Consider the following 57,671-nt stretch of genomic DNA (forward strand, 5'->3'; position numbering starts at 1 on the left):
GCACACCAGAAGTCCAAATCGCCACGGTGACCAACTTCCCTCACGGCAATGATGATATTGCGATTGCCGTTGCCGAAACCAAAGCTGCGGTAGCCTACGGCGCCGATGAAGTTGACGTGGTATTCCCCTACCGCGCCCTGATTGACGGTAATGAAGAAGTCGGTTTTGAGCTGGTCAAAGCCTGTAAAGCCGCCTGTGGCGATATCATGCTCAAAGTGATCATCGAATCCGGTGAATTGAAAAGCGAAACGCTGATCCAAAAAGCCAGTGAAATTTCCATTGCCGCCGGGGCCGACTTTATCAAGACTTCTACCGGGAAAGTGCCGGTAAATGCCACACCGGAAGCGGCCAAGGTTATGCTTGAAGTGATTAAAGCAAAAAACCCACAAGTAGGCTTTAAAGCCGCCGGTGGTGTTCGAAGCGCAGAAGATGCCGCCGTTTATCTGGATATGGCCAGTGAAACATTAGGCGAAAACTGGAGCAATGCCCAAACGTTCAGGTTTGGTGCCAGCAGCCTGCTGGGCAGTTTACTGACCACCTTAGGCCACCAGGGCGATAAAGACCAAAGCAGCGGTTACTAATAGCCGGTGCTGAAGCGACAAGATAAGCGGCTAAAGCTGCTTATCTTGTCGAATATTTCTTAGACAATTTCTCCCCTTCCCCTGATAAAACAAGATGTTTTATCACTTATTCCCGGTTTAATACCAGCTTAAGTCAAATCCTTTGATTATTTTTCTTAGCCATTGGCGTATTTTGTAATAGAATACCCAGCCAATAGCCCCCACCCAGTCATTTTCGGGGTAAGCTACTGGTACTTCTTTGCTCTGACAAGCCACGCACAAGTCACGCCAGTAAAACCAATTAAAAACAGGAAATTTACTTTTTATGGCGCAGTTGTACTTTTATTACTCCGCAATGAATGCCGGCAAATCCACCCATTTATTACAATCTTCTTATAATTACCGCGAACGCGGCATGCATACGGTAATTTTTACCGCGAAAATCGACGACAGATTCGCCGAAGGCAAGGTCGCCTCCCGCCTAGGCATCAATGCCGATGCCCAGGTTTTCAGCGAGCAAACCAATATCTTTAGTGAAGTAGAAAAACTGCACCAAGAACAAAAACTCAGTTGTATCCTGATCGACGAAGCCCAGTTCTTATCATCGAACCAGGTAAAACAATTAACCGATATCGTCGATGCCCTGCATATTCCCGTACTTGCCTACGGCCTGCGTACCGATTTCCTCGGCGAAACTTTTGAAGGCAGCGCCGCCCTGCTGGCCTGGGCCGATAAACTGGTTGAGCTGAAAACCATTTGTCACTGCGGACGCAAGGCTAACTTTGTCACCCGGTTGGATGAAAATAACCGCCCCATCACCACTGGCGCCCAGGTAGAGGTGGGCGGCAATGAAAGATACGAGTCCCTGTGCCGCGAGCATTTTAAACAACTCGTTTGGCAATAAAGCTTTTATACCGAGTCTTTGCTAGCAATAAAGCTAAGACTCTCCTTCACCTTTTAATTATCGTTTCAAGGAAACACTATGGCCGTTTATCCCAGTAACCATCCCATGGTTAAACATAAAGTCAGCCTGCTCAGAGAAGATACCATTTCGCTGAAAAAATTCCGTGAGCTGGTTGATGAAGTCGCCACTATGCTCACCATGGAGGCCACGGCAGATCTTGAGCTTAAGCAGCAACCTATGACCTGCTGGTCCGGTAATATCTCTGCGCCGGTATTAGCCAACAAGCAACCGACCTTAGTGCCGATTTTGCGCGCCGGTTTAGGCATGTTAAACGGCGCCCAGTCTATTTTGCCTTGTGCCACCGTCAGCATTGTCGGTATTGCCCGCAACGAAGAAACCCTGGAGCCGGAAAGCTATTATCAGAATATCGTTGCCGATATCAGTGAAAGAACGGCGCTGATCATAGATCCTATGCTGGCAACCGGCGGCAGCGCCCTGGCCACCATAGACCTGCTAAAAGAAAGTGGTTGTAAACAAATTAAAGCCCTGTTTTTGGTAGCTGCACCTGAAGGCATTGAATTGATAGAAAAAGCCCACCCGGATGTCGACATGTATATCGGCAGTGTTGATGAAAAGCTCAACGACAAGGGTTATATATTGCCCGGCCTTGGCGATGCCGGTGATAAGATTTTTGGCACCCTTTAGCCCTCGCCAGTTTTAAACAGCAATAGTGGACAGAGTAAGCTCTGTCCACTTTCACTAAACTATCCTGTTCAGCTATTTCTCGGCAGTCACGCTGTGATATATCACCGGCGTTAATTCGGCTAAACCATCGCCAAGCGTTATTGCCCCAAGATAGCTATTTGCCGCCCGCTTGGCACTATCGCTGTCTTTGGCATGCACCCTAGCAATAACATCTCCGGCTTTGACCTGAGTGCCCAGCGGCACGATGGCATCAAAACCGACACTGTGATCAACTTGCTGATCACCGGCTAAACGGCCGCCGCCTAACGCCACCACCGCCATGCCGATATCCCGGGTTTGCATGGCGTTAATATAACCGTCTTGTTTTGCAATAATATCCTGCACCACCTTGGCTTTTGGCATCGAAGCCCAGGGGTTCTCCAATAAGTCACCCGGTCCGCCCATGGCAGCGATCATATCGGCAAACTTTTGCGCCGCCTTGCCTGAACTTAATACCTGTTCGATTTTAGCCCGGGCCTCACTTTCATCCCCGGCGAGCCCGGCATGTTGCAACATGGCAGTGGCTAAAGAAACCGTGACCTGGTGTAATCTCGGCTCACGATAAACCCCGGTAAGGTAATCCACGGTTTCCTTGATTTCCAGGGCATTACCCGCACTATTGCCCAATACCTGGTTCATGTCGGTAATAATGGCCTCGGTTTTTACCCCGGCGCCGGTGGCAACATTGACGATACTTTGCGCCAGCGCATTGGCCTGCTTGATATCGGTCATCATAGCGCCATTACCGACCTTAATATCCATCACCAGGGCATCCAGCCCGGCGGAGAGTTTTTTCGATAAAATAGAGGCGGTAATAAGCGCAATGGAATCCACCGTAGCGGTAATATCACGCACGCCGTATAAACGCTTATCCGCCGGCGCCAAATTACTGGTTTGCGAAATGATCGCAAGACCATGTTTCGCCACCAGGGCTTTAAATTCTTGTAAACTCGGCTGGACATTAAAACCGGCAATACTTTCCAGCTTATCTACCGTGCCGCCGGTATGGCCCAGTCCCCTGCCCGAAATCATAGGCACATAACCGCCACAGGCGGCAACTATGGCCGAGAGCATAAAGCTGACCTTATCGCCAACACCGCCGGTAGAATGTTTATCAACAATCGGACCGTCAAGCTCGGGCCAACTAAGGACATCACCGGAGTTTTTCATGGCGTTGGTAAAAGCGACGGTTTCATCCACCGTCATGCCCTGCTGATAAATAGACATGGCCATGGCCCCTACCTGGGCATCGGTAAAACTGCCGGTCACCAGACCGTCAATAAAAGTCTGAATTTCATCCTGGCTTAATACCAGCCCGTCACGTTTATGGCGTATGATTTCTTGGGGGAGTAACATATTACTGCTCTAATAAATTCTTGGGAGTAAAGGCATCCGGCAATAGCTGGGCTACTGTCCAGGTTTTACGGTTATCAAGATGATTCACCGCCATCACTTCTGCTTCCGGGGCAAAAAATTCGGCAATCACCTGGCGGCAGGCACCGCAAGGCGGGGTTAATTTTTCCTGCTCGGTGTAGACCACCATGGCAGAAAAAGTCTGTTGCCCCTGGATCACCGCCTGGGCGATGCAATTTCGCTCAGCGCATACCGTCAAACCATAAGAGGCATTTTCAACGTTACAGCCCTTAACGATAGTGCCCTGCTCGGTCATGGCCGCAGCGCCGACATGAAACTTACTATAAGGCGCATACGCATTGTTATAACCTTGCTGCGCGCTCTCGATCAGCTTTTGCCAATCATTGTTTTTTTCAACAGACATAAAAGAACCTTTAAAATTTGACCATATGGTCAAGTTTAGTATATCGAACTCGTCAAAAAATTAAAATATAATTTATTTGATCTCAAAGACGATTTCGGCCGTTAGTATCAAGTCACTGATAAAGACAAAGATACCAAAGACTAAAAAGCCGTACTTAAATAAGTACGGCTTTAATTCTTAAACGAGCTAATAAATATAGCGAAAGACTATATTAGAAGTCGTATTTAACCCCTAAACGGATTTCCCACAATGATGCATCACGGTCACGCGACTGTGAAGGAGGTGCAAGGAACTCGTTGTAGGTATAGGTATTGTCGTCATTGATACTGGCATTGACCGCACCTTGCAAGTAAGAACCTTGCTTCAGCACACCCCAGTCATCATTGAGTAAGTTACCGACATTTTCAATCACGAAGAAAGCACTGCCTTTATGACCTTCCATAAAGCCGGCAAATTCCTGCTCGACGCGAACATCGAACTTCACCCACCAGTCGCTGCTTAATTCGTTACGGTCCATGATTTCACCACGGGTCAGGCCTTCAGACTCGATGAAGTCATTAAAGGCAGCCACATCGAAGTTTTCACCGTAATTTACCAGAGGATCATTTTCCAGCGGTACATACAATAACTGGCGGTCAACGTCATTGTAGTCAAAGTCAAAACCACCGCTACTCAATTCCGTCCGGTTATTAGAGCCGCCGAACGCCCAGGTATATGGACGACCTTCGTTTGCCTGACCAAACAGGCTGAAAGTGGTTTCATAACCGGCAAAGAATTCATGAACATAGCTGATGTTCAACGTGAATCTGTGCGGGATCTCATAGTTGGACGTTGCTTCTTCCAAGCTATTAGGACTGGCGGTAGCAACATCGTGATAGTTGGTAAAGGCAACGGCGCTGGTCATAGGATGCACGTCGTTTGACTCGGTATAGGCATAAGAAGCGGTAAAGCTAAAGCCGCTATCATAATTCTTGCTAACAGAAAGTGATAATACGGTAGTATCGCCACCGTCACTGACGTTGGTTAACAGGTAATCGTCACCGCCGGTCGTGATCGGACGACCATCAGGGGCCAACTCATCTTTGTAAGTTTTGCCTATATTTTTAATGATAGCCGAGTCTTGCTTATCGGTATAAAGCAAGTCTGCCATGATCACATATTCGTCTTCCGTGGTATAAGTGGCGCCTAAGGCATATTTCCACTCAGAAGGAATTTCAAAGTCAGGATCTGTGACATTAACATCATTATCCTGAGAGCCATTGGTAACATCATTAATCAAATCAACCGGAATATCATAACCCGGACGACCGCTGCCATCATATTCGATACCGTCAGGGCCGATGATCAGGAACGGAGATCTGTCGCTGTTACGCATTCTGTACTGAAGGTTACGGACACCGTCGTTAGAATAACTGTTTGAAATCCATACGTTCGGGTTACCGCCGGAATAAAGGCCAAAGCCACCGCGTACTTCCAGCTGGTCGCTTGCTGCCCAGTTAAACCCGAATCTTGGCTGGATTAAATCCGCACCATCAAGGTTTTGCGCATTGGAGTAGCCATAACGATCAAAAAAGTTAGGGTTTTCGGTAGGTTTGTCACTGCTGGTATACCAGTCGTAACGTACGCCGACCATAAGGGTCAAGTCATATTCGTACAGTTCAAACTTGTCCTGGAAATACATGGTATTTAACGCGTATTTAAATTCGCCGGCGGCATCATCCGGGTTATGGCTGCTGGCATTACCATACTCGATTTGCGCGGCTAAACCGTTCTCAAAATCATCAATAGAGTTAAAACGGGTTTCTGTCTGGCTGTGCTGCACGAACAAGTTGAAAACATCCAACTCTTCACGCTCAATACCAAAATACAACTCATGATCATCCAGGTAATAGGTACCGGCAAGCTTGAAGGTCGTGGTATCGTATTTCAACTTATTCGACTGGCGGGAATCATCAGGGCCGATATAAACCCGGATATCATCTGCCTGAACACGGAATTCACCAAAACCGCTGTCAGCATCCCTTGAAATCTGACGGTTATCCATCTCTAGGTAACCAACACGGAACTCAGTAGAAAAGTTATCTGTCCAGTCAGAATAAATAGAAGTCACATATGAAGTTAACTCGGCGCCACGCTCATAAACATGGTTAGATAAGGAAATTTCCACCGGGTCAGCGTCGGACTGGCCCCATTCAAAACCATCATTATAGTTGTAAACAAAAGCGGCCCTGTGCTGGTCATTAATGTTCCAGTCAAGTTTGACCAGGATCTTTTCATCGTCAACCGGTAAGCTCGGCTCCATGGTGCCGGGATCGTACTCATAAACATCTTTGGAAATTTGCGTGATGCGATCGATTTCTTCCTGGGTGATCCGGTTAGAACCATCGGTAAACGGCGTATAATCAAGGATTTGAGAGCCGTCTAATTTCTCATAAGCAGCAAATAGGAATAGCTTATCTTCAAGTAGCGGCAAACCGACATTAAAGCCATAACGCTTTTCGGTATAATCACCGACGTCTTGCTTATCACCTTCCAGGCTATCGCCTTTTAACGAATCACTGGTGTAATCATAAAAGAAACCGCCATGCACTTCATTGGTACCGGACTTGGTCACGGCATTGATATTACAGGAAGTAAAACCACCGTACTGGACATCGAACGGCGCCAGCTCAACCGTTACCTGGTCAATGGCATCATAGGAAAAAGGAATACGAACCGTCGGATAACCATTGCTGTTTAAACCGAAGTTATCGTTCATCCGGGTACCGTCAACAGTCAAGCTGTTGAATTTCGGGTTACCACCGGCACAATTGATAGCGTCACTGTTGGTTTGGTCAATATAAATACGCGGGTCGACACGAACCACATCTTTAATATCACGGTTAACCGTAGGTGCATTTACCAGATCATCCAGGTTAAAGTTACTGGCCGGGCTGGTGCTGCCGGCATTTTTATCCAGGATACGGCCGGTGACCGCAATCACTTCCATGTTTTGCTCAGCTTCCAGGCTGCGCTCTAATTCATAGGTTTTACCCAGTTGCAGGAAAACATCCTTAACTTCTTGATCTTCATAGGCATCAGAATCAATAACGATTTTGTAAGGACCACCGACACGTAAACCTTTGGCAGAGAAAATACCTGCTTCATTGACGGTTACTTGTTTAGTGGTACCCGACGGCACGTGGGTGATTGAAACGACAGTACCGGCGGCGGCATTGCCGCTAGGGCCGGTAATATGACCTTTGATCGCTGAAGAAGTGGTATTTGCCTGGGCAGTGGCGGTTAAGCCCAGTCCCAGTACCATAGCAGCGGCAACACGAGAGAGACGATGTGTTTTCATCTGGTTTTCCTTAGTGTTATTTTGTTATATTGAGCAATTTTATTCTATTATGTTTTGTTTTCTTGATAGCTGCTTTCCCTGACAGCCATCATTTTCTGCTTTTCCAGCGTATTATTAATTTCTTTGTATTCGTACCCGGCAGTGATACTTACCCGGTATATAATCCTATCAGCCTGATAAGGGTCTAATCCTCAAATAATAGACCATAGATAGTTTACTGTTTAATGACACACCTTAATAACAACGGCCTGTCCTTTTATTCAATAAAGGATAAAAGTATAGGCGTCATGATCAGTTATCACATTTGTTGACACAAGTGTCAAGAATCGTCTAAAAACTGACCACGTGTTCAACTTATTTTATCGCAATCAAATAATCGCAAACAAGTGATATTGCAGTTAATTTATTGTTCTAGGGGCAAATAATGTAAACAACAGGCAAAAAAAAACCTGTCGGTACATTACCGACAGGTTTTTTTAACTTAATGATTACATTCTTTAAAAATAAAGAAATTTATCATTAGAATTTGTAAGTGATACCAACCTTAGCTTGCCAGATAGAAGTTTCTTCATCAACTTCACTGTAGTTACGGGTATCGGCGCCATTATAACGCGCATCAATCACATACTTACCGTCTTCTAAACCACCAAAGTCATAAATGGCCTGGTTAGGGTAACGCATGTTTTTATCAATACCCCAGTCATCGTTAAGCAGGTTAGCAAAGTTATCGATCATGAAGTAAATTTGTCCTTTATGACCTTCAGCAAATCCTGGAATTTCCTGCTTGATGCTGATATCTAAAGTGGTAACCCAAGGCTGAGTACCGGTATTACGATCTAAGATTTCACCACGTGCAGAGATGCCCGCTTGATCAAGTAGTACTTCCAGCTCATCCCAGCTTAAACCAGACTCATCCCAATCTACATTTGGATCATCGGCACCAGTTGGGATATATGGTAAGTAAGCTGATTGCGTATAGAAATCAGAGCCATCACCTAGATCACCGTCCCTGAACATACCCATTACCCAGCTAAACGGACGACCTGAGCGACGTTCGAAGAACATGTCAAAGCGTGTAGCATAACCTTCGAAGAACTCAGTGGTGTAGCCTAGGTTAATTTTGAAGCTGTGCTCAATTTCATAACTACCGCGAGCAGCCATATCCTGGTTACGGTTTTTAATGATGTTGTGTTTGTAGTTACTTCTTGCAACCGACGCAGAACCAACATGATTCTCTTCAATATCCTGATGAGCATAACTCATGGTCAGGTTAACACCATTATCCCAGGCTTTTGCAAGCGAGGTACTGAAGATAACTGAGCGGCCATCTTCTTTGGCATTGGTCATCATGATATCGTAGTTATCGTTATCATATCTGCTTTCGTAGATGATACGCTCGCCATCAGCAGCCACGTCGGACTGTACCAACGAAGTGTTCAACCAGGTAGCTTCATCTACTTTCTTGTGGTACATCAACTCGTTGGTCCACTTGAAGCCTTCGCCTAAGTAAGGCATATCGAAGGTGTAGTCAAAACCAATAGATGCACGCCAGCTAGATGGCAACTTAAACTTAGGATCGGTATAAGTTACGCTACCTTCACCAGCAACTAACGAATCTTTGATCTCGTCAGGTATTTGAGTGAAATCAACCGTATTGTTAGCATAATAAGTGTTAATATCGTCATTTTGCGCGGCAACTAAAGTAATACCGTCATTCTGGAACGGGTTGTTATACCAAACATTTGGTACTCCACCCTGGAAACGACCAACACCGGCACGTACCGTTAAGTCATCGGTTGCATACCAGGTCAGGTTTAAACGAGGTAAGATAATATCTAAACCATCAAGGTTTTCAGTGTTATCGTAACCGTATGTTTCCAGGAAGTTTTCATTCAGGGTAGGCTTATCTGAAGACGCTAAACGCTCATAACGTACACCGGCACTCACTTCGATATCATCAGTTAAATAAAAAGTATCTTCTACATAAAGTGAAAATTGCTTTCTTGACGCATCATAAGCGGTATCAGCTGAATTATTGGTATAGGCATTGGCGTAAGAGAAATCATAACTGCCGATTCTACGCTCTTCGAACATTTCGATAGTATCAAAATTCCAGCTACCTAAAGAGTTTTCTGCAAACAAGTTATATAAACGTAAACGTTCATATTGAGCACCAAAATCAATTTCATGCTCGCCCAGCAAGTAAGTAGCATCTACAGATAAGACAAAAGTTTGTGTCTCTGAAGCATTGGCATGTCTTTTTACGTCTGTACCAAAAACAAACCCTGGGCCACGTGATTCACTGTCTGCATCTACAGAAATCTCACCGAAATCAGAACGAGTGTTACTGTTTGAAGTTACGTCTTTATAGCTGATACCAACTTCAGTAGTAAAGTTGTCGGTCCAGTCGGAATAAAACTTAGCGGCGAAGTTATTGAGCTTAGTAATATAGTCATAACGGTTGGAGTTTAAAGAAACTGTGCTACCGCCTGTGCCCGCACCGCGCTCAGACTCATCATTTTGCCATTGGTGAGTAAAGTCTACACGGTGAGAATCATTGATATTCCAGCTCAGTTTGGTCAATAAACTTTCACTGGTATTTTCCGGATCACCGCCTAATGAGTCTTGAAGACCATAGGTATCGTTTAGAATGCGGGTGAAGTTATCATATTGAGCTTGGGTGACTTCATATTCGTGGGTAGCGCCACTGTCCTTAAAGCCATAGTCCATATCTGTGGTTTTGGACCACTTGTTGTAGTTCACAAAGAAGAATAACTTATCTTCTAGCACCGGACCACCGACGTTAAAACCGAACCTTTTTTCAGTTTCAGTAGGCTCAATTTTTCTTTTTTCAAAGGTTCTGTGACCGTTTTCGTCAAGCACAGGGAAGGTTCTTGTGGAACCGTCATCATACTCTACAACTTCGAAAACCTGGTCGATTTGCTCGGCGTCACCTGCCATGCTCGGAGTCGAAGTTTCATAAAAACCAGAGAATTTAAATTCATTAGTACCAGACTTGGTTACTGCATTGATGGTACCACCACCAAAGTTGCCTTTTTTCGCAGTAAACGGAGAAGAGTCAACAGAGATTTGCTCAATGGCATCTAATGAAACCGGCGGTTGCTCGGTTGGATAACCGCTAAATTCAACACCAAAGTCATCGCTTTGGCCGATACCGTCTACGGTAAAGCTGTTGGTACGCGGGTTACCACCGGCAATGCTCATTTCGCCGTCACCTTTAATGGTAACTAACGGGTTCATGCGGGCAATATCTTTAACGTCACGGTTAAAGCTTGGCGTATTCGAAATAGCGTCAGCGCCAAAAACACTGTTAGAACCACCTACGTCTTGCGTAAAACGATGACCGGTTACAGCAATACGCTCAACTTCCACTTCTGGCTCAAGTTGAGTGTTTAAACGGTAGGTATCACCCAAGGTTAAGAAAATCTGTTCTAATGCAGTATCCTGGTGTTCGTCAGAATCAATATATACCGTGTACGGACCACCAACCTTTAGACCTTTGGCAATGAATACACCACTGTCATTGGTCATGAATTCTTTTACAGTGCCTGATGGTTGGTGTAATACAGTGATTTTAACATTTGCTGCATCATTACCTTGTGGACCAACAATTTTACCACGCATCGACGACGAGGTCTCTGCTGCCATAGCAGATGTTGAAAGCCCTAGGGCGATAACTAACGCGCCTGTAATACGCGAAAGACGATATGGTTTCATCTAGTTTTCCTTAGTGTGTAGTTATATATTTTTTGTCTGGTACGTTCTATAAAAGCTCTATTTTTATATGAATCGTCCCTCATCAACAAAAATATTACTTCTAACTTATAATTTTTTACCGGTGAAATTAGACCAGAGTTTCTTTACGATTTCATTACATTTTTTAAGAAACATACAAAAAATTAACTTTGATTAATTCTTAAAAAACCGTTTCAAGCAAGTTAAAAACATATAAAACCCCTTGATTTCAGTTATTTAAAATCGCATTTTACCAATAACTAAAAGTTCCCTGCTCATCTGATTTTTTTTATAATTTTCATAAGAACAAAAAACAACCACAAGCAAAAAAACCATTAATTTCCTGACCGCATGGTCAGCTTAATTATGATTTTGACCACAAACACCCATTTTAAGCACCTGCAATCACACACTCATTTACCAACCAAGTGAATAGTCTAAATTTTAAAATCTTGATATTTTTCTCTAACACTAAACAAACTGACATTTTAGTATGCTTTAATTTTATTTCGATAAAAACTGTGGCTTTTACCCTGTTATACTTCTGCTATATCAAGTAAATTATGCAAGTTTATCGAGTATATATGCAGAATAAACAATAAAAGCAGAACGCCGCCTTGACCTGATGGTCAATAAAAATAGAATAACCAATAGTGACAGTGAAACATTTCACTGGTAAAACACAGCAGCCATAATAAAAACAAAAATTTACAACATGAGTCGCCAAACAGATGAATGAAACGAAAAAACCTAATAAACAGGGAAGGATCCGGGCTGAAAGTGAGCTGAAAATCATTACCGCCGCCCAAGAAGAGTTTATCTTACAAGGCTACGGCGGCGCCACGGTGCAGTCGATTGCCGACCGCTCCGGGCTGCCCAAAGCCAATATCTTGTACTACTTTAAAAACAAAGAAAACATTTACCACGCGGTATTGGAAAGAACCCTGAATATGTGGGATCAGGCCATTGGCGATATTGATCCCGAACATGGCCCTAAAGTCGCGATTGAAAAATTTATCGCCGCCAAGGTCAAAATCTCGTTTGAGCATCCAGGCGCTTCCAAGATCTACGCCATGGAGATCATCCAGGGGGCACAACACTTAAAAGAGTTTACCCGCACCTACCAGCGCCAGTGGGTCAGAGAAAAAGCCAAATTGTTCCAGCAATGGATAGATAACGGTGAAATGAAAAATGTTGACCCGGTCAACCTGATTTTCCTGATCTGGTCTTCCACCCAGCATTATGCCGACTTTGAAACCCAGATCCTGCAGATCATGAACCGCGCCGATTACGAAGAAGACGATATTAGCCATGTCACACAGTTTCTTACCGACATCATCCTGCGCGGCTGCGGATTAATCGATTAATTTTAGGAAGTAAAATGAAACGCTATTTAATGTTACCCTTAATGCTGTTAACCGCCTGCGAGGGAACTGGCATCCATCAGTCAACAGCCATGAGCGAGAAAACAGCCTTGAGCGGACAAAAAGCCGTGAGCCAACAAAAAACCAAGGTGCGTATCGCCACCTTTAATGTCAGCATGGAAGCATTAAATTACCTGCCTCACGTCGAGGGACAGGCGCCACAGGTAACAGGTGATGAACTGGCACACTCCCTGGGCACGAACCACCAGCAAATCCGTAATATTGCCGAAATTATCCAGCGTATCAGTCCGGATATTATCCTGCTTAATGAATTCGACCGCCGGGATGACTCACATCAGGCGCTGAAAACCTTTTTACAAGATTACCTGGGCAAAAGCCAGCAGGGACAAACGCCGCAGCACTTCCCTTACTTTTTCCAGGGACCGGTCAATACCGGCGTACCCGCCCCTTTTGACTTTAATAACAACGGCGAAAGCGGCGAATCCCCTGCCGATACCTACGGCTTTGGCTTTTTCCCCGGCCATTTTGCCATGGCATTATTATCCAAACATCCGATCTCAGTCGATCAGATCAGAACCTTTCAGCACTTTAAATGGCAGGATATGCCGGGAGCACTGCAACCGGTAGACCCACAAACCAATAAGCCCTGGTACAACAGCGACGCCTGGCAGCAAATGCGCTTATCTTCCAAGTCTCACTGGGACGTACCGGTTAGCGTCAACGGCCAAACCATACATATACTGGCCAGCCACCCGACCCCGCCGGTCTTTGACGGCCCGGAAGATCGCAACGGCAAACGCAACCACGACGAAATCCGTTTCTGGCTTGACTATATCACCCCGGGCAAAGGCGGCTACATCTATGACGACAACGCCGTCAAAGGCGGATATCGAAGCCAGGAGCCTTTTGTGATCATGGGAGATCAAAATGCCTCCAGCGTCGAAGGCGATGCCATCAACACCGGTATCCAGGCCCTGCTTAACAGCAAGCAAGTACAAGATCCCAATCCCGAAAGCGACGGCGCAGCAGAATATACCCAAGGTAACCCTCACGGCAAACACCATACCGCTTACTGGGGTATGCGCGCCGATTATGTGCTACCTTCTTCTTTCGGCTGGACAATTAAAGACTCCGGCGTATTTTGGCCCAAAGCCGATGATGAGACCTACCGGTTAATTAAAGACCGCCAGGCATCGTCGGATCACCGCCTGGTGTGGGTCGATCTGGAATTGCCGCCACTTAGCAGCAATAAATAATAGATAACAACGGGCCCGCCAAGGGCCCGCTAATGTAAAAGTAATAACAACACAAACACAGCACAATAACAAAGGCGGCGAATATCCGCTTAATAACCTCAGGAAAGTATATGAAACGCGTATTATCTACACTTTTTCTCTGTATGAGTTCGATCTCTTATGCCAAAACAACCGCCCCGGAAAATATCATCATGATAGTTGCTGACGGTATGGGGCCGGCATATACCAGCGCCTATCGTTATTTTCAGGATGATCCCAATACCCAGACCATAGAAGAAACCGTATTCGACCGCCATTTAGTCGGTATGAGCAGCACCTATCCGGCGCGGGTTTCCGGTTATGTCACCGACTCTGCCGCCGGCGCCACCGCCCTGGCCACAGGCGTTAAAACCTATAACGGCGCCATCGGGGTCGACGTTGACAAAAAACCACTGGAAAGTGTGCTGGTATGGGCGAAAAAACAAGGCAAACAAACCGGTGTTGTCGTTACCTCACGCATCAACCACGCCACCCCGGCCTCTTATTTGAGCCATAATGAAAGCCGTCGCAACTATGATGCAATAGCCGACAGTTATGTTGATAATAAGCTTAACGGCCAGATTAAGGCAGATCTTATGCTCGGCGGCGGCTGGAAGCACTTTATCCGTGACGACCGCAACCTGGTCAACGAATTCAAAAAAGCCGGTTTTCATTACCTCGACAACTATGATCAGTTAAGCAATTTACCAAAAAACCAGCCGGTCCTCGGCCTGTTCGCCAACGGCGGCCTGCCCTGGGCACTTGATGACAGCAATAAATACAGGTTATCGGCGATGGCCAAGGCCGCAACCAAACAGCTGGAAAATAAAAACGGTTATTTCATGCTGATTGAGGCCAGCCAGGTAGACTGGGGCGGGCACAGAAATGATATTGCCGTCGCCATGGCAGAAATGGACGATCTGGCAAAAACCGTTGAGTTTTTAGAAGGTTATGTTGCGAAAAATCCCGATACCCTGGTGGTATTGACGGCAGATCACAGCACCGGCGGTTTCACTATCGGCGCCCATGGCGAATACGCCTGGCGTCCGGACGTACTGCGCACTATGGTGATGTCACCTGAAACCATTGCAGAAAAACTCAGCAAAAAAGACATCAACAAGTCTTTAGCTAAAAAGCTGTTTAATTTTGCCTTAACCGATGTTGAACTGGCACAGCTGCAACTGGACAAAGCCAGCGCCGAAGCCGAAATAAAAGCTTATGAAACAGCTAAGGCGGCAGGCAAAGAGAAAAAACTGAGCGAACCTAAAGCAGTGGCCTCGGTCCTGGAAACCAGTATTAAACACTTGATCGACCAGCGCACCAATACCGGCTGGACCTCGGGCGGCCATACCGGCATCGATGTCCCCGTATTTGCCTTTGGCCAGCAAAGCGAGCTGTTTAACGGCTTGCAGGACAATACCGATATCGCCAAGAAAATCTTTGGCTTGCTGGGTAAAAAATAACCCCAAAACCGGTTCAACCACAATTAACCAAGGGCGCTTTATGCGCTCTTTTTATTTGCCTTAAACAACTCCTGAATAACTTTGCACCGGGATAAAAGTCCAACTCCTGAGCCAGATCATTGCCCTATAAAATTTATCCGGTAATAATAGCCGTGCAAAAGAACAAAAATATTCAGTAGTTTTAAGGATAAAAATATTATGCTGACGAAGTATGAAGCTCAGTTAAAAACCATGAAGCAAAGTGGTCAGGCGGCAATCGATCAAGGCCTGTTCTTTATTACCCCCGACGATGAACAATTTAGCGAAGGCAGGTTTAACCTTAAAGGCAAGCCTGTTATCAACCTGTCGTCGTGTTCATACCTTGGACTGGAGCTTGACCCCCGCCTGGCAGAAGCCTCCGCAGACGCCGCCAGGAAATTCGGCACCCAGTACTCTTCTTGCAGGGCCTTTGCCCAATGCCCTTTATATGATGAACTAGAAGACTTGCTGTCGCAGATTTTCCAGGCACCTACGCTGGCCAACCTCAGCACCACCATAGGGCATATTGCCACCTTACCGATACTGGTCAAAGACAACAGCCACCTGGTACTGGATATCCAGTCTCACCATTGCCTGCGCATGAGTGCCGATTACCTGGCGAACCGGGGGATCAGCAGCAAAACCATTCGCCATAACGCCCTGGATCAACTGGAGCAGGAGATCCTTGCCCATCCGGACCAAGACATCTGGTACCTGATTGACGGCCTCTATTCCATGTACGGCGACTATGCCCCGATCGCTGAGCTGTTGGCCATGTTAGATCGCTACCCCCGGCTGCATCTTTATGTTGATGACGCCCACGGCACCAGCTGGACCGGTAAAAACGGTCAGGGTTACGCCCTGGAGCAGGGTCGCCATCCTCGTATGGTAGTATCCCATTCTTTCACTAAAGCCTTTGGCGGCAGCGGCGGTTGCGTGGTATTTCCGGATCAGGAAACCCGGGATCAGGTGCGCCTGCTTGGCGGCCCCTTCTACTGGGGTAGCCCGATAGCACCGCCGGTATTAGGCACTGCGGTCGCCTCTGCTAAATTACATCTCGACGGCAGTATTACCAAACTGCAGCAAACCCTGATGGCGAAAATAAAACTGTTTAACCGTTTATGCCAGCAATACCAGATCCCGCTGATTGCCAATAATGATACCCCGATCCGTTATATCGGCCTGGGCAAACAGGAAACCACCAATAATGTAACTAAGGCTCTGCTGGAAAAAGGCTTTTATGCCTCTGCCGTTTGCTATCCCTCGGTCTCAAAAAACAAAACCGGTTTACGCCTGGGTATCACCAACCATTTGACAGAAGCGCAAATCCACCAGCTGGTGGAAACCCTGGCGGAGATACTCAAACGTGAAGTCACAGATGAAACCCGCGCCTTTATCGACAAAGCCTTTAAACGTGCTTTTTAGCTATTACTAAAGATAAAAAGGGAGCCTGACTTGGCTCCCTTCTTACTTTAAAACCTTTTTGCTTTAAGGCGTGCTAGCTTTCAAGCACCTGATTAAAACGCTCGAAGCCTTTTTCCAGATCTTCAATTAAATCATCAACATCTTCCAGGCCGACATGCAAACGCACCAAGGGATACTGATATGGCCATTTCGTCGCGCTACGCATAGAGCCGATGCTGCTCACGCCAAGAATAAGGCTTTCGAAACCGCCCCAGGAATAGCCCATTTTAAAATGCTCCATACCGTCAAGCAGCGCCGTTAATGCCGCCTGATTGCCCTTATTGAGCACAAAGGAAAACAAACCGTTGGCGCCGGTAAAGTCTCGCTGCCAAAATTCATGTCCGGGATTGCTGGCAAAAGCCGGGTGTAAAATAGTTTCCACTTCCTCCCGCCTTGAAAGCCAGTCGGCCACCTTGAGCGCACTTTGCTGGTGCTGTTTCATACGCACCCCTAAGGTACGTATGCCGCGAAGGGCCAGGTACAAATCATCCGGGGAAGTACACTGCCCCATCAGATAAGAATTTTCCCTCAGCTGCGGCCAGCATTTTTCGGTGGCGGTGGCGGTGCCTAACATCACATCTGAATGGCCGACAATATATTTGGTCGCCGCCTGAATGGAGACATCGACGCCATAATCAAACGGCTGGAAATTAATGCCCGCGCCCCAGGTATTATCGAGCATAACAATACAGTTATGTTTATGCGCGACTTCGGCAATGGCCGGTACATCCTGCACTTCCATGGTGAGTGAACCGGGGGATTCGAGAAAAATTACCCGGGTATTGGCTCGGATCAGATCTTCGATGCCCGCGCCAATCAGGGGGTCATAATAGGTGGTTTCCACGCCGAGATTTACCAACATTTGATCGCAAAAAGCCCGGGTCGGCTCATAGGCGGTATCCACCATCAGCAAGTGATCGCCTGTCTTGATAAAAGATAAAATCGCATTGGTAATAGCAGCGGTACCGGACGGATAAATGGCACAGCCTGCCCCGCCTTCAAGTTCGGTCATGGCATCACTAAAAGCAAAAGACGTGGTCGTACCGCGGCGACCATAAAACATCACCTGGTTAGCCTTATTGGCGGTGGCATGTTTCATCTCTTTAACACTGTCAAACACCACGGTAGAAGCCCGGGTAACCGAAGGATTAACCACCCCTTGCGTCCATTTTGAATGACGCCCGGCGTTTATTATTTTTGTGTCTTTTTTCATACCTGTTCCAATACAGTAACGTAAAATACAATCGATAACTTGCGCCTTCACACTAGCTATCTAGCCATCTAAACATCTTTATAACCCGAAAACCAAAAGAGTGCATTAATTAATTTGTATTATTGACCAGCGATCCCTGTTTGCTGACATTTTTCGTCTATGTAGCTTTTTAATTAACCCTCATAAAATTTCGCCCGCCAACACCATTAACAAAAACGAAACAACACAGACCTCTAAATGCAATATAACCATGTGATGATATTTTGCGCAATACAGATACAGGTTGCGACAAATATTCACAAATGATTAAAATAAAAGGAAAATAAAAATGAAAAAGCTTTTACTCGGTGCTGTGTTAATTGCTGGTCTTACTTCTGCTGCCCAGGCACGTGAAGTGATATTTGATAATGTTAGTGCCGTAAATGATTATGGCTGGTCACTTTCTATCTGGAGCGGCGCCTACAATGCCTATGGCTTTTGCCGCTCAAAAGGTTTTGCCGATGCGGTAACTTTCACTTCAAGTTGCGGTGAAGACGAAATGACCTTTTTAAACTACGCCGACGGTCGCTGGGTTGCCAAGGACAGTGGCAGCGCCAACCGCTGTTATGCCATCTTAGAGTCGGTTACGTGTAAATCTTACCAGTAATCCATTGATAATCTCCTGATTATCCAATGTAAGTCTTGATTTGGTCGCACTAGCGACCAGGTCAAGGCGCCGGTTTATAAATAATTAAAATGTCGTCCAAAGCATCCACTATTTAATGTGATAAACATAAGCTGCTCAAGAATTAGTAATACATCTGCAAAGCAGTGCCTTCAATCTCGCAAACTTGTTTTACCGACTCACGCCCGGCCAATGCCCTTAAATACCTGCCTAAATGCGCAAAAGATAAAGGCGCTTTTTCAAAGCCGCTTGCCCAGTGCGCCAGCATAAACAAAAAGAAATCACAGACACTGAGCCGATTACCAACAAGAAACGTTTTCCCTTCCAGCTCCTTATCAAGCAAAGCAAACATCTCAGTAATACGCTTTTCCTGGGCCTTGGCTATTGCCGCCGTACTGTCAGTAGAGAGGGTGTGTTTATCCGGATAAAAATACAACATCAGCTCAGCTTGAATGGTGCCGGTCAGATAAAAAAGCCATTGAAAGAAAGCCGGACGCAGCGGATCTCCAAGCTCGGGCACTAGGTTAAATTAGCGGATGGCTATCACACAAATGCAAGCAAATAGCAGCGCTTTCAGCAATCACCAAGTCACCATCGACCAGGGTCGGAATACGGCCGGTAGGATTGAGTTTTAAATATTCGCTTGATTTTTGCTGTTCTGATTTTCTGTCTACCAATATCAGTTCATGCTCAGCCCCTATTTCCTTAAGCAGCATATGAGGCGCCCAGCTGGCATTTCGCGGATAATAAAATAACTTGTACAAATTAACCCCCACTATTGAATAACTTATTGTTCACCAGAAAAGTCAGGATTGTAACCAATCCCTGTTGAAAGTGCAGCAGTCACTATTCCCTCTTCAACCACATGTATACAGGCCGGGGCTTTACTGTCGGGCAAGATAACCCAGCTAAGTAAAATCAACTTAAGGTGCCTGGTGAAAGATACCCGGAATTTCCTTTTTAATGGTATCAATAACGGCCTTTACCCGGTGAATTTTATGGCTGCCAAAGCGGTAAGCCAGATAAACATCCACTGGCGCGCAGGCCCACTGAGGTAACACTTGCACCAGCAAACCTTTTTCCACCCCTTCACGGGCCAGGCAGTCGGGCATATTACAGATCCCCAGCCCCTGCTGCGCCAGCTCCATCAAGGTTGAAAAATGCAAGGTACTAAAATGGGCATTAACGGTTATGGTTTGCTGTTTATTGCCATTAAACAAGGTCCAGCTCTGTTCATGACTGGCAGCAGAATGCCCCAGGCAGGGACAGCTTTGCAGCTGTTTCACCTCCCTGAGCTGATACTTTTCGGCAAAATCCGGGCTGGCCACCAGAATACGTTTAAACGATCCCAGCGGCTCTACCACCAGGTTTTCATCGTGATTTTTGCCGATGCGAATGGCTAAATCAAATGCAGGATCCTGCAAGTCTTCCCGCTCAATCGACAGCCTGGCAACCAGATGAATATCCGGATAATTCGCCCTTAATACAGGCAGCAATTGTTTCATCACTAAGGTGCCCATATCCGGGGTTGCGCTGATGCGTACCATACCCGACGGTGTCGACTTCTGCCCTGCCGCCTGCTCCACCAGCCTTAAACCTTCAGCTAAAAAAGATTCAACCTGCGGCAGCAACTGCTCTCCTTCCCGGGTAAGGGCTAAGCGCCTGGCGCTGCGCTCCAGTAACTTTACCTGCAGCCGCTGCTCCAAGCGGTTTAACTGCAGGCTTACCGCCGATTTTGCCATACCAAGCTTCTGTGCGGCGGCGGTTATGGTGCCGCTGCGAACAATCTCGCTAAACACATAAAATTCCTGGTAGTTTACTTTTTTCATCACTTATGCCCTGAGCATCACCAAAAATTGAGAGTATAACGTCAAGCAAGGCTTTTCAACGTTCTTAAATCAAGAACCTTAAGTTAACTTTATTGATGTTGTTCATTTTTTATCAATCTCAAATAATGTGCAGACATCAGGCGCAGGCTGCTTTTTTAGATGGCAGAGCCCAATGCCGCCCGATAAAACAGATTCAGCAATAGAGACCATTTGGAGAGAACACCATGCCTAACGTAGTTGCCAGAAAATCCATCAATGCCCCGATCCAAACCGTCTGGTCATTACTCGATGATTTTGAAAATATTGATAAATTTCATCCGGGAGTAAAAAAATCCTACCTGCTCAGCCACCAGGATACAGGTGTCGGGGCGAAACGGCAGTGCGACTTTCATAGCGGAGCCTCGGCCCAGGAAGAGATCGTTGACTATAAGCCTGAGCAACATTCGCTGACCGTGCGCATCCCTAAATTCGGACCGATGAAAAGCTTTATCGCCAAAGAGTCGGCAAGAGATCTGGGCAACGGTAAAACCGAAGTCACCTTTACCGCAGATTTTATCGTGAAATTTGGCCTGCTCGGCGCCCTGTTTGGCAATTTAATCATCAAACCTGTGATGACGAAAAAAATGCAAGAAGTCATTGACGGCCTTGAGTCATATGCCACAAAACCCCGATAACCTGGATGGAGCATAAGCACTTTTTTAGATAGGACGCAGGGGGAATAATACCGATTCGCCTTTAGATAGAGGCGTAATAGCTGGTAAAAGCGATGGCAAAAAAGCACATCCATGACAGATGCTTACCACGTGAAAATAGCAATGACACCAGCCCGCTCAAAGCAAATACCAGGGTTATAATCATCAAGATTTCCCCCTGGATATTTGCTTGTGGCTTTGACAGCACATACAAGATAGCGGCAAAGCCCCACCAGGCAAGCGTGGTTAAATGCCATGCAAACCTTAACACACGTTTGGTAAACCAATCACTGCCGAGCAATTTCGGCAAATTATCCCGCCGAAACAAACGCATTAAAATATACTTTTCACCCAAAAAAGAATGGATAAAGCCAATAACCACCAGTAAAAGCGCGCCGACAATTAACATAAAACGTCCTTACAACCTTCTGCCGGTTAACCGGCATCCCGCTTATCATAATTGATGGTAAAACTTTTAGCTTGGCCATCACTGACAGTCACGGTTAATTTATTCTCGCTCTGAAGCTGATAATGTAGCTTTTTAGGAAAATCATGCTCCGGATTTTCAAAAACGGCGCTACGTTTTGAACACCGGGTGAGCTTAAAGGGGACTGCAAGCTTATTATGTCTCACTTTTGCCAGGTAGAAGACGTTGTTCGACATTTCAACAAGCCTCATCGACTCGCTGCCTTTAAGGGCATTCGACGCTTTAGATCTCGTCTCCCCCGCTCCTTCATAAGTCAAGGGGCTCACTTTCTGCCATGACTCGATTACCACATTATTGCCATCAACCCCGCTCCAGCTTCCGAGCAGCCAGTCAACGGCCCTGAGTGAGTGGCAAGGCTGGGCATCAACAGACGAGCAGAAAAAACCGAAAAAAAGCGTTAACAAGACACTGATTATTTTCATGATTTAAATAAACTCTGTGAATAACTAACAAGAGTATACGAAGCAAATACCGGATCTGGCCAGAGGTTTATTTAACAATATACATGCCTTCACTGCGGAGCCTGGAAAGTTTAAAGCCAAATTTTTCATAAAGCGCCGGCACATCGGCCATCAGGCATATATATGCGCCTTTAGGCGCTTGCCGGTCTAAATAGTCCATAATATGCTGCATGATCTGCCGGCCTAAGCCCTGCCCCTGAAATTCAGGTTGAACGGCTATATCGACAATATCGAAATTTAATGCACCGTCACCGACGACACGCCCCATGGCAATCACTTGATTTTCTTGCTTAATATGTACGCCATAAAGACTGTTGGGCAAGGCTTTGACCGCCGCCTCCCTGGGTCTGGGTGTTAACCCGGTGATGTTTCTCAGACGAATAAAATTATCGACATCAACCACTTTTTCTATCACTTCGAACATGAAGAACCTTACCATTTATTCATCTCCCCAAGGCGTAGGGGAGCTTACATTTTGGCTTATAGTACCATCACATGAAAGCGCATGTATTGACTATAGGAGAAAATAGCATAAGCCGGAAAAACAGCTGTTACAGCAACAATGACTGAATGAAGAACATTGACATGTGTGCTCTCCTTTTGAATTGGAGCGCACACTTAACAATAGGTATTGTTATCGACAAACCGAAGATGTGAAATTTGCTTTTCACCATAATGTGGCAAATTCCCCAATTGTTTTAAAACGCCTATAAGTTAGTTACAACTAGGATTTTTTCTTCGCGACAAATGTTTTATTGATGATACGCCAGTTGTTTTCGCGTTTGTACATCACCAGGTAGTCAATGTAGTGTGTTTTTGGGGTGTCAAAATCAAGCTTGACCATCGCCATTTTTTCATCAACGATATCAACGGACAGAATATTTGCTTGCCATGTATCTGTAGTGGCTTTCTTAAAGTAGCCGGCAAACTCTTTTAACGGGACAGATCTAATGGTCTCTTTCCCTGTTGCTTTATCAATGCTGATCATTTTCACATGGCCAAACTCTAAATCAAACGCTTGTGAAAGTAGCTTTTGATCCCCATTGGCCGCGCCATTGAAATAGTTATAGGCCGTTTCCACAACCGCTTGATATTCTTTACCAGATATAGATTCAGCATAAGTAGGCAAAGAGAATAGAAAGAAGAATACTGCAATAGTTTTTGAAAAGGCTTTAATGCGTTTCATTTTGTTCATGTCCCATAAATAAATGTAGAGTATCAAGTAGCATTCACTGCGATAGTGAACTCTATTTGATACTCAAAACATGAGAAAGTAAACGCTTGAAATTGTAATAGTTTATGAATATAAACTGGCTGATGATGTTCAGGTTTAACCAGCAAAACGCCGAGCTTAATCAATGCTCCTGAACTGAACAACCGGCTATTTGAGTCCTGACATCTGCTCTTGTACTTCACTTAATTCACAGCTGGGTTAGCTTTTGTTTATATACATTCACCCGGGGATCTGCTTTTAGTGATGCATATTCAATGGCTTTTTTCATATGGCTTTTTGCTTTTACTTTTTTATTTAAACCAACTAACGCGTCGCTCATATCCGCATGCAAAATGGCAGACTCGGGGAATTGTGCCAAAGCTTTATCTAACACGACCCGGGCTTTATTGAACGCTTCATGTTTCATGTAAAATTGAGCCCAGTCACTCCCCCACACAGGAAAAGAGATTTCATCGGTGAACTTAGTAAATTCAGTTAAAAAGTTATCAAAACTTTCAAGGTTATCTTCTTTGATGGCAGTGATCAGCAGAGAAAATTGTGTTCTGTCGTGTATCTCCTGGGAAATATCATATCGTTGGCCACGACTCTTATAAACTTCCTTTAGCTTTTGCATTCCGCCAAACTCAACAAAGTCATTTAAGGTATAAAACTTCATTGGCGGGTAATCGCTAAAGAAGTTACGCAATCCTTGGTAGATGGTTTGATATGGAGTGGTATGATGATCATCATTGACTAAGCGGGTATATTGCCAATTTAAATCTTCGGGTGCGATATCGGTTAATAATGCATTAAAGTCATCTGCAAAAGACTCATACTCACCCTGGGTAAAATATAGGTAAGGTGCATCTTTTTTATAGCTTTTTATTTTAGGCGTAATGGTTTCAATGCGCTGTTTTGATATATGGGTTGGACTTGCGAGCAAATAAGCATCAAAAAGGTTCGTTTCCGCCATAACCTGGGTTGCAAAACCACCCGCCATTTCCCAGCCAAACAAGATCCTCTCTTTAGATGTTCTATAGCTTGAGTCAATATGAGGTATCAATTCATCCTTAAGAAAACGAAGAAACATTGGTGATTGATACCCCAATAACTCCCTGCGCTTTCGAATATCCATATCAATGCCGACAACAATAAAGTCAGGTGTTTTTTGTACAAACTTTAAGGTCTTTTGATAAGTCACGCCATGAAAGAAGTAGTTTTGCCCATCCAGCATATATAGAACAGGGTAAGATTGCTTGGCGCTATGGTAATTGGCAGGTAAATATATTTGAATATTTCGGGATTGATTTAATATTTTAGATTCTATTTCACTTATGTTAATTTCATTTGCTCCCGCTGGGGAAGCCGAAATTACCATCAAAAATGCCAAAAAGATTATTTTTTTCATATTTATCCTTTAAGGTTATGTTTCTTGCCTGAACCGGACAGCCAACAATCTACATCCCAAGTTTCTCTCTGGTGCCAACTAATGGCTGTTAAGCTGCCGGTAATAACTTTTTTTATATCAGTAACTATCCCCATACCTCTTTCATGAGTCGCATTGCATTGATGCCAAATATTTTCTCAATGGTCGCTTCCTTGTGACCCCGGCGTGACAACATGTCCGCTATTTTGAGGAATTGTTCGGGCCCGGCCAAATCCGGCAATAGATTCACATTACCAATCTTTTCACCGGCAGCGGCAGCACCTGAATCGAGTCTTTTCTGGGTAAACTTGGCCGTTTTTTCACGGTGCTTTTCCATATCATCGATGCCAACATAAGTGCCGTCGGTGCCAAAAGCGACATGGTCTTCACCACAAATATTTAAAGCATGCTCTATATGAGCCACTAAATGCCTGCCGGTGGCATTGCTGTCGGCAGCTAAAAACGGCATAAAATAAAGACCAAATAACCCGCCCTTGTCTGCCAACAGCTTCATCTCTTCATCGGTTTTGTTTCTGGGAAAGTCTGCTAAGGCACGGCAACCACTGTGACTAATGGTTACCGGTGATTTACTGGCTCTAATGGCATCCAAACAGGTTTGACGGCCACCATGGCTCAAATCAATAATAACTTTACTGTCATTCATTTTCTCAATGGCTTTATGTCCGAAATCCGTCAGTTTTATTTTTTCATTGGCGTTTGCCCCGCCCCCTAACTGGTTCTGGCCGTTATAAGTCAGCTGCATAGTCAACACGCCAAGCGATCTAAACACATCAACCAAATCAACATTTTTACCTAAAGCGTGTGAATTCTGAAAGCCTAAGGTAATACCGATTTTGTTGTTTTTCTTGGCTGTTAATATGTCGTCAGTGCTTTTAATTAACGTAAGGAAGTCGCTATTCCTATAGATCCATTCATGCGCCCAGCTGATATTTGAAATGGCGGTTTCAAAGGTATTATCACCCGGATAAGAAGCATGTACCGCCCCTGTTGTTTGCCTGAGAACGGTCAAACCGGAAGCTCTGATGTCACGTTTTGTCCGCTCTGAGATAAAATAGGGACCTACATCTTTATTGGCTTCATAATCGAAATTTGGGTCGTATACTGCGCCCAAACCATCAAATATTAACCAATCCTGCATTTTACTGTTTGAATGCTTAATAGCCGTGGCAACATTAGCCGTATTAGCAAAACCAGAAGTCGCACTTAGCAAGCCAGTTGCTCCTACTGACGCTACCGCTACGTTCTTAAGAAAATCTCTTCTAGAATTATCGGTCTTATTATTTTTTTCCATTTTATTTTTCTTTTCCTATATATGACTTATGAATATTCCAACCAGACTTGATGGCAGTTTGTAAATGAAAGCACTCTTGCGTATATGCGTAAATTTGCCTGTACTTAAAATCATTCATCTACACCGCACATACAGAGTATTTTTTTCATTAAGGGATTATTCCTGTTGCTAAGCATGCGAGATACAGTGTAATGATTCTTGCTTTTTAAAATCTGAAACTCATCCAAACTTTTAGATGCCTGTAACTTGTTAGCATATGTTTGTGACTGTTCAACAAACTCTTCGGTTTCATCTTCGCCCACAGCAACCATTACAGGTAGAAAGCCGCTTGTATCGGCAAACATTGGACTTAAATTTGCTACGTCATCATCTGACAGTCTTACAGACTTGTTTAAGTATGACTGTTTCATGTTAGATAAATCATATAGTCCACTAAGCAGGACAGCCCCTGAAATCGACTGCCGCACCTCTTGCTGCCAGTCAAACTCAAGGATCTTTGCCACAAGGAAGGCCCCTACCGAATGCCCGCATAAAACGATATTCTCGGGATTGCCATTCCAGCGGCTAATATTCTCATGAACCCACTTAAATGCCTTTATGTTCTGCTCGATAATTTCCTTCACACTAACCGCAGGAGCCAAGTCATAATTGATTAAAACGACCGTACACCCTGCAGCCACAAAAGGTTGAGCAATATAGTTATACTGTCTTTTATCAAGCGCCCTAAAATACCCGCCATGAATAAAGAAAAATACCGGTGCGTTAGGCTGTGCTGCGGGAAATATATCAACTTTCTCGCCCGAGCTATGACCATAACTGATATCTAGCGATTTCCTTAAAGTTAATCTTGCCACCCAGCTTTGTAACTCATTCGCCAACAAATGAACTCTACCCAGAGGATGTCGCTTACGAAGATTAAATTGCTCATCAAGATGGGTCATAGATATACATCCCTTTGTAACACCCAACTTAAGCGGGTGGCGTTCGTAATATTTTTGCGTAAGGTAAAAGTACAGCAGGTTAGTGAATTTATTTCATGCATTGATAAGAGAGCTTATTGAACCGACATGGCGAGTTTTTCAATGCCATGTGACGGGGTCCACCTTTTAAACTCAACAAAGCCATGTTTCTTATATAAATTAATTGCCGGCTCATTTACCACAGCGGTTTCTACCGTAGCATCTGTATAGTCAAAGGCTTCCAGCGCATAGCTTATCAATTTGCCTGCGATACCTTTTCTAAAAAATTTCGGATCAACAGTTAAGCTATGAATTTCCAGGTGCTTTTCTTCAACTGTTATTTCAATAATGGCTGCGAGACAATTATTATCACTAAAACCATAAAAATCGGTTTTTGAATTGGCTATGTCTTGCACACTGCGTGACAGTGGAGGAAAATCAGCAACACCAATAAGCTCGGCTTCAACTTTATAAGAGTTTTGAAAAATACTATAAATTTGATTGGCAACAATCTCATTCGAATTTTCAAGTTTTATTATCATACTATGCCTTGTTTCAGTACTTGCATTGTTATCTAGGTTTGCCTTCGTGATTTAAATTGCCGTTTAAACGCGAAGCAGCTTGTTCATTAAAACAATCCTTGTTAGATGCCAATGTAAGCGCCTCTATTTCGAAGAAACACCAAAGCACTTAGTAAGTAGAGACTTCCTTTGCTTCGACTTCTCAAACCAGGCTTGAACACCCCTGAATTTATTTAAGCCAATGACAATATCACGCAGCCAGTAAAAGACAACGGAAATAACTTATTTTACTGTAAAATCATCCGGTTTCAGTAAAACAAAAGTACGGATGACCAAAAATAGTATTGGTGGCTAAGCCAGGCTGGCAGTGGTTAACAGCTACCGCCCGGCTTATTGCTTATCAATAAAAACGGCCCGCTTTCAGGTGGCCGACTCATATCAGCTTATCCAGGCGTGATGTACCTAGGTTTAATGATAATTTCTTCCTGATTTATCAAAACACTGACTTTGTGGCCAACAGGAAAACCGGCCTGTCGCAGCCACTTGCCCCTGAGCACAATGCAAGGTTCAAGGTGAACCGGGACATAGTTAATGCCGATACCGCGGGTTTTACCTGCTGACTCGCAAGTGGTCTCCAACACGGTAAGTTGTCGATAAATAGGATATTTTACTTTTGCCGAGCCTGGCTCTGACGTATGATGACATTCAGCCATGACGTACTCCTCGATAGTTCGTTGTGGTTAGCGACCTCTGGGTGTTGCTGCACTCAGGGGTTGCGACTTTGATTGTTGCTGTTACGGCTTCACTTCTATAACAGCAGTGCTTGAATAGAAAATATTGAGGTAAGTGCTCTCCTTTGTAAAATGGATAGCACTCTAAATAAAGACCATTAAACTGGCTAAATCAATAGGGAAATGGTCTTTATTTATGATTAATTTGAGAGGAGTTGCTAAGAGCTGATAAGCCTCAAATTCAGGTTGATTTAACCGGCAAAGTATCCATTAATTTTTTGTTAAATGCCGATGGTGCATATCTCTATTTTGAAAAGCCGCCAAAAGCTTAGCAAATAGAGACTTCCTTTTCTTCGACTTCTGGTTTTACTTCACCGCTTGCCAAGGTATATGCCTGTTCCCTGTTAATACGTTACCTGAAACTTTTGTCCATCCGATAAGGCATAGCTTATAAAACCAAATCTATTTGTATGTCCGGGTGTAGCTTCTTCGCAGATACTTTAATTGAACTTTGGATCTCATCCAGCATTTTGTCGCTTGTTAACCCAAAGCTACCGGTAAACCTCACTTGCAGCTTAATGTACAACAATCTACCAGATAACATCATTTGAGTATCAAAAACCTTTAAGTTGTGCTCAGCGAGGACTGTCGTTAATTCAGTCTTTAATTGCTGCTCTAGTTCAGGTTGAGGAGCCGCCCCAAGTAATTGATTAAAACTGTCTGTTATTATTTCAAACGGGATTTTGATAACCAACAATACCAACAAAATAACAATGGCCGGGTCTATGTATGGAACGATAAAGTTCCATTTGGAGCTTTGTATAAAATAAGCGAACAGAAATGTCACTGCGATACCTGCGCTGATCACTCCGTTTACCAGCCAATTAAAAGATTCCAATTCAACTAAAGGCGAGTGAAGTTGTTTTCTGAAATGCCTTAATATGGAGGCGGTTACAAAACAAATAATCGTAGCAGTTATGGCATAGATAGCAGCCAGTCCCGTATCGAGTGGTTTTCCACCGCTCAAAATCACCAGTAATGAGTCTACTCCTGCAATCAGGCATAAAACTAAAATTATGCTCCCTTTGGTCATATTTAACATGGGTTCAAAACCATAATAACCGAATTGAAACTTAGCGCTACTGCCTTGCTTAATTAACCGGGCAACTTTTAACGTTAATAAACTCATTATCAAAGTAACTAGATTAAATAGAGCATCAAGTAAGATAGCGTCAGAATCGGTCAACAAAGCGAAACTTATCCCCAGCACCGTCATAACGACGGCACCAAAGATAACGTACAAAAGCGCGATTTGTTCTTTATTCATTGTGCTTAATTAAGTTGCTTTATAAAGTCGTCAAAGCCCATTTCAGGTTCACCTAAAACCTGTTGTGATTCGCCGGCAACGGCTTGCTCTGATAACTGCTCTACAAATAACATCAAGTGTTCCATAAACATGGCCTGCTCTTCAGGCATCCCCATTTGCGCAATGGCTTCAATGGGAAATTGTTCAATTGCAATTTCAGGATCAAAATGTTTCACAAATCGTTTTGCTGCTTCGGGGAATGTCATGGCTTCTCTCCCTTGAATTGCGAACGAACGGTTACAAGCATCCGGATTAGCAATAGCCTTGTATAAACTATTTGCCAATTGATTTGTGTTGGTGAAATACAGGGGATATTTTAAATCGCCGATAATCGCAAACAGCTTGTCTTGCACATAAAGCGGAAACGAGTCTGCAAAGAATGAACAAAACAGTAAAGTATGTGGGATGCCTGATGCCTTTACATAGCTCATGCCTTGATCCCGAATCAGGCTGGTTTTTAAAGCTAGTCCTTCAACCGCAAACTCCGGGTGTAACGATTCAATACCGCCAATCTGAATAAGTTGTTTTACATTATTGTTTTCTGCGGCTGTGACTATGTTTTTAACACCGTCTCTTTCCGGGTGAAAAGGCAGGCTTTCATCTAATGAAGTGGTATTTAAATGAATATATACCTGCTCTGAGCCTGCTAAAGCTGTATTTAGGCTTGCAAGGTTTTCTACGTCTCCATAAACAAGTTCAACAGCCGGCGGCAAGAGTAACTTAGCTTTATCTAAATTACGTACCACAGCTTTTACAGATACGCCTTTTTCTACTAGTCGTTTGATAACCGGAACCGATAAATTACCAGTTGCGCCAATAACGGTTAATGTTTTGTTACTCATCTTTTTTCCTTTCAATTAACAAGATGAGTGAACTTTACAGCTTTATTGATAAAGGGGCGTTTCCATTCTTGCTAAGTTCAAATAGGTTTAACAGGCAGGTAAATCTCTAACTGCCAATGACCTGACGGGGTTTGTAAATCAAATTGCTTGAATACCTCTACTGCCGGTACTCCTGATAGCACATAGCCACTATAAGGTAACCAACCAATAACCAAATCATCCCATGGTTTTTCTAAATCACCATCAGTTATCGTGCATCTATAAACAGCGCAAAGAGATTCGGGAAACTCCTGTACGCTGAAGTTGCCAGGAATATCGAAATCACCAGACAAGGTTATGCCCAAATCGTATCGACATTTAGCACCTTCAGTAATGTTTGGGTTATCCCAGGCCACGCCGACTGGATTGGTTCTTTTTAACCGCTCTATACCAATATTGTCCGATAGGGTCTTTAAATAAGTCAGCGTAGACATTGACTGATAAGGCTCTATAAATCTCATATAGGCTAATTGGAATGCTGGCTGAGTTTTTATTACTACCTCTAGGTCTTCATGCATTGGGTGAGTAACACCTTTAGCATTGGAGCTAGCGGAACTTTGTTGAATTAAAGCCAAGCTTGCGCCGCTATTATTATCTTGTCTAAAGAAGCTGGGAGATTCGCCAAAGTGTTTAGTAAATTGTTTTGTAAAGTTTTGAGCGCTGGAAAAACCATAATCGAGTGCAATTTTTGTGATGCTTTGTGCTTTGTCTAAATATAATAAATTAGCCGCTTGCTCTAGTCTGATCCTTCTTGTGAAACCCGCGACAGTTTCCCCGGCAAAAGCTTTAAATATCCGGTGAAAATGATATTTAGAAAAGTAGGCTTTTTGCGCAATATCGTCCAGGGACAAACTCTCTGTCGCATGTTCACTTATGTAATTCATCGCCTGATTAATTCGGCGTTGGTATTCTTTACATCTTGTATCAGGTTTAAGTTGGTCGGGCATTAACAACACATTATTTTCAAATTTTGCTGTAATGAAGTTTACCAACATGCTTTGATATTAAGAAGTGCAAACTAAATAGCCTGCTATAGAATGTCGCAAGATTGAACATCTCTGGAATTCCCCTAAAAAATAGACACTGTTTATGGGGAACTCTACGATGATTTAGGCAACTAACACCTCAAGCAGAGGTTACGGCTTTGCTGCTGTCCTGCAGCCCTGAATTGTTAGCTACTATGCTTCGTATTAACTTTGCAACAGGCCTCTCGAAGTATCTAAACGATATATATGCCACAACAATAGTTAACACAAATGACATTAACAGCTTTAACTCAATGGATAAATCAAACTGATTAACTTTTGCAATTACTGGCATATGCAACAAATACAGGGAATAAGATATCTTTCCAATAAAGTCACCAAACTTATTGGCTAATAAAATATTGTTATTGGGAACTAAAAATACTATGCAAAAGAAAACTGAGCTCATAACAAGCAGTACTTCATAGCTTAGCCACATTTTTCTTTTGGCCTCAGAAGTAACAGGACTCAACCCGGGATACATTAACGGAATTAAACAAAGAGCCAATATAAACCAATGTTTTCTGAGGTACTCAGGGATTTTTAATGATTTGTAATGCATGCCAAAGATAACCCCAACGAAAAAGAAAGGTAAGCTTCTTAGCACATTGAAAACGTTATACGGGACGCCGTTAATATCACCACTTATCCGCGGAAAATTTGTAAAAAATAGAAAAATCATAACCGCGAAGACAGACAGATAAATATATCCGGCCCTGCGCTTTGCAAATGCCCAAAAAATAATAAAAATGAAATAAAACTGTATTTCCGGAGGAATCGACCAAAGGACACTTTCACCATATATAAAGAATAAGTGGCCTAATAAGGTATTGAAATCAGGTATGTTATATAGACTGTTATTATCGGCTAGAGATAATAAACAGGAGCAGAAAACAATGACCAGGTACAAGGGGAGCACCCTGCCGGCTCTGGCTAAAAAATAAGCCTTGATATTAGCCTTAGTAAACTCTCTGTCTAAATAGAGATAAGCCATTAAAAATCCACTCAATAAGAAGAAGAGCATGACACCATATGCCCCAGAGCCACCACCTAAAGCACCATCAAGCCAATTGGTAATATCACTGAAGTGAGTTAAGAAAACGATGATTGCGGCTATGCCCCGCAAAGTATTTAACTTCCTAATTTCCAAAAAACTCTCCTATGCCCAAGACGAGGGTAGACTTAACGCTCTGCACATTTCCATTTGAGTGCTTCGTTATACGGGGATGACCACTGTACCGATATTACTTGCAAAACCACCAACCTTTACATTGATTACAGCTGAATGATTAGACTTTACAGATGCCGTGATTATGGAAGTACACTTCATCGCCCTGCCTTGTTCAAAAACATAATCACCGCCTAAAGCCAGATGCTCTGTCAGATAGCATGCTAAAGCACCGCTAGAGCTACCTGTAGCGGATTCTTCTGAGATACCAAACAAAGGCGCAAAATTACGGCAACTTGCGGTAAGTTCACTTTCCGGATCACAAAGCTCAAAAACATGAAAACCAACAACTTTATGTTTTTTGCAGAACTCTGCGATAAGCTCATCATCCGGTACTATCACATCTAAATACCCGCCGGGCACAGGAATAATCACATCAGCTAAGCCTGTCGAAACAACTTCAATAGGTAACTGAGTACTTTCTAACAGGTGAGTTTCAATGCCAATGACATTTGAAATTTCTTGGTATGAAAAGCGGTTTAATTTTTGAGGCAATTGCTGATCCATCACTACCTTACCATCTGGCTCGATGGATACTGGCAGTATTCCGGCTTTTGTTCGCTGAAGATAAGAGCCTGCAGTAATAAGCCCTTTTTTGTACATAGTTGAAAAAGTCGCCAGCGTAGCATGGCCGCAAAAGTCAACTTCTCCCGTGGTAGTAAAAAAAGATACCTGATAATCAACTTCGTCATCACCACAGACAAAAGCTGTTTCTGAATACCCTACGGCTTGTGCGATTGTTAGTTTTTGAGCATCCGACAGCTGGTCAGCGTTAAGGACTACACCGGCGGGATTTCCGCCTTTGCCATTTTCAGTAAATGAGTTTACTAATGTCACTTCAATGTTAGCCAAAACCCTACGACCTCATAAGCCTTTTTCAGCTCTTTGGATGGCTGCACTGATAGCCATTTTTGCTTGAGGGCTATTTTTCCAACATGTTGTGTGCAACATAGAAGCTACGCGTTCAGCTATTTCTGTTGCGTTATATGTTGATAATTCTTCAAAAGAGTTTATTCCAATTTCCTCAAACCGCTTTATCACCGTCAGCCCTACACCCTTAACATCTAGAAGTGCTGCTTTTTCTACTTCTGAGAAAGACATTTTATTTCTCCATCACATATTACAGCTTAACAAACAACAAAATATCGCAATTAAACACGACACTTGTCGCCTGCACAGCATCAAATAAGATTAAAATTTAATATTCCCCAACTATATCAGTTTGTTCTATAAATGAGGGGAAATTAACGCACCTAAAGTACGACTTTTTACCGCCTGATCAGCATACTTCACCACTTAAGCCGCCCCTGAAAATGAATCAGGAAAATAAACTCAACTGAGCATCGGTGATTTCAGCAAAGCTGGTACCGATAAAAGGCAAAATCGCATCGGCAACGGCCTCCAGTTGGCGCTCGATATAGAGATCATAATCCAGCGCCGCCGATAAGTGCTCTTTGGTTTGCGGGCCGTTTAAGGTGAGCAAATATTCCACCCAGCCCTTATTCTGATACCTTAACGGTTTACCTTCTTTAGCATTTTGCTCATCCGCCAGCCGGGCCGCTTTCACATGGGGCGGCACATTTTTCACATAATCTTTCAATTTGCGTCTGAGCCGTTTCCGGTAAACCAGGCAGTGATCAAACTCTCCCGCGCGGGTTTTCGCCACCATCTCCTTAACATAATCCGCCACTTCCAGATTGTTGAACACCCTGTGGTATAACTCCCGCTGGAATATTTTCGCCAGCTCGGTCCAGTCGGTGCGCACACTTTCCAGTCCTTTAAAGATGATCTTTTGCTCGCCGTTGTTTTCCACTAGCCCGGCATAACGCTTTTTGGTACCCACATCCAACCCACGGATGGTGGGCATTAAAAACTTACTGAAATGGGTTTCAAACTCAATTTCCAGCTGGCTTTGCAAACCATAATTTTCGCTAATGGTTTGTTGCCACTTTTCGTTGATTAAATCCTGTAATTCCTTGCCTAGCGCCCTGCTCTGCTGCTGGTTATAATCGGCGCTGATATCAACAAATATCGAGTCGGTATCGCCGTAAATCACCTTATAACCTTTGTCTTCAATCCATTCCTGGGTGGTTTTTAATATCGCATGGCTGCGCTTGGTGATAGAACCCGACAGGCGCGGATCATAAAAGCGACATCCATTAGAGCCCAGTACGCCGTAAAAAGAGTTCATGATAATTTTAATCGCCTGCGACAAAGCTGCATTTTTATCGCGCTTGGCCTTGTCCCGCTCCGACCATAGCGACTCGATAATATTAGGGAGAAAATGCTGTTCACGGGAGAAATAAGCGCCGTCAAACCCTGGAATACTAGCATCCGGTGTCGCTAACCCTTCGATCAACCCCATAGGGTCAATTTTAAAGGTGCGGATAATACTCGGGTACAGACTTTTAAAATCCAGCACCAATACATTGGTGTACAGGCCGGGAATAGAGTCCATTACATAACCGCCGGGAGATACCAGACCGGAATGACCGTCTCCCATATTGGGGGCTACATAACCGCTACGATGTAATTTCGGCAGGTATAAGTTAGTAAACGCCGCCACCGAGCCACCAACGCGGTCAATCGCCAGCCCGGTCAATTGCGCCCTGAGTTTGGCAAAATCCAGCATCAAGGTTTCTTCGAAAATCAGCCATACCAGGCGGCAATCTTCCAGGTTATAGGCCGCCAGCGCCGGTTTGTTATTAAGAAAATTATCGGTTATTTCTTTAAGGCGGTTATCAACATCGTCGACTTTTTTTCCTATGCCGAGCAAGGCATTGGCAACATAATCTAAGGTAAAACTTGGAAAGTTATAGGTGGCAGTTTTTAATACATCGATACCGTCAAGTACCACACGACCGGCAATTTCCAGGTATTTTTGTTCGCTGTTTTTATTTTTACGCCAGTAAGCGGGTTTATTGTCGCGGCCTATAGTAAAACTGATGCCATATTTATCGCAGCGCTTTTGCAGCAGGTCCATATCAAAGTTGATCACATTCCAGCCAATAATAATGTCGGGATCATAATCACGCAACCAGGCTAAAAAGGTGTGCAGCAGCTGCACTTCATTTTCTATCCAGACAATATAGTCAGCCCCTGCGCTGTCCGCATTGCCATCAGTATCGGTCGGCACTGGCCCTATCATAAACACTTTTTGGCAGGTATCGCTGTAGGCACCGATGGAATAAAGGGCACCATCCATTGCACATTCAATATCAATGGATACCATCACCAGAGGAATATCGACCTGCTGCGGTCGGCAACGGGCCCTGGCCACTTCAAGATATTGATTGCCGCTACCGTCCGCGTTTTTTACTTCACGTAAACGCCCGTCACCGGCCCCTTCACCGCCGACAAAAGCAATTCCGGCGGTGATAAAGCGCTCCATCAAATAACGGTCGTCCGGGCGAAAATCATCTTCATAACATTTAATGCCGCCGGTTTTTAAACAATCCCGGGCGCTGTAAAAGTCCCGCATGGTATTAAAATAAAAACCCGTAACTTCCTCCTGAGCGAAGGTTTTTAGGGCTAAAGGGGAGACTTTCGCCACCGGTATCTGCTGCTCGTTTAACAGCTTTTTGGCCAAAGCGACCAGGTCGTTTACGACAAAAAAGACCGACTGTTCATTTTCTATCAGTAACTTTACCGCCCCCTGCGCCGTTTTTAACCACAGGGTGATCACTGTGCCATGGCCGTGATCCTGCGATTGGCGGGTAAGCAGAAAACCATTTTTCACTAATTGATTCATTAAGCTGAGATAAACTGATAAAATAAACCTGGTAATATATACAGCAGTGTAAAACATCTACTACACTTTGAACATCAAAATTGTCATCTTGGCCCGTCAAAGTGAAATAAAATGTCCTGCTGCCGCTATTTTCCTTGCCATAGGCAGCTTAAGCAAGTGAAATAGCGCGCGGGGCAACACAGGTGTTAACCACCATAAATAAACAACCTTGAAGATCAGGAAACCAACGCAGGCATGTTAAGCGATAAGTTAAAGCAAGCAATCAGACAAGCATATAAAGCCATAGGTGAAAACTTGCCTAACTTTAATCCCCGCAAACAGCAAACCTTTCTGATAGCGGAAATTGCCAAAACCCTGGCGGGCGACTATGACAAAGCCCGTAAAATCATCACCATAGAAGCCGGTACCGGTACCGGAAAATCTCTGGCTTACAGCCTGGGCTCCATCCCAATTGGTTTATCGAGACAAAAGAAAGTCTGTATCTCCACCGCCACCGTCGCCCTGCAAGAGCAGCTGGTGGATAAAGATCTGCCTTTTTTAAAAAAACATTCCGGGTTAAATTTTAAGTTCACCCTGGTCAAAGGACGCCAGCGTTATGTTTGCCGGCAAAAGCTCAGCCATGCGGTAACCACAGACGACCCCCAGGCGGGTTTTACCTTTGCCGAAAAACCCAAAGCCAGCGATATCAAAACCCTGAACAAGATGTTCAAAGCCCTTAATGACGGCAGCTGGTCGGGCGATATCGACTCCTGGCCGGAAAGCGTACATCATAATATCTGGCAGCAGATCCAAAGCGATAAACACAGCTGCCTGCGCCACTTATCCGAGCACACTCATTGTCCGTTCCATAAAGCCCGCGACACCATGGATGAGTCGGATGTGCTGGTGATTAACCATAGCCTGCTGCTGGCCGATTTAGATCTGGGCGGCGGCGTGATCTTACCGTCACCGGAAGATACCTATTATATTATCGACGAAGCCCATCACCTGCCCAAAGTCACCCGGGATTTTGCCAGCGCCAGCGTCACCGTTAAAGGGGCGATCGACTGGCTCGGCAAGCTCAGGGAAACCGGCGATAAAATTGCCAAACTGATCAAGTCACAACGGGCTATTGCCCCGTCAATCAGCCTGGCGGATGATTGCCAGGATTTGCTGGTAGAGCTGCAAAAAGTACACACTTTTATTGAGAATAACCAAAGCGTTTATTTTCATTCCGAAGGCGTCTACCGCTTTGAAAACGGCATCTTGCCAAAAACCCTGAAAACCTGGTCCGCTGATATCAGCGAACTCAGTAAAAAAGCCCTCGGCCATATCAACAAACTCTACGCCCAGCTGATGGAATCGGTCAAAGACGGCGATACCCAAATGTACCTGGCAGAGCCTTTGCTGGCTGAAGCGGGTTTTATGATCTCACGGTTGGAAAATTTCGCCGCCCTGTGGCAGATGTTTGATAAAACCGACAGTGAAAAAGGCGCCCCGCTCGCCCGCTGGATTGAAAAATTAGAAGGCAAACGCCAGGACTACCTGCTGTCCGCCTCGCCGATAGAGGTAGGTTTTACCTTGGAAGACAAGCTATGGAGTCAATGTGAAGGAGCGGTATTATGCTCGGCTACTATCATGGCGCTCAATTCTTTTGATCATTTCCGTTTCCAGGCGGGACTTAAAACCAATGACGGCAGCCAATACCAGCAGGTAAGCTCACCTTTTGACTATATCAACAAGGCCAGGTTAGTGATCCCGAAAATGCGCTATGAGCCCAGCGCCGATCAGTTCACCGATGAGGTGATCACTAAATTACCCGCACTGCTAAAACAGGGTAACGCCTCCCTGGTGTTATTTTCTTCCTACTGGCAGATGGACAAAGTCGCCACGGCGCTGAGAGACAAACATAAGCTCGATATTCAGGTACAGGGAGAGCAGTCGCGCCAGCATATTATCGATTTGCATAAAAAGCGTTGCGATAAAGAGCAAACCAGCATTATTTTCGGCACCCAGAGCTTTTCCGAAGGGCTGGATTTACCCGGTAAATACCTCACCAATTTGATCATTACCAAACTGCCGTTTTCCGTACCCACTTCGCCGGTAGAAGAAGCACAGGCGGAATATATTACCGCCAAAGGCGGCAATCCCTTTATGTCGATTTCGGTGCCGGAAACCTCGAAAAAGCTGATCCAGGCCAGCGGCCGCCTGCTGCGCAATGAAAAAGACGAAGGCATTATCACCCTGATGGACCGGCGTGTGGTCAGCAAACGTTACGGCAAGCAGCTGCTCGACTCCCTGCCGCCGTTTAAACGCATCGTTGAATAAAAATGTCCTGGTCACGCCTGCTCATCCATGAGCCTGTGAGCTTCACCCTAAAGATAATAAAGGGGCGGAACTACGCTCCGCCCCTGCCATAAGGTTAGGATTTCACCACAGCGATCACGGTATTAAATATCGCTTCCCCGATACCACTACCGCTGGATGAGATCGGACAAACAATAGGCTGTCCCGCCGGTATTTCAATGGCAGCATCGCTATCGCAGTTAACCCCTTCTTCAGGCGCCAGAGTCTCTGTGCCCAGCACCACCTGGCGCAGATCGTTAATCGCGCCGCTACCTGCGCCGATACCTATCACCTTAATATCTTTATCCTTCAAGGCAGTGATGGTTTCGGCAAAGGTGGGTCCTGGATAACCTATAATGGGCTCAAGATCCGAGTTCGAATCATTCTTGACATGAAAACTGGCATCGGTCCAAAGGATCATTATCCGGATCGGCTTCAAACTGTCCACCGGCGACTTACGGAAAGTAGCCCCTTTACCGGCAGCAATATTGGCACCGCCATGTCCGGCCACCGTCTGGCCTGCCCCCGTAGCTCCCTGGAACAGCGCCACCAGCTGGCTCTCTCGAAGATCATTGCCGCTGCGGATCGCCAAGGCATTGATAGCGTTAACAATGGGCTTGGCACCTGTGGCATCTTCAATACTTTGTATATCCAATACCCGGTTATAGGCCCGGTCTGTGGCCGCCCCCCACGGCGTGATCGGATAATCCTCAAATTGAGCCAAACCGATATGGATATTTAATCCGCTGTCATCAAGTTCATCGACCAGAGAAGTCGCCTCAGCGCGAAAAGAAGCCAGGTCATCGCCGAAACTGCCGGAAGTATCAACCACCATAAAGACATCAACCGGCACCAGCAAAAATTTAATCGCCGCCCCCAGGTCCACTATCTTGCCGCTGATGGTGTTCACTCCTGCATTCTTGGTAGCCGTTGCCAGCAGAATTTTTCTTAACTGTTTCAGCTCCAGCGCACCATCGGTTGCCAGCATAAGCCCGAGCGAGCCCGCCGTTAACGGTGAAGAAAAAGAGGTGCCATTAACCCGCCGGTAATCTGCGGCATCGAGCGGGGCGGTAAAGTCCGTTGGTGCATAAACCGATACCCCGGGGGCCGCAATATCAACACCTGCCCCGGTATTGGTAAAGCTGGCCGCAGCTGCGGTGTCCGGATCGGCCGATGCATCCGTCGCCCCCACGGTCAAGACATTATCGGCATTGATGTTGGAAGGATAAGAGTCGGCAACCGCAAGTGAACTGTTACCGGCAGAGAGCACAAACATCACATCGGGATGCGCGTTAAACCGGCCGCGGTAAAAGTTTGTCAGTGCGGTGAAGGTGGCATCAGAGGCACCGAAACATTGCCGCTCGGTTTTTGCGCTGGCAACCGTCGCCTGTGCCTGTAGCGTTGCCACATGCACCAGCGTCTGCGCTTCATTGGCTGCGTTCACCCGCAACTTGATGCGTGTACCGCTTGAACGAAGCACAGCCCCGCCCACTAAGGTCGCCAGGGCAGCTGCCGTACCCGCAGGCGCTCCCGGATTAAGAAAGACAATCACAGTATCTACCGGCAATGCGCTTTTACGTGAACCGCCAAAACTCATATTGATAACTTTGGCACCGGCGTTGACCATACGTGAAATCAGTGTCTGGTTCGCTATTAAAGTAGAGCCCAGTCGCCGGGTATCAAGTTTGTACGGCACACTTGAGCCGTCGGCCGAATTATCGGTGACTCCCCCGAGTATGCCGTTGGTTTGAAACGCACCGCCGCCACCGGCTTTATTACCGGCCCCTATGACCCCGGCAACGGCCGTACCATGATCTTTGCTACCGGTACTACACCCGGCCCGGGCCGCCCAGCCGGCATCATTGCGGGTTGAACCGCCGGTAAATGCCACACCATCAAATTCACCATGCCGCTGAAAGCCCCGATCGAGCACCCCTACCACCACAGGCGAAAACTTATGTTTGGCATCGAATAAAAGATCCCAGGCATCAGAGGCCCTGATTTGCTCGTAAGCACTTTTATCTGCTGCCGGCAAGGCCTGTGCATCGTTGCCCGCGGCAGTAGGTTCAAGTACCGAGTCTGTGGTGTAATTGCGTATCGCCAGGACCACCCTGGGATCAATCAGCAAAGCATCAATAATGAGATCAAGTGCTTCTATGGTCAACGTGGGCACCCTCAGCTGATACAGGTTAGCGGTCGGTGCAAAACCTACCACTTCTCCCGACTGGCTTGCCGCCAGGCTTTCGGCTGTTGTTATATCCTCGCCGTCAATAAGGGACACCAGTACCTCGTCGACAGCAAACTCCGCCCCTTCACTGCTGACAAGTTTGTCATCCGGGGTCGGGCTGAAGAAAGGTTCAAGATCCGTGCGCACCAACACCAACTCAGACTGGGTTCGCCGCATGGTGCCACGGTAAGCAACAGAAACCCGGTATCTCAGTACACTCGGGCTTGACACCAACACGTCAAGTTCAGTGGTGAAAACCAAATCCCCCGCAGTGCTGTCGCCGTTACTGCCGTCATCAAACATAGTGGCGGCAACCGCCAGCCTGCCGTCTTCCTGCACCTGCAACAAACGGACACTTGCCGGGATCAAATTATCATCCGGCGCGACCCTGGCCGCAAACCTGACCGTGGTTGGCGTATCAACAAACACCAACGCCGGGGTGGCGACAACGGATTCAACCCGCTGCACGGCGTAAGACGGCGCTGTCGTTAACACAGCAAGGCCAAACGCCAGCATGAACTTTACCTTGTGGTACCTGACCCGTTTAGCGCGCATCACAACGAGTATTAACAAGGCGATCAGGGTAATGAGCAATACCGATGGCTCAGGCACAGAGGTATCTAAGGGAGTAAAGTCAAACTGATCCAGGGTAAAAGATCCCCCAAAAGGATCGCCTTCAAAAATCACCCGAGAAATGCCCAAGGCAGAGCTTAGCGACAACAGTTCATTCGGTGAAGATCCGGCCTCACCGCTAAGTGCCATATTATTGAAAAAACTTGAGGTGTCGGTATCAAGCAGCGAATTGCTCAAATCAAACGCTGCCGCACTCAGCCCCACGCTATAGGTAAATAACCCCGAGACACTGAATACCGGCGTATCAAACAAAACCTCAATCAGGCCGAATTGGTCAAAGACGACATTATCTCCGGATACAGGCGGAAACTCAAACTCGTTCAATGAGATGCCTGCGGTCAAAACCGTTGCTCCGGAAAAAGTAAGCCCGGGATACTGGGTCGTCACAGCTTCCAGATCAGAAAGGGTATCAAAGGTTATCGGTATCGCAGTTGCTAACGCGCTGGTCGTTAGCATTATCGCCGCGAATATGGCTCTAATGAGTCTAGTCATGGCAAAACCTCCTTACATTATCAGTTTGCCGACATGTGCAGTTTTGTAGCGTGTTCTTTTGCGGCGGACAGCCCATATTCCCACCACTTTTGGTGGTTTTATTCCGCCAGAGCCCGAGAAAATTTCGTTAGTTTTTGCCGGTTCATGCACGTTAGCAACAAACGTAAATGAAACAGCGCGCTTCCTCCTTAGTGTTGTCAGATATGAGCTTAGATAGTGTAGACAAGTATCAGCGTGATGTACGTAAATCTTCGTACAAACTAAAATATGCGATTTGCCCTGCTCTTCGTCTCTGCCTCTTTTACCGCTCAATCAAGGCCCGGCTTAGAGCAAGAAAATTTCCGGCTTATTTCAGTGGATACTTATCTTTGTATGTAATCTCAAAGCTTGTTTGCATAACATCATGGCCGCTTGTTCCGGAAAATTGGCGATATAAATCCCCTTGCCTGAACAAGCCACCATGTCCCTCATTAAAAGTGCAACTTAGAGAGTAAATCACTCACCCGAAAGCGATTAAAATCTCAGGAAATTCAACACAGCAGAGCAAGCCACTGAATTTTCTTACTTTTATCTTTTGAAAATAGTTAACTTGGTCGGCAAACATTCAGTGCCGGCAATAAGCTATACAGCCAGTATTTAAGGACGGCATTAACTAAAATGCTATCAGGATAAAGATTGGGGCAACAACGCGATACCTTGATGCCAGAAGCTTGGAGAAGTCTTTGTTTTTATGGTAGGTTACCTAATTGAAGAGTTATTACTTTAATTGATTTTGTTTTATTTCAGCCTTCACTTTAACCATAAAGCACACTGAATTAACAAGATTTGCGACCCGATACAGATCCAGGATAAATAAATGTCTTCCCGTTTGTTACTTTTTTTTATTCTTTTCCTCATGCCCTTATCTGGCGCAATGGCTACCGAGTGTTCCGCTGTCTTCACATCTGATGAATCATTTTCTGTAAACGGCGCTTCAACCATTAACAACACTAATGTCTGTAATAACGGCAGTTGTGACACCCCCAGCAGTTTTAGCACAACACCACCACCTTCCCTGTCTGGCCGCCCCAATAATTTTAACGCTACCGAGATAAGTAGTGGAGCGACTAAATATAATAACTGGACCCTGCCCGCTAATGGTGAAATCACCTTTAACGGCTCAGGCACGGCCGTACTTTATTTTGTCGGGGGGCTGAGCATACCCGAAGGCACTCAACTGAATGTCGGCGGGGATCCGGCCAATGTATTAATTGTTGTTTCAGGAAGTTTAACTATCGCGCAAAATACGCAAATAAACGGCAACATCTATGTGTCGGGCAGCGCTTCGTTACATAATAACATCACCTATAACGGAGGGCTTGCGGTTGGCGGCGCTTTGTCGGTAAGCGATAACGGTAACTACAACTTTTCTCCCGCCTATGTCAATAATATAGATGCCGCAGACTTTTGCGAACAAACCGTCACTCAGGTGCACCATTATGAAATCATCCATAACGACCGGGGTTTGACCTGTAAGACAGAAGAAATCACCATCAGGGCCTGTGACGTTAGCGATTGTACAACCCTTAGCAATCAGAATGTCAGCTTAGATTTTCTTGTTGATAATGTGGTCACCCCCGTCAGCTTTTTAGGCAGCACTACGGTTAATTTACAACACCTAACCCCGGGTACGGTAACCTTGTCGCTGGACAATACCATACCGGGAACTGCTAATGACCTGCTCTGCTCTGCAGCCGACTGTCAAGTCACCTTTGCTGATGCCGGTTTTGTTTTTTCCGCCATAAACAACCAGGTGGCGGGCGTGCCTTTTTCGGATATCACCCTGCAAGCCGTACGGGCCGGTGATGACGGTAACGGCGGCGTATCCTGTGATCCCAACCTGGATTTTAATGATGCGACCATAGACATAGATCTTGCACAGGAAAATATCACCCCTTCAGGGACTTCAGGACTGGAATTCTTTATCGGGGACGATGACACAGCCTTGCAAAAATACCCCGGTTCCAGAGCGGTATCGCTGAAATTTCTCAACAGTTATGCCACACTCAGCAAGCCCAATTACCTCGATGCCGGCGAAATACAATTACGTGCCAGTTTTGACACTGCTACCGGCGGAAATATCACCGGCATCAGCAACCGTTTCTGGGTCAGCCCGAGTATGCTCAAACTCAGCGCACAGGCCAATGACACAGATATAGATGCCACTGCTGTCACAGCCAGCCCTACCCATAAAGCCGGAAACGCCTTTGATCTTAAAGTTACTGCGGTCAATGCCTCAGGCGATAACACAGAGAACTACTCCCCCGGTCAACTACAGCTCAAACTGACCAGAACCGCTCCCAGCAGCGGTAGCAACGAAGGCAACTTAACCTATGCAGAGGGGGAGCAGATCACATCCGCACTGACCGCCAGTTTTAAAGACGTCACTTTAAGCAGTTTTATCTCCGGCAGCTCAAGTTATGATCAGGCCAGTTACTCCGAGGTCGGACTTATTAATCTGGATGTGCAGGACAGCAACTATGGCAACAGTAATATAACGGTGCCCGCCGACGCCATAGCCATAGGCCGCTTTATTCCCGATCATTTCACCCTGGTGGATAACCCTGCAGAAATCTCGGGTTGGTGCGGCAGCACCAGCACCAAATTCACCTATATGGACCAAGCCCAACTGCATGTGGATTATGCACTTGAAGCACGCAATAAAGCCGGGGAAATAACAAAAAACTATTTCGACCATGCCGATCCCGATCAAGATTATGCCAGAGCCAGTGTAACCCTGGTGGCAGAAAATAATAACAGCGGTGACGGTGAAAGTTTCCCTGCCAGGATCTCGGCTTTTAGCGGCAGCTGGATTGAAGGCAGCTATCAACCGGCAAATACCACAGCTGCTTTTCCAAGAATCAGCACACCTGCCGCCGCGGTCGACGGGCCTTTTGAATTGCTGCAATTAGGCTTAACCCTGACAGATGAAGACGGACCTGTATTGGCCGAGCCTTTCGATATGCTGGCAACAGAAGCAGGCCCATGCACCCGGGATGAAGACCCGATAACCGACTGTAATGCTATCCAACTCTCCGGTAGCGCTAAACTGCTTTATGGCCGCTGGTATATCGAAAATAACTTTGGCCCGGAAACCACCAACCTGCCTATGGTGATGTCGCTGCAATACTGGAACGGCAGCAGCTTCGTCACTAATCTTGATGACAGCTGTACCACCTACAACGGCGAAACCGTCAATAATTATGCCTTTGACAACAGCAACCTTAATCCGGCCCTGGCGGATGATCCCGGCATAGCAGCCACCACAGGCACAGGCACTTTCATTAACGGCAGCAACAGCCATAGCCCGTTGATGCTGACCGCCCCCGGCGCCGGCAATGTCGGCCACACCTATTATATCTACGGCGGCAGCAATAATATCACCCCTGACTGGTTAAAATATGACTGGGACAACGAGGACGGAGATTTTGACGGCCCCTATGACGATAATCCCAAAGGCCTGGCCAGTTTCGGCCAGTATCACGGTAATGACCGTATTCTCTACTGGCGCGAGGTAGATTAACTCTCCCGGTTACCGGGCTTTGTCCGGTAACTTCCCTCCCAACTATTAACTTCCCTTTACCACTTGCGAATGAAATTTCTTGATAAGCAGTGGAAATTTCAAGATTTATTGGTCTTCCCCTCATTTACCACCATACTCAAATAAGCTGGTAAGCAAAAACGTCAACTCATTTAAAAAATTAACATTAGCCATTAAGCCACAAGGAAGGAAAGAATGTCATTTCGCCTGTTACTCTTTTTTATTCTTTGTTTATTTCCCGTGTTTATTACCCAGGCTACCGACTGCACCGATGTATTCCCGGGTCCGCAAAGCTTCGCGGTAAAGGGCAGTCTGAGTACGGAAACCGGTGTCACCTGTAACGGTAGTAGCTGCAGCGCCGCCAGCTTTACCGAAGTAACTTTAAAAAGCATCAGTAACGGCGGCGACTTTAATGGCAGTACCATATCAGACGGGGTTACCGATTATAACGGCTGGGGCCTGGGGGACAATTCCACCGTCACCTATAACGGCACCGCTAACGGCACGGCGGTGCTCTATTTTAAAGATAACGATGTTGTGCTAAAAAAAGGGGTAAAAATCAATCAGGGAGGCGATCCCGCCAATGTCTTACTGGTGTTCAAGGGCAAATTAAAAATAGAGGAAAATGCCAGGATCAATGCTTTTATTTATGTCAAAGGCAATGAACTGACCATAGAAAAAGACTCAGAGATAGATGGCGGCATAGCAGCCAAAAAAGATGTCATTCTCAAAGAGAACAGTAGCTTTACCTATACGCCATCGGATTTGAATAGTCTCGACTCCCAGGGCTTTTGTGATCAGGCAGCAGTGACCATAGATCATTATCAAATCACTCACGACGGCAGCGGCTCCGTCTGCGAAGCTGAAACGGTTACCATTAAGGCCTGTCTCGACGGCGGCTGCTCAAGTTTAAGCACAGATGCCGTCACCTTAGACTTTCAGGCAAACAGCATAACCAAAACGACAACAACCTTTACCGGCAGCACCAGCTTTACGTTCGACCATACCACGGCAGAAGTCCTGACGCTCTCGGTGGCCAACCCGAGCATCACCCCGACCAATGCACTTGAATGCGACAGCGGTGGCGGCAACAGTTGCGATATCAGTTTTTCTTCAACCGGCTGCAGCAACGTCTGCGCGGCCTATTTCCCCAACACGGTACAGGGACATGATGTCGGCAGTTTATTAAAATTTAAAAACAATGGCCAAGTATTGGGGGATGCCGATAACCTGTTCGCCTTTCCCTCTCTGACCGATGAAACCGATGCCAGCCACGATACCTGCGGCAGCACAGATTGCACTATTTCCAGCACAACCGCCCCGGCCCTGACCCTGCCGGCATTTGAAACCACCTCAACCACCACAGATATAGCTTTGTCCGCCGGCACCTCCACCATAGGCCCGGGTGGCGATTACGATATGACTGAAATTGATCAGCTCAGTTTAACCAGTAATGCCAATGTCACTTTTTTGTCTTCGCCAACCGACTATAAAATTACCACCGGTTTGTTTCACAACAATTCCGTTATTACCCTCAATGCCGGCACATATTGGTTCGACTTTCTCGAAATATTCAATTCCAGCCAGGTGATAGTCAATGGTCCGGTGATTATTTATGTCAACCAACATTTCGACATCGAAAACAACAGCCTGGTGAATGTCAACGGCGTTGCCCGAAACCTGGTATTTATCGGTTATGAACAAATCCACTTAAAAGGAGATGCACAGGTAAAGGCGGTGCTCTATGGCGCCGGTCAGGATGTGCACATTCAAAATAACGCCGTCCATACCGGGGCGATATCGGCAAACGGCACCCTGGAAATTAAAAACTCGGCATCCGTCAACCATGAAGGTATTGCCGGTTTGACCCTTGACGGACTCTGTGAAACTGTTGCAGATATTCACCATTATCAAATTATCCATAATAACCAGGGATTAACCTGCGCCGATGAAGAGGTCACCATTAATGCCTGTGAAGTGGCCGACTGCTCGGTGTTAAGTACACAGAACGTCACTATGGATGTCTACGTCGGCACCAAGAAAATCGCCGACACCCTCACCTTCCAGGGCACCAGCACCTTTGACTTTACCTATGCCATTGCCGAAACCGTCTCTTTTTCACTGGATAATGTCAGTCCCACTGCCACAGATGATATCGAATGTTCTTATGCCAACTGTGAAATCACCTTCACCGATGCCGAATTCTCGTTTTCCGAAATAACCAACCAGGTAGCAGGGGTAGAATTTACCGATATTATTCTCACCGCCACTAAGTCTAAACGTGCCGGCGCCGGATTTTTCTGCATCAGCGACGATACCTTTGTCAGTAAAACCGTGACCATAGACTTAGCCCAGGAAAATATCGCGCCAACAGGCACCAGCGGCTTGTTATTTACTTTAGATGAAGATGCCACCAGCCTGGCTAAATACCCAGGTTTTACCGCGGTAGATTTGGTATTTGATGCCGATGCTCAAGCCATAATTCCCAAACCTAACTATAAAGATGCCGGGCAAATACGTCTGCAAGCCAGTTATAGCAACGGCGGCACCGATATTACCGGCGCCAGCAACAGCTTCTGGGTCAGACCCGATGCCCTCAAGTTAAACGCACAGGCCGATGGCAGCAACCTGGATGCCACCACAGTTGACGCAAGCCCCGTACACCAGGCCGGCGCCGATTTTGATTTTGACGTCACCGCCGTCAATGCCGACGGCAACACAACCCAAAACTATACCCCCGGGCAAATACAATTAATGTTGCAAAGAACCGGCCCCACCTCAGGCAGCAATGAAGGTAATTTTACCTATGCCGCCAGTAATAGTCTGCCAAGCTCCCTGACACCGGCCTTTGTCGATGTCACCTTAAGTAGTTTTTCTGCCGGCAACTCCAGCTTTAGCAGTGCCAAGTATTCAGATGTCGGTTTACTTAACCTGGATATACAGGACAACGCCTATGGCGACGGCAGCCTGACGGTACCTGGCGCCGCCCTGGATATCGGCCGATTTGTCCCCGATCATTTTACCCTCTTCAGCTCCCAGGTTTCAGGCTGGTGCGGCGCAGGCGATCCGGATAACTTCGTGTATATGGACCAGAGTGAACTGGAAATCAGCTATCAGCTGCAGGCCTTAAACCAGGCGGGAGAAGTCACCAAAAACTACTTTGACCATGTAGATAATGCTCAAGATTATGCCAAAGCCGGTATCAGCCTGGCGTTGGAGAACAATAACGACGGCGAGGATTTATCATCACGTTTATCCGGTTTTTCCAGTAACTGGGTTGAAGGGGTTTATACCCTGGAAGACGTCAAAGGCAATTTTAGCCGTGCTGCTGTCGATCCCGATGGCCCGTTTGAAGTTCTGCTATTTGGCATCAGTGTGGATGACGGCGAGACGCCAACGCCGGTCTCTTTGCTTACCGGCCTGGATATGCGCGTCGATACCAATGATACTTGTACCACTGACACAAACCCGGCCACCGATTGCAACGCCAAACAACTCAGCGGCAGCGCAAACATACGCTTTGGCCGCTGGTTTGTTGAAAATAACTTTGGTCCGGAAACCTCAGATCTGCCGATGGTGATGTCGGTGCAATACTGGAATGGCACAGGTTTTATCACCAATGAAGATGACAGCTGCACAGCTTATAACGGAGAAACCCTTAATAACTATGCCTTTGATACTACAGGCTTGAACCCGGCTCTGGCCACAAGTCCGGGCATATCCTCAGGCAGCGGAACTTTCATTAACGGCAGCAACAGCATCACCCCCTTGATGCTCACCGCCCCCGGCGCAGAGAATGTCGGTAATACCTATTATATCTACGGCGGCGGCAATGATGTTACCCCGGATTGGTTGAAATATGACTGGGACAGCGACACCAATCATGATAACAATCCCCAAGGCCTGGCCAGCTTTGGCCAGTACCGCGGAAACGACCGTATTCTTTACTGGCGTGAGATTAATTAACCGGTCCTTGGTACTTGCCGTTATCACCAGAGACTAAATAATATCCAAAGCCTTTAAATGTGCCCTCGCCAATGCCGGCCGCTTTTGCTGGACCTCGGCAAAGGTTTTGCCTTCAACATGAAAGGCAAAATAAAAAGTGCCGTTATTGTTTTCAACAAAACCGACATACCAGGCAATATATTGCTGTTTGCCTATCGAGCCGGTGCCGGTCTTAGCAAAAAGCTGATAACGTGGCCCTTCTTCAACGAACATCAGATCTTTTAATTTACCGATACTTGCCTGGGATAAGGCAAAGTCATTATTTTTAAGGGCCCGTAAAAAATGCACCTGCTCGATGGCGGATATTTTCAAACTGCCGTTTAGCCAGAAGTTATCTAAGCCCGAGCTGATATCCAGGTTGCCGTATTGAAACTTTTGCATATAAGCCGCCATTTTTGCCGCGCCGATTTCCCCCGCCAGTTGACGGTAAACAGGTACCACGGAATGTTTAAAGGCGCTTTTTAGGTTATGTGCTTGCTGCCAGCTTTTTGGCCACCAGACCTGAAGGGGATATTTTGCCTTATCATAACGCAGTGGCTGGTAAATACTCGTCACCGTACCGGTTTCCAGCGCTATCATCGAATTGGCAATTTTAAAGGTGGAATAAGGCGACCGGGCTTGTGCCGCCCTGCCCGGATTAACCTTTAGCAGCGCATCATGGTCTTTTGTTTTCGAAGCTAAGTTGCTCTGGCTAAGCAACACAAAAGTGCACTGGTTTTCAGGATCATTACAGGGAAGCTCAGCAGCAGCTTTCGCCTGGCAGCTAGTGGTTGCGGCCATTGCGCTGATGGCGGTAATAAAACATAACGGGGCCAATCGGGACTGGGACAAAATAGTTTCCTTTACTTTATTATTTTACTTTAATAGAGAGCTGTTATAGAGAACTGTTATAGCAAGCTGTGATAGCAAACATACAATAAAACCGGGCTTTGCTCTCTCCTCAAAACCCGGCTTTCACTTATTGTCTTTCTTTACTTTAACAGTTTGCTTTAGGTACTTTATTTAAGAAAAATGTTGTTAACTTTATTATTAGTATATCCTCTGAGGATACACAGCCTCACCTCCTTACTATCCTGATTGTTAGCTTACTTTGTCACAGAGATTAGTTCTTTGCGGTTTGCTCCAGGTTTTGATGTAACTTCACCACCACACGGCGATCATAAAAGCTGACTTCTTTTTCGGCATTGGCCACCACAGGCGCATTTTCACCGTGGGCATAAGTTTGGATGCGGCGACCGGCAACCCCTTGGGCTACCAGGGCATTTTTAACCGAATCCACCCGGGCAACGGACAAGTTATGATTCAAGGTCTCATCCCCTTGTAAATCGGTATAACCGGAAAGATCTATCGACAAGGCCGGCGAGCGTTTGAGCAAATTCGCCAACGCCGCAATTTGCTCCTGATAGTGCGGGGCGATGTCGCTGGAGCCGGTCGAAAACTGCAGGCTCATTAACAGGTTCTCCGCCTGCAGCTGCCCGGTTGCCTGATAGCTTTGCTGCAGCGCCAATAACTCTGCCTGATAGGCCTGCTCTGCCAGTTCAAGCTTACGGTTAAGGGCCATCAGACTATGTTCCTGCTCTTGCTCCTGCTCCATTAAGGCCAGTTCAAGCTGATCCACTTCCTCGGTGGCATTGATGTTTTTAGCGATAAAAGTACCGGCAATACCAGTCACAAAAGCCCCCGCCGGACCGCCAAATATCGCCCCTAACACCATGCCGGTGCCTAAGCCCACTTCTTCACGTACTTTAGCCGACGCCTGTAATTCCTCCTGGGTTTTCATATCGGTGGCAAAACTGTTTGCGCTCACTAAAGGTGCGCAGCTTAAAGCGCCGATAAGCAGCATATTGATCATTTTTACTTTACCGCCGGCTTTTTTGTCCAAGTTGCTGTTTGAAGCTGAAAATGTAGTGTTGTTCATCATGGTATCCCCTGTTCGTTGCAGTCATGTTAGTTGCATTAGCTCTTTGCTTGATGACTCCTATTAAACAAGGTAAAAACGGCACTACTCGGACGCAAAAAAGGCAATTTGCCGGGAAAATGTGGCAACAAAATGGCAATTTCAATAAAACAGCGCAGTAACGAATATTTTTCGTTATAGTGGCCCCATAAGATGCCCAGCAGTGAAAGAAAGAGAACACCATGAGCAAACGTATAGCCATAGTAGAAGATGAAGCGGCGATCCGGGAAAACTATGCCGATGTCCTGCGCACCCAGGGCTACCAGGTACAAACCTATGAAAACCGCGAAAGTGCCACCGCGGCCTTTAACTTGCGCCTGCCCCACTTAGTTATTTTAGATATCGGCCTGGAGCAGGAGTATGACGGCGGCTTTACCCTGTGCCAGTGGCTGAGAACCTTATCGAAAACCTTGCCGATTATTTTCCTGACCGCCCGGGATAACGACTTTGATACCGTCTCCGGCTTGCGCATGGGCGCGGACGACTATTTAACCAAAGACATCAGTTTGCCCCATTTAAGCGCCCGCATTGCCGCCCTGTTCCGCCGCCAGGACGCGTTAGATCAACCGACCCAGCAAGAGCATATGCTAGTCTCAGGTCCGCTGAGCATCGACAGCCAGCGCATGACGATCGCCTGGCAGCAACAAACCGTCGACCTGACCGTGACCGAATTCTGGATGGTCTTTGCCCTGGCCAAACACCCGGGGCATGTCAAAAACCGCCAGCAGCTGATGCAGGACTCGAAAATTTACGTCGACGACAGCACCATTACCTCCCATATCAAGCGCATCCGTAAAAAATTTATGCGTATCGACAGCGAGTTTGACTGTATCGAAACCGTCTACGGCATGGGTTATCGCTGGAATGAGCCCCAGAATACGGGTAAAGGGCCAACAGGTACGGAAGAGAGTTAATGGCTTTATCATTGCCGATCCGTTTTGGCCTGCGCAGTAAACTGTTTTTATTATCGACTTTTTTGTTTTCCATCCCCTGGTTCGGTTATCAATATGTCTGGGAAATGGAGAAATATTTACGCTACGGCCAGGAGCAAACCCTGGTGGGTACGGCGCGCGCCCTGGCCACCACCTTGCACGACCGGCCTAACTTATTTAACAACCACGCCAGCTTTTTACCCAGCGTGGAACAAGGCCGGGACTTATACGGCTATCAGTTGAAAAACCCCATCCGCCTCGACGGCCAATACCGCGACTGGCCCAATTTCACCAGCCGCGGCCATGAATACGGTCAGGATCACCTGCTTTATCAGCAAGAGAGCGATTCCTCTGGCACAGGGCTGAGCATGGCATTTAAAACCACCCTGGGCAAATACGACAAATACCTGTACCTGTTCTTTAATGTCACCGATGATAAAGTGGTGTATCGCGACAAAAATATGATCAATATCAACCGCAATGATCACCTGGAACTGGCGTTTGTTGACCAGGCGGGAAAATTCAGCCGCTACCTGGTTAGTAATAAAAAACCCGGCTGGCTCGATACCTATCGCATTACCGATCTGGACAATAATATTCCCGTAGTCACCCCGCAAATTCAGGGGCAATGGCTGACAACGGATCAGGGTTACAACATAGAATTGCGCGTGCCCCTGTCTATGGTCGGCGATAAGATCGCCTTTGCGATACACGATGTCGACCAGATACAGGGAAAAGTCACCCATACCGTAGGCTCTGCCGATCCCCGCTTTGCCAAAACCTTAGGTACTGTGTTAGTGCCGTCTCCGGAAATCGAACGCATAGTGCGCAGCATGCGTTATACCAACTCCAGCATCTGGGTGGTGGATCAGCATCACAGGGTGCTGGCCACCGCAGGCGATATCCGCCAGGCCGCCGGGGTCTGGCATAAAAAAAGCGCCGCTGGCGAAAACACCAGCTGGTGGCGGGGCCTGGAGCAAAAATGGCTCATTCCCCTGTATTACATGGTACTGACCCGGCCACCGAGCGATTTTATCGACCAGCTTTATGATGCCAGTAACCTCACCGGCAAACATATCGTCGGCGCCCTCAAAGGGGCAGCCACTTCGCAATGGCGCCTGACCCAGGATCAGCAGGCGGTGATCTTATCCGCCGCCTACCCTATCTTTATCAACAACCAGGTACAGGGAGCAGTGATCGTCGAAGAAACCACCAACGGCATACGTACCTTAAGAAACCGGGCGCTGGAGAAATTATTCAGCTCGATTTTAGCCATCATGCTGCTCGGTGCTGTGGCGTTTTTCCTGTTTGCCTCGCGTATTTCCAGCCGTATCCGCACCTTAAGGAACCAGGCGGAGCAGGCTATCGACGAGCATGGCCGCATCAAACAGGCGCTGCCGCCGTCAAACACCAATGATGAAATCGGCGACTTGTCGCGCAGTTTTACCACGGCAGTCAACCGATTGAGCCAGTATAACCATTACCTGGAAAACATGTCGTCACGCCTGTCCCATGAACTGAGAACGCCGATTGCCGTGGTCAGGACCTCGCTGGAAAACCTGTCGATGCAAGCCATGCCGGAAAATGCCTCGGCCTATATCGACCGGGCGCAATCGGGGATCAACCGTCTCAACCTGATCTTAACCAATATGAGTGAGGCCACCCGCATCGAGCAGATGCTACATACCACAGATAAAATGGACTTTGATTTTATCCAGGTAGTCAAGGGCTGTGTCCAGGGCTATCAGCAAATCTACCCGGATATCCGCTTTAACATTAACGTCGGCGAAGCGCTTAAAACACTTCATTTTCTCGGTTCCCCCGAACATATTGCCCAACTGCTGGATAAGGTGGTGGCCAATGCCGTGGAATTTACCCAGGATAACCAGGTTGAACTTGCTATCAATGAGGAGAAATCCCAGCTGATATTAACCGTCAGTAATAACGGCGAATTGCTGCCAGAGCAGATGCAGGAGCGCTTGTTTGATTCTATGGTGTCGGTAAGGTCTTCAAAAAGGCAGGAGCAGCCGCATTTAGGGCTGGGCTTATATATCGCCCGGTTAATTTGTGAGTTCCATCAGGGAAAAATCAGCGCCAGCAATCACCATGAGCCGGACGGGGTAACCGTCACCATCAGCTTGCCGTTAGGCACTAAAGGTTAGCAATACCGTCAGTGCTGCTTTGCCGCTAAACCATAAAATGATGCGCTTGAAAAACAGAAAGCCAGCCAGCTAATAACATTAGCTGGCTGGCTTTTGCTGCCGAACGCTTCGTTATCAAAGCATAAGGTTACACCGACAAAGGTTTCATCGGCAAGTCGCGGTAGCGTTTGCCTGAGGCGGCAAAGATAGCATTACTCAATGCCGGCGCAAACGGCGCCACCCCGGGTTCCCCTAAGCCCGTGGGCTTGTGATCCGATTCCACCATATGCACGGCAACCTCCGGCATATCCGAAATACGCATCACAGGATAATCGTGGAAGTTGGAATTGACTACGGCGCCGTCTTTAAAGCTGATTTCCGTACTGAGCGCCAGCGACATGCCCATGACCACGGCTCCTTCCATTTGCGCGGTAGCACCGTCGACATTAAGGATCTGACCGCAATCCAGGGCGCAATCCACCTTAAGTACCCGGATATTTTCCCCCTTGACTTCAACACGTACCGCCATGGCGACATAAGAGTTAAAGCTGTAATGCACCGCCAGGCCGATGCCCTGCCCCTTGGGCAGTTTATCGCGCTGATCCCAACCGGCTTTTTTCGCTGCCAGCGCCAGTGCCCCTTTAGAGCGGGCCGCCCGCTCTTTTTGCCTGTCGTTGATATTGCTGCTGTCGTCATAAAGCTGGTTCAGGAAATCAAAGGTATTTTTACCCGCCTTATCCGCCAGTTCGTCGGCAAAGGTGCCAAAGGCAAAACCGTAGAAAATAGCATAAACCGCACGATACCAGCCGATACGGGTATGGGCCTTGGCTTCGCCGCTTTCGGCGCGGAAATTTTCGATGGCAAAAGGATGCATGGCGACATCTTCCAAACTGCCCTTGGACGCCCGATCCAGCGACGGATTAAATAACGAGCCGATAGAAGGGAAAGCAGCGCGGTGCAGCCAGCCGGTGACCTTACCGTTTTCATCCAGGGAAGCCTCGATATGCTGGGCACTGGTGGAATGATAGTAACCGGTGCGCATATCTTCTTCACGCGACCAGATCAGCTGAATGGGCATCTTCATTTTTTGGGAGATCACCGCCGCTTCATGCACATAATCACATTTAAACTTACGGCCGAATGCGCCGCCCGACATAGTGACATGGACAAGAATGTCTTTCGGTTCGCGTTTTAAATACTGTGCCAACACCTTCTGGATATCCGCCGGGCTTTGCGTTGCCGCCCACACTTCACAGCTGTTATCCTGTACCCAAACCACACTGGCATTGGGCTCCATCGGTGAATGGGATAAGTGGCCGCCGGTATAGGTAGCGCTGACTTTTTGTTTTGCCTTGGCAAAAGCCTGCTCGACACTGCCCCGTTCGTGGGTCACTTGTGCCGGCTTTTCAACATTCGCCACCAGCTGCTGCTTATAGGCCTTAGTGTTATATACCTGGTTTTCTCCCAGGTCCCAGCTGATTTTCAGCTTTTTCAGTGCCTGCTGGGCGGTCCAGCTATTATCCGCCACCACGGCAACCCCGCCGATAGAGCCGTAAGGCACGTCAAAGCGGGGAATCTCCACTACGCCCAGTACCCCTTTAACTTTAAGGGCTTCGCTTTGATCCAGGCTTTTCAGTTTACCACCAAGCACGGGACAATGGGTAATGGCGGCATATTTCAATCCGGGAAGTTTAGTATCAACGCCATACATGCGCTTACCGATCACAACCTCGTCCTGATCATGTCTTGGCAGGGCATGCCCGATATAGCGAAATTCCTCTTTGCTTTTTAATACCGGACTTGAAGGTACCGGCATATTGGCGGCCAAGCTGGCCAGCTCGCCATAGCCAAGTTTTTGCTTATTGAGTTTGTTATAAACAAAGTGAGCCTGTGCATAACAATTATCGGTACTGGTTTTCCATACCTTGGCTGCCGCGCCAATCAGCATGGCTTTGGCCGCAGCACCGGCTTCACGCATCGGCTGGTACATACGGACAATACTGGCGGAGCCGCCGGTCGCCTGCGGGCCGTATTTATCTTCATCGCCGTCCGCCTGCTCGACACGCACCCGCGACCAGTCGGCTTCCATTTCATCGGCTACCGCCGAAGGCAATGCCGTGCTGATCCCCTGCCCCATTTCACAGCGGCCGCAGTAGATCAGGGTATCGCCATTTTCACTTAAATGAATAAAGGCATTAGGGTTAAAGGTGCTCTCGCTTGCCAATCCGGCCATTTTTTCAGTTTTGCTTCCGGCATAGCCGGGTAAACTGACCCCTAATACTAAACCGCCGCCGGCAACCCCGGCCATTTTCATAAAGCTGCGCCGTCCGGCATTACTGGGTTGTTCGCTGTTTGGTCTATTGCTGCTTAACTGCCCGCTTTTCGCGTTATTATCAAGATCCGTGACTTTGCTCATATCAGGCATCCTCTTGCATTTCTTGTGCGGCTTCGCCGATGGCTTTTTTAATGCGCTGATAAGTACCGCAGCGGCAGATATTGCCCTGCATCGCGGTATCGATTTCTTCTTCACTGGGGGCAGCATTGACGGCCAATAAGCTGGCGGCATTCATAATCTGTCCAGCCTGGCAGTATCCGCACTGGGGTACCTTGTTGTTTAACCAGGCTTTTTGCAGCGGGTGATCGCCGTTTTCTGACAGACCTTCTATGGTGGTAATACTTTTTCCCGCCAATGTAGCCACAGGCGTGATGCAGGAGCGGGTGGCCTGGCCGTCGACATGTACGGTACAGGCGCCGCACAAGCCGCTGCCGCAACCGAATTTGGTGCCGGTAAATTCCAATTTATCACGCAAGAACCACAGCAAAGGCATATCGCCGTCGACATCTATTTCATGCGCTTGTCCGTTTATTGTTATCAACTCACTCATAAATTTGTCTTTTTTCTAGTTATAGTGGTCAAGATAATAGACGAGTTTTT

At 46.4% G+C, this 57,671-nt stretch carries 43 protein-coding genes (1 of these 43 only partly in view); 14 read left to right on the forward strand and 29 right to left on the reverse strand.

All coding sequences use genetic code 11. The annotated features are described in order from the left end of the window. The 3 genes from deoC to upp form a co-directional block, all read left to right on the forward strand. Window positions 1–581, forward strand: partial view of a deoxyribose-phosphate aldolase gene (gene deoC / locus QL234_RS25150; RefSeq protein WP_281560511.1) — the 3' portion only. Its footprint begins 190 nt before the window's first position; only the last 581 of its 771 coding nucleotides appear in the window; its start codon lies beyond the left edge, outside the window; it ends in the stop codon at window positions 579–581. A 304-nt stretch (window positions 582–885) separates the two neighbouring features. Next, window positions 886–1,464, forward strand: a complete 579-nt coding sequence (locus QL234_RS25155; RefSeq protein WP_281560512.1) for a thymidine kinase — start codon at window positions 886–888, stop codon at window positions 1,462–1,464. Window positions 1,465–1,542: 78 nt separating this feature from the next. Further along, the gene (gene upp / locus QL234_RS25160) at window positions 1,543–2,169 is read left to right on the forward strand and encodes a uracil phosphoribosyltransferase (protein ID WP_281560513.1); all 627 of its coding nucleotides are present in this window, start codon (window positions 1,543–1,545) and stop codon (window positions 2,167–2,169) included. A 72-nt stretch (window positions 2,170–2,241) separates the two neighbouring features. Here the strand turns inward: upp and deoA are convergent, their stop codons facing one another. The 4 genes from deoA to QL234_RS25180 all read right to left on the reverse strand — a co-directional run bounded on the left by deoA (window position 2,242) and on the right by QL234_RS25180 (window position 11,063). Next, window positions 2,242–3,564, reverse strand: a complete 1,323-nt coding sequence (deoA, locus tag QL234_RS25165; protein WP_281560514.1) for a thymidine phosphorylase — start codon at window positions 3,562–3,564, stop codon at window positions 2,242–2,244. 1 nt (window position 3,565) lies between these two features. After that, complete coding sequence (locus tag QL234_RS25170; protein WP_281560515.1) at window positions 3,566–3,985, reverse strand: cytidine deaminase; 420 nt, start codon at window positions 3,983–3,985, stop codon at window positions 3,566–3,568. Window positions 3,986–4,196: 211 nt separating this feature from the next. After that, complete coding sequence (locus tag QL234_RS25175) at window positions 4,197–7,325, reverse strand: TonB-dependent receptor (protein WP_281560516.1); 3,129 nt, start codon at window positions 7,323–7,325, stop codon at window positions 4,197–4,199. A gap of 519 nt (window positions 7,326–7,844) precedes the next feature. Next, window positions 7,845–11,063: a TonB-dependent receptor gene (locus QL234_RS25180; protein WP_281560517.1), complete on the reverse strand. Its 3,219-nt coding sequence runs from the start codon at window positions 11,061–11,063 to the stop codon at window positions 7,845–7,847. Between the two features lie 749 nt (window positions 11,064–11,812). Here QL234_RS25180 and QL234_RS25185 point away from each other — a divergent pair. The 4 genes from QL234_RS25185 to QL234_RS25200 all read left to right on the forward strand — a co-directional run bounded on the left by QL234_RS25185 (window position 11,813) and on the right by QL234_RS25200 (window position 16,646). Then, window positions 11,813–12,448 (forward strand): TetR/AcrR family transcriptional regulator, encoded by a 636-nt coding sequence (locus QL234_RS25185; RefSeq protein ID WP_281560518.1) that lies wholly within the window; start codon window positions 11,813–11,815, stop codon window positions 12,446–12,448. An 89-nt stretch (window positions 12,449–12,537) separates the two neighbouring features. Then, complete coding sequence (locus tag QL234_RS25190; protein WP_281560591.1) at window positions 12,538–13,722, forward strand: endonuclease/exonuclease/phosphatase family protein; 1,185 nt, start codon at window positions 12,538–12,540, stop codon at window positions 13,720–13,722. A gap of 110 nt (window positions 13,723–13,832) precedes the next feature. After that, window positions 13,833–15,203, forward strand: coding sequence for an alkaline phosphatase (locus QL234_RS25195; protein WP_281560519.1), 1,371 nt, complete (start codon window positions 13,833–13,835; stop codon window positions 15,201–15,203). A 198-nt stretch (window positions 15,204–15,401) separates the two neighbouring features. After that, window positions 15,402–16,646 carry an aminotransferase class I/II-fold pyridoxal phosphate-dependent enzyme gene (locus tag QL234_RS25200; RefSeq protein ID WP_281560520.1) on the forward strand — a complete coding sequence of 415 codons (1,245 nt, stop codon included), beginning with the start codon at window positions 15,402–15,404 and terminating at the stop codon, window positions 16,644–16,646. 73 nt (window positions 16,647–16,719) lie between these two features. Here QL234_RS25200 and QL234_RS25205 read toward each other — a convergent pair whose 3' ends face one another. Beyond that, window positions 16,720–17,898 (reverse strand): cystathionine beta-lyase, encoded by a 1,179-nt coding sequence (locus tag QL234_RS25205; protein WP_281560521.1) that lies wholly within the window; start codon window positions 17,896–17,898, stop codon window positions 16,720–16,722. Window positions 17,899–18,226: 328 nt separating this feature from the next. Here QL234_RS25205 and QL234_RS25210 point away from each other — a divergent pair, with 328 nt between their 5' ends. Then, window positions 18,227–18,544 (forward strand): hypothetical protein, encoded by a 318-nt coding sequence (locus QL234_RS25210; protein WP_281560522.1) that lies wholly within the window; start codon window positions 18,227–18,229, stop codon window positions 18,542–18,544. A gap of 142 nt (window positions 18,545–18,686) precedes the next feature. Here the strand turns inward: QL234_RS25210 and QL234_RS31905 are convergent, their stop codons facing one another. The 3 genes from QL234_RS31905 to QL234_RS25220 all read right to left on the reverse strand — a co-directional run bounded on the left by QL234_RS31905 (window position 18,687) and on the right by QL234_RS25220 (window position 20,391). Continuing rightward, the gene (locus QL234_RS31905; protein ID WP_348650732.1) at window positions 18,687–19,001 is read right to left on the reverse strand and encodes a glutathione binding-like protein; all 315 of its coding nucleotides are present in this window, start codon (window positions 18,999–19,001) and stop codon (window positions 18,687–18,689) included. 85 nt (window positions 19,002–19,086) lie between these two features. Beyond that, entirely contained in the window at window positions 19,087–19,326 is a 240-nt protein-coding gene (locus QL234_RS31910) for a glutathione S-transferase N-terminal domain-containing protein (protein WP_348650733.1), read from the reverse strand. Between the two features lie 159 nt (window positions 19,327–19,485). After that, on the reverse strand, window positions 19,486–20,391 hold the full coding sequence (locus tag QL234_RS25220) for a LysR family transcriptional regulator (RefSeq protein ID WP_281560523.1): 906 nt from the start codon (window positions 20,389–20,391) through the stop codon (window positions 19,486–19,488). Window positions 20,392–20,615: 224 nt separating this feature from the next. Here QL234_RS25220 and QL234_RS25225 point away from each other — a divergent pair, with 224 nt between their 5' ends. Next, entirely contained in the window at window positions 20,616–21,065 is a 450-nt protein-coding gene (locus QL234_RS25225) for an SRPBCC family protein (RefSeq protein ID WP_281560524.1), read from the forward strand. A 61-nt stretch (window positions 21,066–21,126) separates the two neighbouring features. Here the strand turns inward: QL234_RS25225 and QL234_RS25230 are convergent, their stop codons facing one another. The 16 genes from QL234_RS25230 to QL234_RS25305 all read right to left on the reverse strand — a co-directional run bounded on the left by QL234_RS25230 (window position 21,127) and on the right by QL234_RS25305 (window position 36,432). Next, window positions 21,127–21,492 (reverse strand): hypothetical protein, encoded by a 366-nt coding sequence (locus tag QL234_RS25230; RefSeq protein ID WP_281560525.1) that lies wholly within the window; start codon window positions 21,490–21,492, stop codon window positions 21,127–21,129. 26 nt (window positions 21,493–21,518) lie between these two features. Next, complete coding sequence (locus QL234_RS25235; RefSeq protein ID WP_281560526.1) at window positions 21,519–21,992, reverse strand: DUF6265 family protein; 474 nt, start codon at window positions 21,990–21,992, stop codon at window positions 21,519–21,521. 67 nt (window positions 21,993–22,059) lie between these two features. Further along, complete coding sequence (locus QL234_RS25240) at window positions 22,060–22,455, reverse strand: GNAT family N-acetyltransferase (protein ID WP_281560592.1); 396 nt, start codon at window positions 22,453–22,455, stop codon at window positions 22,060–22,062. A gap of 300 nt (window positions 22,456–22,755) precedes the next feature. Beyond that, a complete protein-coding gene (locus tag QL234_RS25245) occupies window positions 22,756–23,217 on the reverse strand; it encodes a nuclear transport factor 2 family protein (RefSeq protein WP_281560527.1) in 462 nt (153 codons plus the stop codon). A 235-nt stretch (window positions 23,218–23,452) separates the two neighbouring features. Beyond that, complete coding sequence (locus tag QL234_RS25250; RefSeq protein ID WP_281560528.1) at window positions 23,453–24,652, reverse strand: alpha/beta hydrolase-fold protein; 1,200 nt, start codon at window positions 24,650–24,652, stop codon at window positions 23,453–23,455. 124 nt (window positions 24,653–24,776) lie between these two features. After that, window positions 24,777–25,982 carry a membrane dipeptidase gene (locus tag QL234_RS25255; RefSeq protein WP_281560529.1) on the reverse strand — a complete coding sequence of 402 codons (1,206 nt, stop codon included), beginning with the start codon at window positions 25,980–25,982 and terminating at the stop codon, window positions 24,777–24,779. Window positions 25,983–26,092: 110 nt separating this feature from the next. After that, window positions 26,093–26,923 (reverse strand): alpha/beta hydrolase, encoded by an 831-nt coding sequence (locus QL234_RS25260; RefSeq protein WP_281560530.1) that lies wholly within the window; start codon window positions 26,921–26,923, stop codon window positions 26,093–26,095. Window positions 26,924–27,036: 113 nt separating this feature from the next. Further along, complete coding sequence (locus QL234_RS25265; RefSeq protein ID WP_281560531.1) at window positions 27,037–27,483, reverse strand: N-acetyltransferase; 447 nt, start codon at window positions 27,481–27,483, stop codon at window positions 27,037–27,039. Between the two features lie 422 nt (window positions 27,484–27,905). Continuing rightward, window positions 27,906–28,175, reverse strand: coding sequence for a SymE family type I addiction module toxin (locus QL234_RS25270; protein WP_281560532.1), 270 nt, complete (start codon window positions 28,173–28,175; stop codon window positions 27,906–27,908). Window positions 28,176–28,641: 466 nt separating this feature from the next. Next, window positions 28,642–29,520 (reverse strand): cation transporter, encoded by an 879-nt coding sequence (locus QL234_RS25275; protein WP_281560533.1) that lies wholly within the window; start codon window positions 29,518–29,520, stop codon window positions 28,642–28,644. Window positions 29,521–29,525: 5 nt separating this feature from the next. After that, window positions 29,526–30,401, reverse strand: coding sequence for an NAD(P)H-binding protein (locus QL234_RS25280; protein ID WP_281560534.1), 876 nt, complete (start codon window positions 30,399–30,401; stop codon window positions 29,526–29,528). Between the two features lie 77 nt (window positions 30,402–30,478). Further along, the gene (locus QL234_RS25285; protein ID WP_281560535.1) at window positions 30,479–31,435 is read right to left on the reverse strand and encodes an AraC family transcriptional regulator; all 957 of its coding nucleotides are present in this window, start codon (window positions 31,433–31,435) and stop codon (window positions 30,479–30,481) included. Window positions 31,436–31,565: 130 nt separating this feature from the next. Further along, window positions 31,566–32,615: an acyltransferase gene (locus QL234_RS25290; RefSeq protein ID WP_281560536.1), complete on the reverse strand. Its 1,050-nt coding sequence runs from the start codon at window positions 32,613–32,615 to the stop codon at window positions 31,566–31,568. A gap of 66 nt (window positions 32,616–32,681) precedes the next feature. After that, window positions 32,682–33,545: a PhzF family phenazine biosynthesis protein gene (locus QL234_RS25295; protein WP_281560537.1), complete on the reverse strand. Its 864-nt coding sequence runs from the start codon at window positions 33,543–33,545 to the stop codon at window positions 32,682–32,684. 12 nt (window positions 33,546–33,557) lie between these two features. Continuing rightward, window positions 33,558–33,794 carry a helix-hairpin-helix domain-containing protein gene (locus QL234_RS25300; protein ID WP_281560538.1) on the reverse strand — a complete coding sequence of 79 codons (237 nt, stop codon included), beginning with the start codon at window positions 33,792–33,794 and terminating at the stop codon, window positions 33,558–33,560. Between the two features lie 217 nt (window positions 33,795–34,011). Continuing rightward, window positions 34,012–36,432, reverse strand: a complete 2,421-nt coding sequence (locus QL234_RS25305; RefSeq protein WP_281560539.1) for a DNA polymerase II — start codon at window positions 36,430–36,432, stop codon at window positions 34,012–34,014. 246 nt (window positions 36,433–36,678) lie between these two features. Between QL234_RS25305 and dinG the strand changes: the two genes are divergently transcribed. Beyond that, on the forward strand, window positions 36,679–38,751 hold the full coding sequence (dinG, locus tag QL234_RS25310; protein ID WP_281560540.1) for an ATP-dependent DNA helicase DinG: 2,073 nt from the start codon (window positions 36,679–36,681) through the stop codon (window positions 38,749–38,751). Window positions 38,752–38,845: 94 nt separating this feature from the next. On the opposite strand, the gene QL234_RS25315 is transcribed toward dinG, so the two are convergent. Further along, entirely contained in the window at window positions 38,846–42,121 is a 3,276-nt protein-coding gene (locus QL234_RS25315; protein ID WP_281560541.1) for a S8 family serine peptidase, read from the reverse strand. 913 nt (window positions 42,122–43,034) lie between these two features. Between QL234_RS25315 and QL234_RS25320 the strand changes: the two genes are divergently transcribed. Both QL234_RS25320 and QL234_RS25325 read left to right on the forward strand, forming a co-directional pair. Further along, window positions 43,035–45,683, forward strand: coding sequence for a DUF6701 domain-containing protein (locus QL234_RS25320; RefSeq protein WP_281560542.1), 2,649 nt, complete (start codon window positions 43,035–43,037; stop codon window positions 45,681–45,683). A 213-nt stretch (window positions 45,684–45,896) separates the two neighbouring features. Continuing rightward, the gene (locus QL234_RS25325) at window positions 45,897–49,667 is read left to right on the forward strand and encodes a DUF6701 domain-containing protein (RefSeq protein ID WP_281560543.1); all 3,771 of its coding nucleotides are present in this window, start codon (window positions 45,897–45,899) and stop codon (window positions 49,665–49,667) included. Window positions 49,668–49,700: 33 nt separating this feature from the next. On the opposite strand, the gene QL234_RS25330 is transcribed toward QL234_RS25325, so the two are convergent. Together QL234_RS25330 and pdsO are read right to left on the reverse strand one after the other, a co-directional pair. Then, a complete protein-coding gene (locus QL234_RS25330; RefSeq protein ID WP_281560544.1) occupies window positions 49,701–50,537 on the reverse strand; it encodes a penicillin-binding transpeptidase domain-containing protein in 837 nt (278 codons plus the stop codon). Between the two features lie 271 nt (window positions 50,538–50,808). Beyond that, on the reverse strand, window positions 50,809–51,627 hold the full coding sequence (gene pdsO, locus QL234_RS25335) for a sortase-associated OmpA-like protein PdsO (RefSeq protein WP_281560545.1): 819 nt from the start codon (window positions 51,625–51,627) through the stop codon (window positions 50,809–50,811). Window positions 51,628–51,845: 218 nt separating this feature from the next. On the opposite strand from pdsO, the gene pdsR reads away from it, so the two are divergent. Next, window positions 51,846–52,577, forward strand: a complete 732-nt coding sequence (pdsR, locus tag QL234_RS25340; protein WP_281560546.1) for a proteobacterial dedicated sortase system response regulator — start codon at window positions 51,846–51,848, stop codon at window positions 52,575–52,577. Continuing rightward, window positions 52,577–54,757 carry a proteobacterial dedicated sortase system histidine kinase gene (pdsS, locus tag QL234_RS25345; RefSeq protein ID WP_281560547.1) on the forward strand — a complete coding sequence of 727 codons (2,181 nt, stop codon included), beginning with the start codon at window positions 52,577–52,579 and terminating at the stop codon, window positions 54,755–54,757. Before pdsR ends, pdsS begins: the two co-directional genes overlap by 1 nt. A 127-nt stretch (window positions 54,758–54,884) precedes the next feature. On the opposite strand, the gene QL234_RS25350 is transcribed toward pdsS, so the two are convergent. Beyond that, the gene (locus QL234_RS25350) at window positions 54,885–57,152 is read right to left on the reverse strand and encodes a molybdopterin cofactor-binding domain-containing protein (protein ID WP_281560548.1); all 2,268 of its coding nucleotides are present in this window, start codon (window positions 57,150–57,152) and stop codon (window positions 54,885–54,887) included. A gap of 1 nt (window position 57,153) precedes the next feature. Beyond that, a complete protein-coding gene (locus QL234_RS25355; RefSeq protein ID WP_281560549.1) occupies window positions 57,154–57,621 on the reverse strand; it encodes a (2Fe-2S)-binding protein in 468 nt (155 codons plus the stop codon). Window positions 57,622–57,671 lie beyond the last annotated feature (50 nt).

It is taken from the genome of Thalassomonas sp. RHCl1 (assembly GCF_947387555.1).
In the GTDB taxonomy this organism is placed as follows: domain Bacteria; phylum Pseudomonadota; class Gammaproteobacteria; order Enterobacterales; family Alteromonadaceae; genus Thalassomonas.

Coding starts and splice junctions, on each gene's coding strand:
- QL234_RS25285 (WP_281560535.1), bottom strand. CDS start 31,435: ATGTTGGTAAACTTCATTACAGCAAAATTTGAAAATAATGTGTTGTTA.
- QL234_RS25155 (WP_281560512.1), top strand. CDS start 886: ATGGCGCAGTTGTACTTTTATTACTCCGCAATGAATGCCGGCAAATCC.
- QL234_RS25175 (WP_281560516.1), bottom strand. CDS start 7,325: ATGAAAACACATCGTCTCTCTCGTGTTGCCGCTGCTATGGTACTGGGA.
- QL234_RS25300 (WP_281560538.1), bottom strand. CDS start 33,794: ATGTCTTTCTCAGAAGTAGAAAAAGCAGCACTTCTAGATGTTAAGGGT.
- QL234_RS25200 (WP_281560520.1), top strand. CDS start 15,402: ATGCTGACGAAGTATGAAGCTCAGTTAAAAACCATGAAGCAAAGTGGT.
- QL234_RS25240 (WP_281560592.1), bottom strand. CDS start 22,455: ATGTTCGAAGTGATAGAAAAAGTGGTTGATGTCGATAATTTTATTCGT.
- dinG (WP_281560540.1), top strand. CDS start 36,679: ATGTTAAGCGATAAGTTAAAGCAAGCAATCAGACAAGCATATAAAGCC.
- QL234_RS25245 (WP_281560527.1), bottom strand. CDS start 23,217: ATGAAACGCATTAAAGCCTTTTCAAAAACTATTGCAGTATTCTTCTTT.
- QL234_RS25270 (WP_281560532.1), bottom strand. CDS start 28,175: ATGGCTGAATGTCATCATACGTCAGAGCCAGGCTCGGCAAAAGTAAAA.
- QL234_RS25320 (WP_281560542.1), top strand. CDS start 43,035: ATGGCTACCGAGTGTTCCGCTGTCTTCACATCTGATGAATCATTTTCT.
- QL234_RS25280 (WP_281560534.1), bottom strand. CDS start 30,401: ATGAGTAACAAAACATTAACCGTTATTGGCGCAACTGGTAATTTATCG.
- QL234_RS25255 (WP_281560529.1), bottom strand. CDS start 25,982: ATGGAAAAAAATAATAAGACCGATAATTCTAGAAGAGATTTTCTTAAG.
- QL234_RS25325 (WP_281560543.1), top strand. CDS start 45,897: ATGTCATTTCGCCTGTTACTCTTTTTTATTCTTTGTTTATTTCCCGTG.
- QL234_RS25355 (WP_281560549.1), bottom strand. CDS start 57,621: ATGAGTGAGTTGATAACAATAAACGGACAAGCGCATGAAATAGATGTC.
- QL234_RS25275 (WP_281560533.1), bottom strand. CDS start 29,520: ATGAATAAAGAACAAATCGCGCTTTTGTACGTTATCTTTGGTGCCGTC.
- QL234_RS25265 (WP_281560531.1), bottom strand. CDS start 27,483: ATGATAATAAAACTTGAAAATTCGAATGAGATTGTTGCCAATCAAATT.
- QL234_RS25180 (WP_281560517.1), bottom strand. CDS start 11,063: ATGAAACCATATCGTCTTTCGCGTATTACAGGCGCGTTAGTTATCGCC.
- QL234_RS25170 (WP_281560515.1), bottom strand. CDS start 3,985: ATGTCTGTTGAAAAAAACAATGATTGGCAAAAGCTGATCGAGAGCGCG.
- deoA (WP_281560514.1), bottom strand. CDS start 3,564: ATGTTACTCCCCCAAGAAATCATACGCCATAAACGTGACGGGCTGGTA.
- QL234_RS25195 (WP_281560519.1), top strand. CDS start 13,833: ATGAAACGCGTATTATCTACACTTTTTCTCTGTATGAGTTCGATCTCT.
- QL234_RS25225 (WP_281560524.1), top strand. CDS start 20,616: ATGCCTAACGTAGTTGCCAGAAAATCCATCAATGCCCCGATCCAAACC.
- QL234_RS25210 (WP_281560522.1), top strand. CDS start 18,227: ATGAAAAAGCTTTTACTCGGTGCTGTGTTAATTGCTGGTCTTACTTCT.
- pdsO (WP_281560545.1), bottom strand. CDS start 51,627: ATGATGAACAACACTACATTTTCAGCTTCAAACAGCAACTTGGACAAA.
- QL234_RS25190 (WP_281560591.1), top strand. CDS start 12,538: ATGAGCGAGAAAACAGCCTTGAGCGGACAAAAAGCCGTGAGCCAACAA.
- QL234_RS25230 (WP_281560525.1), bottom strand. CDS start 21,492: ATGTTAATTGTCGGCGCGCTTTTACTGGTGGTTATTGGCTTTATCCAT.
- QL234_RS25220 (WP_281560523.1), bottom strand. CDS start 20,391: ATGAAAAAAGTAAACTACCAGGAATTTTATGTGTTTAGCGAGATTGTT.
- pdsR (WP_281560546.1), top strand. CDS start 51,846: ATGAGCAAACGTATAGCCATAGTAGAAGATGAAGCGGCGATCCGGGAA.
- QL234_RS25235 (WP_281560526.1), bottom strand. CDS start 21,992: ATGAAAATAATCAGTGTCTTGTTAACGCTTTTTTTCGGTTTTTTCTGC.
- QL234_RS25185 (WP_281560518.1), top strand. CDS start 11,813: ATGAATGAAACGAAAAAACCTAATAAACAGGGAAGGATCCGGGCTGAA.
- QL234_RS25205 (WP_281560521.1), bottom strand. CDS start 17,898: ATGAAAAAAGACACAAAAATAATAAACGCCGGGCGTCATTCAAAATGG.
- pdsS (WP_281560547.1), top strand. CDS start 52,577: ATGGCTTTATCATTGCCGATCCGTTTTGGCCTGCGCAGTAAACTGTTT.
- QL234_RS25350 (WP_281560548.1), bottom strand. CDS start 57,152: ATGAGCAAAGTCACGGATCTTGATAATAACGCGAAAAGCGGGCAGTTA.
- QL234_RS25250 (WP_281560528.1), bottom strand. CDS start 24,652: ATGAAAAAAATAATCTTTTTGGCATTTTTGATGGTAATTTCGGCTTCC.
- QL234_RS31905 (WP_348650732.1), bottom strand. CDS start 19,001: ATGTTGTATTTTTATCCGGATAAACACACCCTCTCTACTGACAGTACG.
- QL234_RS25260 (WP_281560530.1), bottom strand. CDS start 26,923: ATGACCCATCTTGATGAGCAATTTAATCTTCGTAAGCGACATCCTCTG.
- upp (WP_281560513.1), top strand. CDS start 1,543: ATGGCCGTTTATCCCAGTAACCATCCCATGGTTAAACATAAAGTCAGC.
- QL234_RS25315 (WP_281560541.1), bottom strand. CDS start 42,121: ATGACTAGACTCATTAGAGCCATATTCGCGGCGATAATGCTAACGACC.